The 57,671-nt window shown below is 58.3% G+C and carries 53 protein-coding genes and 2 tRNA genes (2 of these 55 only partly in view); 29 read left to right on the plus strand and 26 right to left on the minus strand.

Annotated features, from left to right (window positions below; translation table 11 throughout):
• Together VN622_04535 and VN622_04540 are read left to right on the plus strand one after the other, a co-directional pair.
• Positions 1 to 146: the 3' end of a carbon-nitrogen hydrolase gene (locus VN622_04535; protein HWR35123.1), read on the plus strand. 757 nt of this gene lie to the left of the window's left edge; 146 of the gene's 903 nt are visible here — the last part of the coding sequence; its start codon lies beyond the left edge, outside the window; it ends in the stop codon at positions 144 to 146.
• A 169-nt stretch (positions 147 to 315) separates the two neighbouring features.
• On the plus strand, positions 316 to 1,383 hold the full coding sequence (locus VN622_04540; protein HWR35124.1) for an agmatine deiminase family protein: 1,068 nt from the start codon (positions 316 to 318) through the stop codon (positions 1,381 to 1,383).
• 80 nt (positions 1,384 to 1,463) lie between these two features.
• Here VN622_04540 and VN622_04545 read toward each other — a convergent pair whose 3' ends face one another.
• Positions 1,464 to 1,907, minus strand: coding sequence for an NADH-quinone oxidoreductase subunit I (locus tag VN622_04545; GenBank protein HWR35125.1), 444 nt, complete (start codon positions 1,905 to 1,907; stop codon positions 1,464 to 1,466).
• Positions 1,908 to 2,044: 137 nt separating this feature from the next.
• A complete protein-coding gene (locus tag VN622_04550) occupies positions 2,045 to 3,334 on the minus strand; it encodes a hypothetical protein (GenBank protein ID HWR35126.1) in 1,290 nt (429 codons plus the stop codon).
• A 327-nt stretch (positions 3,335 to 3,661) separates the two neighbouring features.
• Between VN622_04550 and tadA the strand changes: the two genes are divergently transcribed.
• From tadA to VN622_04565, 3 genes are all read left to right on the plus strand, one after another.
• Positions 3,662 to 4,120 carry a tRNA adenosine(34) deaminase TadA gene (gene tadA / locus VN622_04555; GenBank protein HWR35127.1) on the plus strand — a complete coding sequence of 153 codons (459 nt, stop codon included), beginning with the start codon at positions 3,662 to 3,664 and terminating at the stop codon, positions 4,118 to 4,120.
• 174 nt (positions 4,121 to 4,294) lie between these two features.
• Positions 4,295 to 4,495 (plus strand): cold-shock protein, encoded by a 201-nt coding sequence (locus tag VN622_04560; protein HWR35128.1) that lies wholly within the window; start codon positions 4,295 to 4,297, stop codon positions 4,493 to 4,495.
• Positions 4,496 to 4,994: 499 nt separating this feature from the next.
• Positions 4,995 to 5,084: transfer RNA gene (locus tag VN622_04565), tRNA-Ser, on the plus strand.
• 119 nt (positions 5,085 to 5,203) lie between these two features.
• Here the strand turns inward: VN622_04565 and VN622_04570 are convergent.
• From VN622_04570 to VN622_04585, 4 genes are all read right to left on the minus strand, one after another.
• A complete protein-coding gene (locus VN622_04570; GenBank protein ID HWR35129.1) occupies positions 5,204 to 6,262 on the minus strand; it encodes an aldo/keto reductase in 1,059 nt (352 codons plus the stop codon).
• Positions 6,263 to 6,360: 98 nt separating this feature from the next.
• Positions 6,361 to 9,852: a methionine synthase gene (metH, locus tag VN622_04575; GenBank protein HWR35130.1), complete on the minus strand. Its 3,492-nt coding sequence runs from the start codon at positions 9,850 to 9,852 to the stop codon at positions 6,361 to 6,363.
• Positions 9,853 to 10,024: 172 nt separating this feature from the next.
• Positions 10,025 to 10,561 carry an NADH-quinone oxidoreductase subunit NuoI gene (gene nuoI, locus VN622_04580; GenBank protein HWR35131.1) on the minus strand — a complete coding sequence of 179 codons (537 nt, stop codon included), beginning with the start codon at positions 10,559 to 10,561 and terminating at the stop codon, positions 10,025 to 10,027.
• A gap of 81 nt (positions 10,562 to 10,642) precedes the next feature.
• Complete coding sequence (locus tag VN622_04585) at positions 10,643 to 12,211, minus strand: UbiD family decarboxylase (protein HWR35132.1); 1,569 nt, start codon at positions 12,209 to 12,211, stop codon at positions 10,643 to 10,645.
• Positions 12,212 to 12,401: 190 nt separating this feature from the next.
• Between VN622_04585 and VN622_04590 the strand changes: the two genes are divergently transcribed.
• Entirely contained in the window at positions 12,402 to 13,496 is a 1,095-nt protein-coding gene (locus tag VN622_04590) for a hypothetical protein (GenBank protein HWR35133.1), read from the plus strand.
• 59 nt (positions 13,497 to 13,555) lie between these two features.
• Here VN622_04590 and VN622_04595 read toward each other — a convergent pair whose 3' ends face one another.
• Together VN622_04595 and VN622_04600 are read right to left on the minus strand one after the other, a co-directional pair.
• The gene (locus tag VN622_04595) at positions 13,556 to 14,029 is read right to left on the minus strand and encodes a metallophosphoesterase family protein (protein HWR35134.1); all 474 of its coding nucleotides are present in this window, start codon (positions 14,027 to 14,029) and stop codon (positions 13,556 to 13,558) included.
• 51 nt (positions 14,030 to 14,080) lie between these two features.
• Positions 14,081 to 14,155 (minus strand) — tRNA-Gly (locus VN622_04600).
• 181 nt (positions 14,156 to 14,336) lie between these two features.
• Between VN622_04600 and VN622_04605 the strand changes: the two genes are divergently transcribed.
• The gene (locus VN622_04605) at positions 14,337 to 15,407 is read left to right on the plus strand and encodes an NADH:flavin oxidoreductase/NADH oxidase (protein HWR35135.1); all 1,071 of its coding nucleotides are present in this window, start codon (positions 14,337 to 14,339) and stop codon (positions 15,405 to 15,407) included.
• 41 nt (positions 15,408 to 15,448) lie between these two features.
• On the opposite strand, the gene VN622_04610 is transcribed toward VN622_04605, so the two are convergent.
• Positions 15,449 to 16,573 carry an ATP-dependent DNA ligase gene (locus tag VN622_04610; GenBank protein ID HWR35136.1) on the minus strand — a complete coding sequence of 375 codons (1,125 nt, stop codon included), beginning with the start codon at positions 16,571 to 16,573 and terminating at the stop codon, positions 15,449 to 15,451.
• A 117-nt stretch (positions 16,574 to 16,690) separates the two neighbouring features.
• Here VN622_04610 and VN622_04615 point away from each other — a divergent pair, with 117 nt between their 5' ends.
• Entirely contained in the window at positions 16,691 to 17,572 is an 882-nt protein-coding gene (locus VN622_04615; protein ID HWR35137.1) for a farnesyl diphosphate synthase, read from the plus strand.
• Positions 17,573 to 17,621: 49 nt separating this feature from the next.
• Entirely contained in the window at positions 17,622 to 18,377 is a 756-nt protein-coding gene (gene bshB1 / locus VN622_04620) for a bacillithiol biosynthesis deacetylase BshB1 (GenBank protein ID HWR35138.1), read from the plus strand.
• 149 nt (positions 18,378 to 18,526) lie between these two features.
• On the opposite strand, the gene VN622_04625 is transcribed toward bshB1, so the two are convergent.
• The 3 genes from VN622_04625 to VN622_04635 are packed head-to-tail and all read right to left on the minus strand — an operon-like array spanning position 18,527 to position 20,354.
• Entirely contained in the window at positions 18,527 to 19,180 is a 654-nt protein-coding gene (locus VN622_04625; protein HWR35139.1) for an O-methyltransferase, read from the minus strand.
• A gap of 23 nt (positions 19,181 to 19,203) precedes the next feature.
• Positions 19,204 to 19,947: a metal-dependent hydrolase gene (locus tag VN622_04630; GenBank protein ID HWR35140.1), complete on the minus strand. Its 744-nt coding sequence runs from the start codon at positions 19,945 to 19,947 to the stop codon at positions 19,204 to 19,206.
• Between the two features lie 50 nt (positions 19,948 to 19,997).
• Complete coding sequence (locus VN622_04635) at positions 19,998 to 20,354, minus strand: rhodanese-like domain-containing protein (GenBank protein ID HWR35141.1); 357 nt, start codon at positions 20,352 to 20,354, stop codon at positions 19,998 to 20,000.
• Between the two features lie 166 nt (positions 20,355 to 20,520).
• Between VN622_04635 and VN622_04640 the strand changes: the two genes are divergently transcribed.
• Complete coding sequence (locus tag VN622_04640; GenBank protein ID HWR35142.1) at positions 20,521 to 22,305, plus strand: SpoIIE family protein phosphatase; 1,785 nt, start codon at positions 20,521 to 20,523, stop codon at positions 22,303 to 22,305.
• Positions 22,302 to 23,630, plus strand: coding sequence for a diaminopimelate decarboxylase (gene lysA, locus VN622_04645; GenBank protein HWR35143.1), 1,329 nt, complete (start codon positions 22,302 to 22,304; stop codon positions 23,628 to 23,630). The genes VN622_04640 and lysA overlap by 4 nt, the downstream gene beginning before the upstream one ends.
• 501 nt (positions 23,631 to 24,131) lie before the next feature.
• On the opposite strand, the gene VN622_04650 is transcribed toward lysA, so the two are convergent.
• The 3 genes from VN622_04650 to VN622_04660 are packed head-to-tail and all read right to left on the minus strand — an operon-like array spanning position 24,132 to position 27,535.
• The gene (locus tag VN622_04650; protein HWR35144.1) at positions 24,132 to 25,853 is read right to left on the minus strand and encodes an amidohydrolase; all 1,722 of its coding nucleotides are present in this window, start codon (positions 25,851 to 25,853) and stop codon (positions 24,132 to 24,134) included.
• Positions 25,854 to 25,894: 41 nt separating this feature from the next.
• Positions 25,895 to 26,749, minus strand: a complete 855-nt coding sequence (locus VN622_04655; GenBank protein ID HWR35145.1) for an NAD(+)/NADH kinase — start codon at positions 26,747 to 26,749, stop codon at positions 25,895 to 25,897.
• Between the two features lie 21 nt (positions 26,750 to 26,770).
• Positions 26,771 to 27,535: a TlyA family RNA methyltransferase gene (locus VN622_04660; GenBank protein ID HWR35146.1), complete on the minus strand. Its 765-nt coding sequence runs from the start codon at positions 27,533 to 27,535 to the stop codon at positions 26,771 to 26,773.
• Between the two features lie 373 nt (positions 27,536 to 27,908).
• Between VN622_04660 and VN622_04665 the strand changes: the two genes are divergently transcribed.
• Positions 27,909 to 28,874 carry a thiamine pyrophosphate-dependent enzyme gene (locus VN622_04665; protein HWR35147.1) on the plus strand — a complete coding sequence of 322 codons (966 nt, stop codon included), beginning with the start codon at positions 27,909 to 27,911 and terminating at the stop codon, positions 28,872 to 28,874.
• A 90-nt stretch (positions 28,875 to 28,964) separates the two neighbouring features.
• Here VN622_04665 and VN622_04670 read toward each other — a convergent pair whose 3' ends face one another.
• From VN622_04670 to VN622_04685, 4 genes are all read right to left on the minus strand, one after another.
• Positions 28,965 to 29,372, minus strand: a complete 408-nt coding sequence (locus VN622_04670; GenBank protein ID HWR35148.1) for a response regulator — start codon at positions 29,370 to 29,372, stop codon at positions 28,965 to 28,967.
• 16 nt (positions 29,373 to 29,388) lie between these two features.
• Complete coding sequence (locus VN622_04675) at positions 29,389 to 29,799, minus strand: hypothetical protein (protein ID HWR35149.1); 411 nt, start codon at positions 29,797 to 29,799, stop codon at positions 29,389 to 29,391.
• 266 nt (positions 29,800 to 30,065) lie between these two features.
• Positions 30,066 to 30,494: a carboxypeptidase-like regulatory domain-containing protein gene (locus VN622_04680; GenBank protein HWR35150.1), complete on the minus strand. Its 429-nt coding sequence runs from the start codon at positions 30,492 to 30,494 to the stop codon at positions 30,066 to 30,068.
• A 129-nt stretch (positions 30,495 to 30,623) separates the two neighbouring features.
• A complete protein-coding gene (locus tag VN622_04685) occupies positions 30,624 to 31,826 on the minus strand; it encodes a M48 family metallopeptidase (GenBank protein ID HWR35151.1) in 1,203 nt (400 codons plus the stop codon).
• Between the two features lie 435 nt (positions 31,827 to 32,261).
• Between VN622_04685 and groES the strand changes: the two genes are divergently transcribed.
• The 8 genes from groES to VN622_04725 all read left to right on the plus strand — a co-directional run bounded on the left by groES (position 32,262) and on the right by VN622_04725 (position 40,225).
• Positions 32,262 to 32,579, plus strand: a complete 318-nt coding sequence (groES, locus tag VN622_04690; GenBank protein ID HWR35152.1) for a co-chaperone GroES — start codon at positions 32,262 to 32,264, stop codon at positions 32,577 to 32,579.
• An 82-nt stretch (positions 32,580 to 32,661) separates the two neighbouring features.
• Positions 32,662 to 34,329, plus strand: coding sequence for a chaperonin GroEL (gene groL / locus VN622_04695; protein HWR35153.1), 1,668 nt, complete (start codon positions 32,662 to 32,664; stop codon positions 34,327 to 34,329).
• Positions 34,330 to 34,751: 422 nt separating this feature from the next.
• Positions 34,752 to 36,080, plus strand: a complete 1,329-nt coding sequence (locus tag VN622_04700) for a homocysteine synthase (protein HWR35154.1) — start codon at positions 34,752 to 34,754, stop codon at positions 36,078 to 36,080.
• 1 nt (position 36,081) lies between these two features.
• Complete coding sequence (locus VN622_04705; protein ID HWR35155.1) at positions 36,082 to 37,197, plus strand: homoserine O-acetyltransferase; 1,116 nt, start codon at positions 36,082 to 36,084, stop codon at positions 37,195 to 37,197.
• Positions 37,181 to 37,984 (plus strand): 3-oxoacyl-ACP reductase family protein, encoded by an 804-nt coding sequence (locus VN622_04710; GenBank protein ID HWR35156.1) that lies wholly within the window; start codon positions 37,181 to 37,183, stop codon positions 37,982 to 37,984. The genes VN622_04705 and VN622_04710 overlap by 17 nt, the downstream gene beginning before the upstream one ends.
• A 116-nt stretch (positions 37,985 to 38,100) precedes the next feature.
• Positions 38,101 to 38,631 (plus strand): thioredoxin family protein, encoded by a 531-nt coding sequence (locus tag VN622_04715; GenBank protein ID HWR35157.1) that lies wholly within the window; start codon positions 38,101 to 38,103, stop codon positions 38,629 to 38,631.
• A gap of 90 nt (positions 38,632 to 38,721) precedes the next feature.
• Positions 38,722 to 39,705 carry a D-2-hydroxyacid dehydrogenase gene (locus VN622_04720; GenBank protein HWR35158.1) on the plus strand — a complete coding sequence of 328 codons (984 nt, stop codon included), beginning with the start codon at positions 38,722 to 38,724 and terminating at the stop codon, positions 39,703 to 39,705.
• Positions 39,706 to 39,841: 136 nt separating this feature from the next.
• Positions 39,842 to 40,225 carry an FKBP-type peptidyl-prolyl cis-trans isomerase gene (locus tag VN622_04725; GenBank protein HWR35159.1) on the plus strand — a complete coding sequence of 128 codons (384 nt, stop codon included), beginning with the start codon at positions 39,842 to 39,844 and terminating at the stop codon, positions 40,223 to 40,225.
• A gap of 74 nt (positions 40,226 to 40,299) precedes the next feature.
• Here the strand turns inward: VN622_04725 and gpmI are convergent, their stop codons facing one another.
• Positions 40,300 to 41,916 carry a 2,3-bisphosphoglycerate-independent phosphoglycerate mutase gene (gene gpmI / locus VN622_04730; protein HWR35160.1) on the minus strand — a complete coding sequence of 539 codons (1,617 nt, stop codon included), beginning with the start codon at positions 41,914 to 41,916 and terminating at the stop codon, positions 40,300 to 40,302.
• Positions 41,917 to 42,054: 138 nt separating this feature from the next.
• The gene (gene eno, locus VN622_04735; GenBank protein HWR35161.1) at positions 42,055 to 43,365 is read right to left on the minus strand and encodes a phosphopyruvate hydratase; all 1,311 of its coding nucleotides are present in this window, start codon (positions 43,363 to 43,365) and stop codon (positions 42,055 to 42,057) included.
• Between the two features lie 540 nt (positions 43,366 to 43,905).
• On the opposite strand from eno, the gene VN622_04740 reads away from it, so the two are divergent.
• From VN622_04740 to VN622_04750, 3 genes are all read left to right on the plus strand, one after another.
• Positions 43,906 to 44,814: a phosphoribosylaminoimidazolesuccinocarboxamide synthase gene (locus tag VN622_04740; protein ID HWR35162.1), complete on the plus strand. Its 909-nt coding sequence runs from the start codon at positions 43,906 to 43,908 to the stop codon at positions 44,812 to 44,814.
• Positions 44,815 to 44,830: 16 nt separating this feature from the next.
• Complete coding sequence (locus VN622_04745; protein HWR35163.1) at positions 44,831 to 45,379, plus strand: CvpA family protein; 549 nt, start codon at positions 44,831 to 44,833, stop codon at positions 45,377 to 45,379.
• Positions 45,380 to 45,495: 116 nt separating this feature from the next.
• Positions 45,496 to 45,786, plus strand: coding sequence for a helix-turn-helix domain-containing protein (locus VN622_04750; GenBank protein ID HWR35164.1), 291 nt, complete (start codon positions 45,496 to 45,498; stop codon positions 45,784 to 45,786).
• A gap of 197 nt (positions 45,787 to 45,983) precedes the next feature.
• Here VN622_04750 and VN622_04755 read toward each other — a convergent pair whose 3' ends face one another.
• Entirely contained in the window at positions 45,984 to 47,327 is a 1,344-nt protein-coding gene (locus tag VN622_04755) for a hypothetical protein (protein HWR35165.1), read from the minus strand.
• A 439-nt stretch (positions 47,328 to 47,766) separates the two neighbouring features.
• Here VN622_04755 and VN622_04760 point away from each other — a divergent pair, with 439 nt between their 5' ends.
• The 4 genes from VN622_04760 to VN622_04775 all read left to right on the plus strand — a co-directional run bounded on the left by VN622_04760 (position 47,767) and on the right by VN622_04775 (position 50,010).
• Entirely contained in the window at positions 47,767 to 48,495 is a 729-nt protein-coding gene (locus VN622_04760; GenBank protein HWR35166.1) for an SDR family NAD(P)-dependent oxidoreductase, read from the plus strand.
• A 38-nt stretch (positions 48,496 to 48,533) separates the two neighbouring features.
• Positions 48,534 to 49,004: a DinB family protein gene (locus tag VN622_04765; protein ID HWR35167.1), complete on the plus strand. Its 471-nt coding sequence runs from the start codon at positions 48,534 to 48,536 to the stop codon at positions 49,002 to 49,004.
• Positions 49,005 to 49,091: 87 nt separating this feature from the next.
• On the plus strand, positions 49,092 to 49,400 hold the full coding sequence (locus VN622_04770; protein HWR35168.1) for a YtxH domain-containing protein: 309 nt from the start codon (positions 49,092 to 49,094) through the stop codon (positions 49,398 to 49,400).
• 97 nt (positions 49,401 to 49,497) lie between these two features.
• Positions 49,498 to 50,010 carry a hypothetical protein gene (locus VN622_04775; GenBank protein ID HWR35169.1) on the plus strand — a complete coding sequence of 171 codons (513 nt, stop codon included), beginning with the start codon at positions 49,498 to 49,500 and terminating at the stop codon, positions 50,008 to 50,010.
• Positions 50,011 to 50,073: 63 nt separating this feature from the next.
• Here the strand turns inward: VN622_04775 and VN622_04780 are convergent, their stop codons facing one another.
• The 4 genes from VN622_04780 to VN622_04795 all read right to left on the minus strand — a co-directional run bounded on the left by VN622_04780 (position 50,074) and on the right by VN622_04795 (position 54,766).
• Positions 50,074 to 50,868, minus strand: a complete 795-nt coding sequence (locus tag VN622_04780; GenBank protein HWR35170.1) for an alkaline phosphatase family protein — start codon at positions 50,866 to 50,868, stop codon at positions 50,074 to 50,076.
• 233 nt (positions 50,869 to 51,101) lie between these two features.
• The gene (gene mnmA, locus VN622_04785) at positions 51,102 to 52,217 is read right to left on the minus strand and encodes a tRNA 2-thiouridine(34) synthase MnmA (protein HWR35171.1); all 1,116 of its coding nucleotides are present in this window, start codon (positions 52,215 to 52,217) and stop codon (positions 51,102 to 51,104) included.
• Between the two features lie 83 nt (positions 52,218 to 52,300).
• On the minus strand, positions 52,301 to 53,482 hold the full coding sequence (locus VN622_04790) for a cysteine desulfurase family protein (protein ID HWR35172.1): 1,182 nt from the start codon (positions 53,480 to 53,482) through the stop codon (positions 52,301 to 52,303).
• A 144-nt stretch (positions 53,483 to 53,626) separates the two neighbouring features.
• Positions 53,627 to 54,766 (minus strand): citrate synthase, encoded by a 1,140-nt coding sequence (locus tag VN622_04795; protein HWR35173.1) that lies wholly within the window; start codon positions 54,764 to 54,766, stop codon positions 53,627 to 53,629.
• A 269-nt stretch (positions 54,767 to 55,035) separates the two neighbouring features.
• On the opposite strand from VN622_04795, the gene VN622_04800 reads away from it, so the two are divergent.
• Together VN622_04800 and VN622_04805 are read left to right on the plus strand one after the other, a co-directional pair.
• On the plus strand, positions 55,036 to 57,141 hold the full coding sequence (locus VN622_04800) for a S46 family peptidase (GenBank protein HWR35174.1): 2,106 nt from the start codon (positions 55,036 to 55,038) through the stop codon (positions 57,139 to 57,141).
• Between the two features lie 142 nt (positions 57,142 to 57,283).
• On the plus strand, positions 57,284 to 57,671 hold the 5' portion of the coding sequence (locus VN622_04805; GenBank protein HWR35175.1) for a DinB family protein. It continues 122 nt past the right edge of the window; 388 of the gene's 510 nt are visible here — the first part of the coding sequence; its start codon is at positions 57,284 to 57,286; its stop codon lies off the right edge, out of view.

Below are 57,671 nucleotides of genomic sequence, written 5' to 3' on the forward strand. Positions count from 1 at the left end.
TCGCCCAGGCCAGCCATGACAAGGAAGAAGTCCTCGTCGGCGAAGTGGATGTCAAGAAGCTGGAAGATGTGCGACGCAACTGGCCATTTCTGCGCGACCGCCGCATAGACAGCTACGGCCCCATTACGCAGAGAATGATTGACTAATCAAGTCTCGTCGCGGGATATCGAATTAAAAGCTCTAACCTGAGGTGTAATGGTCAGCAACAACGCAACAGCTACAGCAACCGCTCGCGGCAAGATGCGCGGTCGGGCCGTCAGCCGAGAGACTGTAACTCCAACGGCCGCCGACTCCCCGTTCGCGCTCGGCTATCGTATGCCCGCCGAGTGGGAGCCGCACGCCGCCACATGGTTGGCGTGGCCGCACAATCGCAGCGATTGGCCGGGGAAGTTCGAGCCCATCCCGTACGTGTATGCGGAGATTGTTCGCCACCTCGCACGCGTCGAGCACGTTGAACTCATCGTTACCGACGAAGCTGCCGAACTGAAGGCGCGTGAGATATTGCACCGCGCGAATGTGCTGGAGGCATCGCCCCGCACGAGGCATCCGAATATTCGGTTTCATCGCTGGCCGACCAATCGCGGCTGGCTCCGCGACACAGGCGCCATCTTCGTACGCCGTAAGCTGGCCGACGGAGGCTACGATCTGGCGGCGACGGATTGGCGCTTCAACGCGTGGGCGAAGTACAACGACTGGAAGCTCGATGACCAGCTTCCTGCGCTGATTGCCAAAACGTTGCGAATTCCCCGCTTCCAGCCTGAGTTCACCGTGGATGGGAAAGTTCGTCGCGTGGTTCTGGAAGGCGGCAGCATCGACGTGAACGGACGCGGAACGCTCATTACGACCGAAGAGTGCCTGCTCTCGAACGTTCAGCAACGCAACCCCGGTCTCAGCCGCGAAGATATCGAATTCGTTCTATCTGAATGTCTGGGCATCAAGAAAGTCTTGTGGCTTGAACGCGGAATCGTTGGCGACGACACGCATGGCCACGTTGACGACATAACGCGCTTCGTGGGCACGAATACGATTGTGACCTGCGTCGAACCCGATCCGTCCGACGCCAATCACGAACCCTTGCGCGACAACTACCGTCGGCTTGCACGCATGAGCGACCAGAATGGCAAGCCGTTCCGTGTGGTTACACTGCCCATGCCGGCTCCCATCGTCTTCCGCGGACAGCGTCTTCCGGCGAGCTACGCGAATTTCTATATAGCAAGCGGCATCGTGCTCGTGCCCGTTTTCGACGATCCCAACGACCGCCTCGCGCTGAACACGCTCGCGGATCTGATGCCACGCCACACCATCGTTCCTATCTATTGCGGCGATCTTGTTTGGGGACTCGGCACCATTCACTGCATGACGCAGCAGCAACCGGCAATCTGAGGGTCGGCTTGTAGCGTCTCGCCAAAGCTAGAACGAGGGCCTTTCGGCCCTCGCGCTTTTTCAAGTCGCTTCACCATTTCTTATTTCTTGTACTCGGTCGTTTCCGGTCCCTGCTCAAGGGTTTTGCGATCCCAGGTCAGGCCGCCGCGCGTGTAGTTCGCGAGCTCGAAATCCTGGGTCAACTCCAGCGCGTCGGTCGGACACGCGTCTTCGCACAATCCGCAGAACATGCAGCGGCTCAGGTCGTAGGTAAAGGTAGTTAGTTCCTTCCGACGCGTCTGCGGATTGCGCTCGCTGCTCACCACAATCAGGTGCTCAGGACAGGCCAGCGCGCACAAGTCACACGCGATGCAGAGTGTCTCGTCCGTGTCCGGATTGACGTTCAATCGCGGAGCCCCACGGTATCGCTCGGCGATCTGCGGACGTTCCAGTGGGTACTGCTCGGTGCAATTCTGCTTCATGTCCTGATTGCGAAACGTCAGCTTCAGGCCCTTCAGCAGATCCAGAAACAGCACTCTTCTCACCAAGTTCTTCAGTGCCAAAGCCTCACCCCGTGAGCCGAGGATAACACTGGGCATTGCACAAAAAAAGAGGCTGCCAAGCTACATCCCTCGCAGGATGCCGTCTGGCAGCTCTTGTACTTCGACCGCTGGTTCCCCTGTTATTTCCGGCGGGCGAAGATTCCCGATGCCAGCGAACCCAGGCCGAGAAGGCCGAGCAGCGGCAGCGGAGAGGCGGTTTGCGGCAGACGGTTCTGGGCGGTTTCCGTGCCCTTCGCGGCCTGGTCGCTGGTTGCAGCTGCGGTACCCTGATCAGCGTTCTGGCTGCTGGCCGAAGTGTCCGCGGTGGCGCTCGGTTCGGTCGTCTGCGCCGCGTTCTGGTCGGAGGTCGCACTCTGCGCCGCCGTTTCGGCAGACGTGCTCGGAGCAGTACCCGCGGAAGACGCTATGCCGGACGATGTCGTCTCGGTGCCAGCCGGCTTAGCGTACGAAGGCTGCGTGCTTGCCTCCGAACCTGTTGGCTGGCTCGCGGCTGCCTGTGACTGCGTGTTCATGTCGGTAGCAGTGGTGCTGGTCGCGGGCTGGGTTGCTGTCTGGCTCGTTGCGCTGCTCTGCCCCGGCTGGCCGGTGCTGGGCTGCGCGCCGGACGCTGCGGAGGCGGCGGCAGCAGACTGGCCAGCCGCCTGAGCATTACGGTCCGCGGCCGCAGCGCTGTTGTCAATCTGCGAAGGCGGAGTACCCGCAGCGGCTGCCGTGTTATCGCTCACACCACTGGAACTCGTCTGGCTGCTCACGGGCGGAGTTTGCTGCGTCGCAGCCGCCTGCGTGTCAGCGCTGCTCGTGCTGGTTGCAGGAGCCGCCTGGCCAGACATGGCCGACGAGTTCTCACTCGTCGTCCCCGTACCGGCGCTCATCGAGCCCGAAGGCTGGGTTGAAGTCGCGGTACCCATATCCGACGTGCCTCCCGTCTGCGCCGTCGAAGTTGTTGACTCGCCCATGGCAGAGCTGCTGCTCGAAGGATTCGAGGTGCTGCTCTCGCACGTGCCCGAGATAGACGTCACATCCGCAACCATGATGGTGGGTGTGGCTTGTGACCCCTGTGTGCCTGTTGCAGCGGCGCTGCTGTCCTTGGACGCTTCCGCAGCGTTATCCCTGCTGCCGGTAATATCAACCGTCTGGCCTACAAACTGGGCGAGGCGGTCCGTGTTGCCGCTCAGGCGGTAAGGCGTGGTTTCGCCTTTCACTTGGAGCGTGAAGCTCCCACTGCTGCCCATCAGGCAGCCCTGAATGTGGCCTGCGGCGGTCTTATTGTCCGTGCTCGCGGCCGGGTTATTCTGCGTTTGGCTCTGGTCTTGGCTGGCGCCGGTCGAAGCAGGGCTCGTCGTGTCCTGCGCAATGCCCCAAGAAAGGGCGACCAACAAGCCCGATGTCAGTAAAACGGCTTTCTTCATCGTTTCCTCCACTTCATTCCTGCCCAAAGGGCTGGGTCACTCACCCGAGTATGGGTGTCCGATTTAGTGTTTAGAACTCAGTAACCCCAGCGGGGTTTGCTCGCTGGGAAAAAACCTGCCTCTTTTGGATATAGAGCAGGAACTCACTTCTGGATGCACAAGCCCCCGAGCCACATTCGCCCGGGACTTCCGTGCAGATGCAGCGCGGTGCGCTGATTGAGCATGATGACTTATCAGTACACACGTAATTACACACGTAATACAGATCGAAATCCTGCTTGGCCGCGCTTCCGGGCAGGAGTGGATAATAGGAGCAGGAGAACGTGATTGGAACACTCAGACGAGTTCTGGATGGAGGAGGCTCTGCGCGAAGGCGAGCGCGCCCGTACTGCCGAAGAGGTGCCTGTTGGGGCGATCGTCGTCTGTGGCGGACGCGTGATTGCCCGTGGATCGAACCGCACGATACTCGACAGCGATCCGACTGCGCACGCTGAAATCGTCGCGCTGCGCGAAGCCGGTCGCACGCTCGGCAACTATCGACTGACACAGTGCGAGATGTTCGTCACCGTGGAACCCTGCGCCATGTGCGCCGGTGCTCTTGTCCATGCGCGCATCCGCCGCCTGGTCTATGGCGCGGACGACGCCAAGGCCGGAGCCGTGCGCTCGGTCATGCAGGTGCTCAACCACCCAGCCCTGAACCACGCGACGGAGGTTAAGAGCGGCGTTCTGGCCGCCCGCTGCATGGAATCGATTCAGGTATTCTTCCGGGAACGCAGGGCTAAATAGCCTTAGAGAAATATTTTTATCAGTGTTGCATTGCCTAGTGCTGTTGTGTTATTGTTCATCGGTACGTTAGATCCGAAACGGTTGTAGAGCAGCAGCTTCTCGCTTAAGAGCTAGTCCTGCCTGAGTTCTTCCGATTCAATCCACGTAACAACGCTCAAGAGAAAAGAGTTTTAAATGGAACAAGGAACAGTTAAGTGGTTCAACGACGCTAAGGGCTTTGGTTTCATTAGCCGCCAGAACGGCGAAGATGTGTTTGTTCACTTCTCCGCGATCCAGTCCAACGGATTCCGTAGCCTTCAAGAAGGTCAGGCCGTTCAGTTCAACGTCGTAAAGGGACCGAAGGGCTGGCAGGCCGAGAACGTTCAGGTTCTGTAATTCCTGGACAAGCTCCAACCAGAGCTTAGTTTCAACAGAAGAGGCGAGCTAAACGGCTCGCCTTTTCTCTTTGGTTGCGAGCCCAATGGTTGCGAACCCAAGGGTTCTTCCCCGGCCGGGTGCCCCAGGTTCGCGCCGTGCTGTTGGCGCTAACCTGGGATGCCGCATTCAATGTGCTGGAGTTTTTATACCTTGCCATGGAGGGCATTCCTGTTTCTGCGGCCAGAGTTGTAGGTTAGAATTGCTGCGCCCATGGCCGACAACACCCTCTATTACGGTGACAATTCATCCTGAGGTCACGCGGTTTCTGCGGGACCGAAGGCTCTGCTCTGTAGCCTCCGCTACGCTCAGGATGACCCCGCTCATTGCACGGTCGACGTTTTTCAGCAGCCTGTGAGGCCGCCCTCTCATTCCTGCCGAAACAGCCCTGCATCTGATAAACTGCACTAGCAATCGAGACTGCGCCGGGTTTTCCGCGCATCCGCATCGGGTTTGCCGCGGAGAGATGGCCGAGTGGTTGAAGGCACCTGACTCGAAATCAGACGTGGGGGTAACTCCACCGGGGGTTCGAATCCCTCTCTCTCCGCCATTTTCTAAAGTGTGCCTTGGGCATGCTTTGTTGTTGGTTCCAATCCGCCGAGTTCCATTCCAAAGCACAAAAATGGGCAGCCTTCTCGGCCGCCCGTGACTTCCCTGACTGTAGACTAACTAGCTCCACTTTCTGAAGAACAGCGCCTGCTTCGCGATTGGTTCCGTCTTAGTCACCAGCGAAGCCAGTTGCGTTTCGTTGAGCGGCGTAAACTTCCGCGCAAGTTCCACGTTCTGTTCCAGTTGCGCGATGCTGTCGCAGCCGATGATGACCGTGCTGACCGGCATTGAGAGAACGTAGTAGAGCGCTTCCTGCATGGCCAGCGTTCCCGGCCTGGTTGCGACGCCCTCAAAGCCCCGCTGCTGGCCGGCTGCGGGCGGTGTCCACGAAGAAAGAATGCGGCCTCGCGCCGGGATCTTCATCCCGATAACGCCCATCTGCTTCTCCAGCGCCATTGGCAACAGCTTCTCTATAAAGCTGAGGTGATGCTTGTCGGCCGCGTTCAACGACATCAGGATCGTGTCGAACGGGAATCGCCGGATCATTTCGATAAGCACGTCAGGATCGGCGTGTCCGGTGACGCCCAGGTGGCGCACCATCTTCTGCTCGCGAGCGTGTTGCAGCGCTTCGATGGCGCCGCCTTTGGCAAAAATCTGCTCCACCTGTTCCATGCGCGACAGGTTGTGCAACTGCCATAGGTCGAGGTGGTCGGTATTCAAAAGCTTCAGCGACTCATCGAGCAGCCGCAACGAACCGTCCCTGGTACGATCATGCGTCTTGCTGGCCAGGAAGGCCTCAGCACGGCGGTGCTTCATCACCTGTCCGATGTAGCGCTGGCTCCATCGCTCTGGTGCGCCGTAGGCTGCGGCCGTATCCACGTAGTTGACGCCCAGGTCGAGCGCGCGCTCTACGATCGGCACCGCAACAGCTTCATTGTTGGGCTGCTCGATAGCGGCCTGCCCGCCAAGGCTGAAGACGCCGACGCGGTAGCCTGTCTGCCCGAGATTGCGCGTGGGCATAGCCTTCGGCGTGACAGCGTTCGATGGCAGTGGCGGCAGCGCTCGCGCGGGAGAGCTCAGCAAAGTTCCCGCCACAAAGCTCGCTGTTGCCGTGCCGCCGATCTTGAGAAAATCGCGCCGGTCGAAACCGGACCTCTTGCCGGAATTGTCGTCGCTCATCTGTGCCTCCGGGCGGAATCCTATTCGCATCTGACGCCAATCGCAAGCTACGCGATTATCTTCCCGCCTGCTGGTAAGCGCGCCGCCTAAACGCGGCGCTAGACCACAAAGTATTTCGCCGACGGATGGTGCACGATGATGGCGGAGGTGGACTGTTCCGGTTCCAGCAGGTATCCGGTCGTCAAATGCACGCCAATCGCCTCCTCAGGCTTGAGCAGCGCAAAGAGCTTCGTCTGGTCCTCAAGGTTCGGACACGCGGGATAGCCAAACGAATAGCGCGAACCGCGATACTTCTGATGGAACAGATCGCCGATTCGTTGGGAATCGTCGCCGCCGATGCCCAACTCTTCGCGAACTATCTTATGCATGTACTCGGCGAGAGCCTCGGCCGTTTCGACGCTCAGTCCATGCAGGTATAGATACTTGGTGTACTCTCCGCCTTCGAACAATTTCTGCGTCTCGTGCGAAGCCTGCGCCCCGATGGTGACTACCGACATGCCAATAACGTCCAGCTTGCCGGAACTACGCGGCAGGAAGTAATCGGCGATTGATAACCGACGGCCCTCGCGCTGTCGCGGAAAGGTGATGCGTTGTACCTCGCGTAAGTCGCCCTTCGCCTTCTCACCCGCGCGAATTCCGTCCGCAGGCTCGTAGAGAATGACATCGTTTCCTTCACCTTGACATGGGTAGAAGCCATAGACCACCTTCGGCTCGAACCAGCCGGAAGTGATAACTTCACCCTGCAGGTTCTTCAGAATCGGACGGAACTTCTCCTCAACAAGCCGGACATAGTCTTCCTGCGAAGCCGTCTTGAGCTGCCACTGGTTTTTGAACAGCGCAGTCTCGTTGATGTAACGGAAGACTTCGCGCAGGTCGAAATCCTTGCGCACGCGCTCACCCCAGAAGGGCGGCTGCGGAACATTGGGTGCCAGGGGCATCTCATCACGTGGACGCGCCTCCGCCACGCCATCCCCCGCAACAACCGCGGCGCGGGCGAATTCCTTTACAACGCGCCCTTCGGCGATTGCGACCTCGCGGCCTTCACCCGCCAGCGACTCCATGTAGTGCAGCCCGGCAAACGCATCGTCTGCATAAAACACAGCCGAGGAGTATTCGCGCCGCAAATCATCTTCTACGTACTTACGCGTCAGGGCGGCGCCGCCGCAGACGACCGGGAACTTCAGTCCCTGCAACTCAAGATCCTGGATGACGTACTTCATCTCCAGCGTGGATTTCACCAGCAGACCGCTCAGTCCGATGGCATCTGCCTTATGCTCCGCGGCCGCCTTGATAATCGCTTCGGCTGGCTGCTTGATGCCGAGGTTCACCACCTTGTAGCCGTTGTTCGTCAGAATGATGTCCACCAGGTTCTTGCCGATGTCGTGAACATCTCCTTTCACGGTGGCCAACACCATCGTCCCTTTTTGCGATCCTTCTACCTTCTCCATCTTCGGCTCAAGGTACGCTACCGCCGCTTTCATCACAGAAGCGGAATCCAGCACGGAAGGAAGCTGCATCTTGCGCGCGCCGAACAGGTCGCCCACCGTGCGCATTCCATCGAGCAACACCGTATTGATCAGTTCCAGCGGCGTGTACTGCGTCAACGCATCTTCGAGCAGGGCGTCGAGAGTTTGCTTCGCTGCTCCATCACCCACCATTTTCTCGCCATGGATGATGCAGAACTTCAGCTTGTCCTCCACCGAAAGTGTCTCGACGTGAGCCGTCGTAACAGCGTCCTTCTGGCCTTTCATGGCGTCGAAGTGCGCCATATAGTTTTGTAACGGATCGCCCGCCGACCGATCCGCATAAATCAGCTTGCGCGCAAGCTCAACTTCTGCTTCAGGAATCTTATACAACGGATAGATTTTGCTGTAATTAACGATTGCAATATCGAGCCCGTTGTTAACGGCTTCATGGGTGAATACCGAGTTCAGGACGCGGCGAGCATAGGTGTTCAACCCGAAAGAGATATTGCTCACGCCGAGGATCGTCTTTACATCCGGCAGTTCCTGCTTGATGCGCCGTACAGCCTCCAGCGTCTGCACTCCGGCCGAACGATACTCTTCCTGCCCAGTCGAAATCGGCAGCGTCAAGGCGTCGAAGATCATCTCCTGCGGGCGCAGCCCGTACTTGTTCACCGCGAGGTCGAAGATGCGTTTTGCGATTGCAACCTTCTTGTCGGCCGTGAGTGCCATTCCCTCTTCATCGATGGTGAGCGCGATCACCGCCGCGCCATACCGCTTCGCCATTGGCAGGACGCGACTGGTGCGCTTTTCTCCGTCTTCCAGGTTGATGGAATTGATGATGGCCTTGCCCGGAATGCGCTTCAGCGCCTCCTCTATAACATCTGCCTCGGTCGAGTCCACCATGATGGGCGCTGGAACGCGCGTAGCAATCTTTTCCAACACGGCGCTCATGTACCCCTTCTCGTCCTCGCCGACGATCGCCGTACACAGGTCCAGCATATGCGAGCCTTCATTCACCAACTTCTTGGCAAGCGTGAGGATGGCGTCATAGTCCTGCGCGCGTACGAGGTTGCGGAAGCTCTCCACCCGCGTCGTCGTGTTCATCTCTTCCGCGACGATCAACGGCTTGGGATCGAGGTCCAGCGGAACTACGCTGTAAGCGCTGGCGGCAGACGCCGTGAGCCTCACTTCGCGCTTCCCCGGTTCCAGGCCGCTTACCGCATCTGCAACAGCTTTCAAATGTTCCGGCGTAGTACCGCAGCATCCGCCGACAATGCGAACGCCATAGTCGCGCACGAAGTGCGCCTGGAAGTCAGCGAGTTCCTGTGGCGTGAGCGCGTACACGGCTCGTCCGCCAACGTTTTGGGGAAGTCCCGCGTTCGGCAGCACGGAAACATACTTAGGGGAGTTTAGGCTGAGAAAACGAACTGCGTCGTTCATCTCGCGCGGACCCGTAGCGCAGTTCAATCCAATGGCGTCCACGTCGAACACTTCAAGCGCCGCGACTGCTGCGCCGATCTCTGTGCCCAGCAGCATTGTGCCGGTCGCCTCGAGCGTTACCTGAACCTGTACTGGCAGCCGCTTACCTGCTTGCTGCATGGCGTCGAATGCCGCGACCAGCGCCGCTTTCGCCTGGAGGATGTCCTGACACGTTTCGATTAGCAGGACGTCAACACCGCCTTCAATCAGCGCGACCACCTGCTCAACATAGGCGGCAACCATGTCGTCCCACGAGATGTGGGCTAGCGACGGCAGCTTGGTCGTAGGCCCTATCGAACCGGCAACGAACCGTGGCTTGCCCTTGGTGGAGAACTCGTCGGCAACCTGCCGTGCAAGCCTTGCAGCCTTGATGTTCAACTCCGCAACTTTATCTTCGAGCCCGTACTCCGAGAGAACGATGCGCGTGGAGCCGAACGTATCCGTCTCAACCACGTCGCATCCCACGGAGAAGAACGCTCCGTGAATGTCACGAATGATGTCTGGCCGGCTGAGCACAAGCAGTTCGTTGCACCCTTCCTTACCCCAGTAATCGTCAGGCGAGGGATTGCGGAACTGTATGTTGGTACCCATTGCGCCGTCGTAAACCACGACGCGCTCGCTCACGGTCTTCAGAAAATCGCTCATTACGATCGTTCCCCAATCTCGGATGCCGCGCACGACGGCTACGGCTCCCGTTCCCTCTCTCTAAGAATACGGCAAGCTACACAGGAAAGGCCATTTGCAGATGTGCCTTTGCAGGTACAGAAAAGGCCGGTCCCCAACGGGATCGGCCTTTTTCGCACGATCTCAAAATCTCTTAGTTGGCGCCCTTCTTCTGCGAACTGAGCGGCTTCCGTGACACAGGGTCAACGGCATTGAATACCGCATTTGCGCCGATGTGAGCCGGTTGGCCGGAAAGCAGTTGCTCCTTGCGGTAGATCAAATTGCTCGCATTAAGCGTCGCCAACTCGAAGCCATGTCCGTGAGTGATCGCATCCGTCGGGCAGGCCTCGACGCAGTATCCACAGAATATACAGCGGTTGTAGTCGATGTTGTAAACCTTGGCGTAGCGCTCGGCGCCACTCACGCGCTGCTCGGCCGTATTCTCCGCGGCCTCGATGTAAATGCAGTTCGAGGGGCAGGCCGCAGCGCACAGGAAGCAGGCAACGCACTTCTCCAGTCCGTTCTCGTCGTGCTGCAAAACGTGCAGGCCGCGAAAGCGTTCCTGGAAAACTGCGCCCTTCAAAGGCCCTGGCCCATCCGGATAATTTTCGACGATGGTCGGCTGAAACATCTCCCAGAAGGTGATGCTCATTCCCTTAGCGATGGCGGCGATATTTCTTAGAATGCCCATAGGTAACACCACAGTATAAATCGACAGACGCGATTTACGCGATAGCAAGACAGCGAAGCAGGCGAACGTGACATCACGCGCCTAATCGATCCCAAGTTCCTTCCATCGCTTTGTCACGCGTTCCGTCACATCGGGTGACATCGTAACCTCATCCGGCCACGGCCTCTGGAACCCTTCGCTTGGCCATTTGCGCGTCGCGTCCACGCCCATCTTCGAACCGAAGTCCGGAAGGCGTGAGGCGTGGTCCAGCGTATCCACCGGCCCAAGCATGAACTGAATATCGCGCTCCGGGTCGATGTTGTTGAACACCCGCAGCGTGACCTCGCTCAGATCATGCACGTCGCAGTCTTCGTCCACCACGACAACGCATTTCGTGAACATCGCCTGCCCCAGGGACCAGATTGCGTTCATGACCTTTCGCGCCTGCCCCGGATACGACTTCCTGATCGAGACGATCATCAGGTTGTGAAACACGCCCTCGGGCGGCAGATTCACATCGACCAGTTCCGGAATCGTCATCTTCATCAGCGGCTTGAAGATAGTTCCCACGGCTTTGCCCATATACGCATCTTCCTGCGGAGGCTTGCCGACGATGGTCGTGGAATAAATCGGATTCTTGCGATGTGTGATGCAGGTGAGGTGAAACACCGGATATAGGTCTTCCAGCGAGTAGAAACCAGTGTGATCGCCGAACGGACCTTCGACTTTCAATTCGTCCAGGTTCACAAATCCTTCGAGCACAATCTCGGACGTCGCCGGGACTTCCAGATCAACGGTTTCGCACTTGACCAGTTCCAGCGGCTTCTGCCGCAGGAAGCCCGCGATCATGTACTCCTCAATTTCGGGCGGCGCAGGCACGATGGCCGAAAACATCAGCGCGGGATCGGTTCCGATCGCTACCGCCACTTCCATCTTGCCCTTCACCTGCTTGCCTTCCACGACGCGCGCTCCACCGCCGCTGCGCCGCATTATGTCGATGGCGGCATTGAGTTGTTCCGGCTCATCGGCTGCGGCTCCTGCACGCAGGCGCTCGCGATAGTGTTCCGCGCCGCCCTTGTGGCGCTGCCAGTGCATGCCCGTGGATTTCGCGTCGTACACCTGCATCCGATACGCGCCCACATTGCGCTTCCCTGTCTTGGGATCGCGAGTGGTGACGCACGGCAGGGTGATAAAGCGACCGCCGTCCTGCGGCCAGCATTGCAGCACAGGAAAATCGAGCAGCGAAAAGTTGTCGCGCTTGATTACCTCTTTGCAGGGCCCCGCCGAGACCGTCTTCGGGAAGAAGCTGCCCATTTCCGCCAGCATCGGCAGCATTCTTACCTTGTCCAGAAATCCTTGCGGCGACTTCACGTCCATAAACTGGCGGATGCGTCCCGCAATCTCGTCGAACGAGTTCGTGCCCAGCGCCAGGTTCATCCTGCGTTCGCTGCCGAACTGGTTAATGAGCACCTGCGCGCCGGGATATCCCTTTACATTCTCGAAGAGCAGTGCCGGACCGCCCGGGCCGCGACCGTCGCGCGCACCCCACTTGGAGATCCGGTCTGTGATTTCGGTAATTTCAAGGATCGGGTCAACTTCCGCTCTCACGCGCTTTAACTCGCCCGCGCGATCCAGTGCCGCAATCCATTCTCTAAGGTCGTTGTAGGCCAACAGGGCCTCCCTCTTCAGATATGCCGGATGAACCCGCCATTATAGAAGAACCCGCAACCGCTCAGTTCAGAGTCCCAAAGCATCGCCATGTTTGGCGGATTGGAACCTACGCTGTCAGCTACCAACTTCCGGGCAGCAATCCACATCCAAGCTCCTGTCTAAAGTTCCTGCCGAGGCCTGTTTGAAATCAATGGCATCCTCTTCAAGAGAAGCAAGCAACATCGATGCGCTGTCCATTCTTACCCTGAACCCGGCGAAGTCGGCCGAAGCCTTGCGTTACGTCGCCGCTCTCTCAGCCGAAGAACGCGAAGAGTTCCTTTCGCTCGCCGACTCCAACCACGTCGTCATACGCCCCCTTGAGCCGCTCGCCAATGCGGCATCTGCCGCCGGCAACGCAGATGTGCAGAACTGGGCCACTGCCGCGATCAGTCGCGAGCGCGACCGCATAGCCAACGCACTCACATGGTTAGAACGCGTGTGCAACGAACTGGAAGCTGCGGGCTGTCGCTCCACGGTCATGAAGTCGCTCGACCACTGGCCCGACCTTGGCAACGATCTCGATCTATACAGCACCGCCGACGAGCGGAACGTCTGCAACGTAATGACCTCCCGTTTCAAGGCTCACGTCGAGCCGCGGAGTTGGGGCGACCGCCTCGCCAACAAATGGAACTTCGCTGTCCCCGGCCTGCCGGAAGCCATCGAAGTCCACGCCAAGCGATTAGGACAGACCGGCGAGCACACGTTGCTAGCCCAGCGGTTTGTCAGCCGACGCATGAAGAGGAGCGTAGAAATTGACGGCAAGCGCCTCACTTTCAACGTCCCCGCGCCGGAAGAGCGCGTCATTGTCGCGACGCTCCAGCGCATGTATCGCCACTTCTATTTCCGCGTCTGCGACATCGTGAACACCATGAACCTCGTCGAGAGCGGCACACTCGACTTCAACGAACTGAAGCGCGCGGCCGACCTGGGCGGCATCTGGAGAGGTGTCTGTTCGTTCCTCAAGATTGCCAGCGATTATGTCCAGCAGTACAGGGGAACCGCGCTGCCCTTACCAAAGAATGTGCTGGAAGCTGCGCCATTCGGGGGCGAGAAGGTATACGTACGCGCCCGCTTCATCCGCGTGCCAATCATGCCGCAAGGCGCAGAACTCTACACCGAGCAGGTCACGAAAGCGGCCTTGCGCGGCGACGTGCCTGCAACGTTCCGCCTGTCGCTGCTGCCGGGGTTGGCCTCGGCCGCCGCAATAAGCTACAAGCTCACCGGCAGCGATAAGGGTATCTGGTAGGAAGCGCACTTATTGCGCCAGAGCGAACCTGCTATCGGTTGAGCGGGGCCGAAACGAGTTCATCCAAGAGTGATCAACTGCGGCTGCGTTTGGCCTTCGCTTATCGTGATTCGGCCCACGCTGATGGGTAGCTTGAAGCGTCGTGGACCCGCACTGCCGGGATTGAAGTACAGCTCCTGCTGGCCGTGATCTTCGCGGAAGTAGAATTCCGGTTTGTGCGAGTGCCCAAAGATCACGCCGGCGAATCCCGCGGCTGACAGCTTCAGATCCAGCATCCCCAAGTCGTGCAGCAGATAAAAGCTGAGCCCCGCCACTTCCACCACTGCGCACGCCGGAAACTCTTCTGCCCACGGTTGCCCGGCATCGACGTTGCCGCGAACGGCGATTACCGGTGCCAACTCGCGCAGTCTCGGCACGATCTCCGGCGAACCTATGTCACCTGCATGAACGATCACGTCCGAGCCACGCAGTGCGTCCAACGCCTGTGGGCGGAGCAGGCCGTGTGTGTCGGAGATAATTCCCAGTGTCGTCATCGAATTGGCCAAGAACTACAGGAAGCAAATATGCGGTCAGGAGTGGGGGGATGGAGCGGGAGACGGGGATCGAACCCGCGACCAACGGCTTGGGAAGCCGTGACTCTACCACTGAGTTACTCCCGCAACAGACACATTGTACTATAGGGCCAGCGTTGAGCGCCGGCATTGACGAATCGTTCATGCATTCTCCTGCGTCTAAATGAGAGCAGCAAATGCAACATCATTCCCGTACGCAATCCCCACGCACAATTCTCGCGCGAACGAATATTCTTTCGCGCCGTACATTAGAAAGGCATGCAGCACGATGGCTCATCTTTTCGCTCCGCTTAAACTTCGCGATATAACTCTGAAAAATCGTATCGGCGTCTCCCCCATGTGCCAGTATTCCAGTGAGGACGGTTTCGCGAATGATTGGCACCTCGTTCATCTAGGGGCGCGTGCTACCGGTGGTGCAGGTCTCGTCTTTACCGAGGCAACGGCCGTTACCCCGGAAGGGCGCATAAGCCCGCAAGACCTCGGTATCTGGCGCGACGAGCACATCGAGAACCTGTCGCGAATCACGGAATTCATCAAGAAGCACGGCGCAGTGGCCGGGACGCAACTCGCACATGCCGGACGCAAAGCCAGCACCGCAGCGCCATGGAATGGCTCTGGCTCAGTTCCGGAGAGCGATGGCGGCTGGCGTCCGGTTCTTGCTCCCAGCGCCATCCCATTTTCCGATGAATCCATCAAGCCACAGGCGCTCGAGAAGAGCGAGATCGCCCGCATCGTGAGCGCATTCGCAGACGCCGCTGCACGTGCCCTCGTGGCCGGGTTCCAGGTGATCGAGATACACGGTGCTCACGGATACCTGCTCAACGAATTCCTCTCTCCGCTGTCGAATCGGCGCACGGACGAATACGGCGGCACGTTCGAAAACCGCACGCGCGCCCTGCGCGAGGTCATCAGTGCTGTCCGCAGCCAATGGCCCGAACGGTTGCCGCTGTGGCTGCGAATCTCAGCAAGTGACTGGATGGAAGGCGGTTGGACCGTCGAAGACTCTGTTGCGCTGGCACGCATGGTCAAACCGCTCGGCGTAGATGTTATCGACTGCTCCTCAGGCGGCACAGTTCCCAATGCCAAGATTCCTGTCGGGGCCGGATACCAGGTGCCGCTATCGGAACGCGTCCGTCGCGAAGGCGACATCCTGACAGCATCCGTCGGCTTGATCACGTCGCCCGTCCAGGCCGACCAGATCATTCGCAACGAACAGGCCGATGTGATCCTGCTCGCTCGAGAGCTCCTGCGTGACCCCAACTGGCCTCTACGCGCCGCTCACAGGCTACATCAGGACATCGCCTGGCCCGTACAGTACGACCGCGCCAAGCCGAAATAGAGAGCCAACAAGATCGGCAAAAAGGCACCGAGACTCGAACGCTACGCCGCAAACAATCTCGCCACGCTCACATTGGCGCGGCGCTCCACCTGTTCGAAGGTGCATGCCTTCGGCTCTTTATCGGGACGCCACCTCAGGAACTTCGTTCCATGCCGAAACCGTCCGCCCGAGAAATGGTCGTAGCGAACTTCGCACACGAGTTTCGGCTCAAGACGCTCCCATTCGCCGGTGCGCTCTGTACTCCAGCGGCTCGGCCCTCCAGGAGCATTCCCGCTGAATCCGCTGCCGCCCATGTACGGCGACAGTATCTTCTCGAGTTCCTTGCGTTCCTCGGCCTTGAAGCTCGACGTATAGCCGATGTGCTGCAGCAGTCCGCTATCGTCATACAGTCCGAGCAGCAACGAACCCACTTCTCCGCCTTTGCTCGTCCAACGGAAACCGCCTACCACGCAGTCGGCCGTGCGTATGCGCTTGATCTTCTGCATGGCTGTGCGTTCGCCTGAGGCGTAGCTGCAATCGGTCTGCTTCGCGATGACTCCGTCAAACCCGCTCGCCGACAAATCTTTAAGCCAGCGCTCGGCCACCGCACGCTCCAGCGTCACGGGTGAGAGTCGCAGCGCCGAACTGCTGTTGTGAGCGCAGAACTTCAGCAACGCCTGCCTCCGCGCGCTTAAAGGCTCACCAATCAGAGCCTTTCCCTCATCGTCAACAAGGATATCGAAGGCCAGCACCGTCGCCGGAGTTTCACTGGAGAGCTTGCGGATTCGACTCTCCGCGGGATGGATTCGCATCAGCAAGTCGTCGAACCGGAGCTCCCCATTCCGCTCGATCACGATTTCGCCATCAATGACAAATCGCCTCGCAGCCAGGTTCCGAATTTCCTCCACCAGTTCAGGGAAATACCGCGCCAGCGGTTGACCAGCTTTCGATTGCAGCACCACCGTATCGCCGTCGCGGAATACCAGGCAGCGAAAGCCATCCCACTTCGGTTCATATTGATAGTTGCCGCCCGCAGGAATTTTCTCCACTGACTTTGCTTCCATCGGTGGAAATGGCGGCTGGATTGGGAGGTCGAGCGGAGGGAAGCTACCCTGAAGCTCTTCGGCCGGAACTGCGCCCTCCGTGACGGGATCAGGGCGATTCTTCGCAGATTTCTTGGTACGCATACAAACTCAGATTCCGGCATCTGGCGCGCACGCTGCCTGCAATCTCTGCGTCCACAGATTGGATCACAACGCGCAACTCTCGAAACTCTGAATCCGAATCTGTATACTTTCCCTTTCATGCTCAAGGAAACATTACAAGAAGGCCGAAAGGCCGCCGACTTCGCACTCGAGCGTCTGCTTCCGTCCGCCACACAGTATCCCGTATCCATTCATGAGGCCATGCGCCACAGCGTTTTCGCCGGAGGCAAGCGCCTGCGCCCCATCCTGTGCATGGAGGCAGCACGCATGGTCGCTGGCACGCTACCCGATGGCGTCGAGGAACTCGGCGCCGCCATCGAGATGCTGCACACGTATTCCCTCATTCACGACGATCTTCCTGCACTCGATAATGACGACCTCCGCCGCGGACGCCCCACCTGCCACATCGCCTTTGGAGAAGCCACGGCCATCCTCGCCGGCGACGCCCTTCAGAACTGCGCATTTGAAACTATGGCGCGCCTGCGCTGCCCCGCCGAAGCCCGTGTCCGCATCATCGAAGAACTCGCGCATGGCACCGGCACCGTTGACGGCATGATTGGCGGCCAGGTAGTCGATCTCGAATCCGAGCACATCAAGCCCGACGCCAGCACGCTCGAATACATCCATCGCGCGAAGACCGGCGCACTTATCACATCAACGCTCGTCGCAGGATGTATCTACGCCGGGGCAACCGCCACGGAGATTCAGCGCGTACGCGAATTCGGACGTGCTTCCGGCCTCGCTTTTCAGATTGCCGACGACATCCTCGACGTCACGCAGAGTTCCGAGCAGCTCGGCAAAACCGCCGGTAAAGATCAGGCTGTCGAGAAAGCCACGTATCCGTCGCTCTACGGACTGGAACAGTCGGAGCGTATGGCGGACGAGCTGATCAACCGCGCCTGCTCCGCGCTCGACAGCTTCGGCCAACGCGCCGATACGCTAAAGTCGATTGCAAAGTACCTGGTCGAGCGGAAGAAGTAGCCCACCCCGCTCGACGTACCCCGTGCTACGTGTTGAATTCTGAGGCTCTATGAACACGACTGACCTCGACCTCCTCGCCATTGCCGCTCACCGCGACGACGTTGAACAGACCTGCGGCGGCACTCTGCTGAAGATGGCCGCCCTCGGACATCGCACGGGCATCCTCGACCTTACACAAGGCGAGATGGGCACGCGCGGCACGGCAGACGATCGCGCTCGCGAAGCCGCCGAAGCCGCTCGTATTCTCAACCTGTCGTGGCGCTCTGCACTCGATATCCCCGACGGGCGGGTCGAAAACACGTGGGAAAATCGCCTCAAGATTGCTCGCGTCCTGCGCGAGCAACGCCCGCGCGTCGTCATACTCCCTTACTGGAAGGGACGCCACCCCGACCACTACACATGTTCCACCCTCGGTTATGAAGCGTGCTTCCTCGCAGGACTGATGAAGCTGGGCCACGCAGAAGGTTGGACCGAGGACCTGCACGCCATCTCCCAACTCGCGCCGCATCGCCCGTTCAAAATCATCTATGCATCGCTCTACTACGACGTGCGTCCCGCATTTGTTGTCGACATCACGGACCACTTCGAAGCGCGCTTCGAATCGTTGATGGCTTATAAATCCCAGTACGAAAACCAACAGGCTGGGGCCACGGATTTCCCTCTGAGAGAAGAGATCCGCCAGCGTCTGGAAACCATGGCGTCGTTCTACGGGATGCTCGCAGGCGTGAAGTACGCCGAGCCTTTCGTTCAAAAGGAAGTAGGCCTGGTAGGCGATCTCATGATGTTGCCGGTCAAAAGCATCTGAGGTTTACACCAGTTGCCAGTTGCCGGTTCTCAGTAGCCAGTTGCCGGTTTCAAAAAGCCCGAAGTGATCAAAGGGTGTTTCGGCTTCGCTCCTCAAAAGCTGGCCCCCTTAAACACTGCAGTTTCAACTTACCTACCCTGCTTCGAACGCTACAGCTTCAACGCGACGCTCACTCCATCGCGCAGCGGCACGATCGTTGTCCAGAAGTCCTGCATCTGGTAAAGCGCTCGGTTGAACTCGAGAATTGCTTTCGTCGATGACTCGAGCTCTCCAGCTGCCTTCGACGCTCCTGTCGCTTGTGCCACGCGCCCATGCCAAAGCGAGTTATCGGCCACCAGCAATCCACCTTTGCGTACCTTAGGTACAGCCAGTCTCAGCGCGCGGGGATAGTCTTCTTTATCTACGTCGCAAAAGATGATGTCGAACTCGCCCTTCTCTTCCGACAGCAACTCCAGGGCATCGCCCACCAAGACCCGCACTCGATCTTTTACTCCGGCACGGTCCAGGTATCCGCGTGCCTCGTCGGCATTCTTACGAGCGCCATCTGTGTACGTTATGAGGCCATCGTCTCCTACGGCCCGCGCCCACCAGATCGTCGAATAGCCTATGGCCGAACCCAGTTCGAACACCGTCTTCGCGCCGACCATCTTTGCCAACTGATACAACAGTCGACCCACGGCCGGGCCGACGATTGGGATATTCCGCTGCTCGGCCTTCTGCTCCATCTCCTGCAACACGGCATCGCGCGCCGGCAACATCGAATACATGTAATGCTCAACGTCCGGATCTGTGATTCCGTTCATCTTGCTTGTGGCCTCCCTTGCTTCTAACTGGTCACTGACGCTGGCGCCGTCGCATGCAACTGTCTTGTCTGCCCTGGTGTCATGGCCATCACTTCAATGCCAAGTTCGTGCGCCATCTTCTCAAGGTCCTCCGGCTTTCCACTCAGCAGCGGGAACGTGCCAAAGTGCATAGGGATAAGTACCTTCGGACGCAGCAGTCCGCACGCATACTCCACTTCGCGCGGCCCCATGGTGAAGTGACCGCCAATCGGGAGCATTACGATTTCCGGTGAATAGAGTTCCCTGATGATGTGCATATCGCCAAAGACATTCGTGTCGCCGGCGTGGTAGAGCTTCAACCCGTTCTCGAATTCCAGAACGTACCCGCACGGCTCGCCGCCATAAACAATCGACCCGTCGTCTTCCGTGATTCCGCATGAGTGGTCGGCATGCACCATGGTGATCTTCACGCCTTGCTCAAGGATGGCGCCGCCCTTGTTCATCGGATTCGTCTTCTTTACGCCCTTCTTCTCCATCCACGCGCACAACTCGAAGATGCCGACTACAGCCGGCTTGTGCTGCTTAGCCAACTTGACCGCATCTCCGATGTGGTCGAAGTGACCGTGCGTGCACAACATGACATCGATCTTGTTAAGGCGCTTCTGTTCCTCAGGACACATTGGATTGCTCGTTACCCACGGATCAATGACGATCGTCTTCCCTTCCGCCGTGTCAATGCGGAAGGTTGAGTGTCCCAGCCACGTTACGTGGATCGTATCCGCCGTCATAACCGCCCTCGCAGTTCATTCTGCACTCCGAAACGCCGGAGTCAGGTTCGCTACTTCCCGTGCTTGTCGCGCCAGGCCTTGAACCCGCCGGCTAGCGACAGCACATTACGGAAACCCATCTTCTGAAGCATCCAGGCAGCCAACGCCGAGCGGCTGCCGCCGCCGCAGTAAAGCACGATTGTCTTGTCCTTATCGCTCGTTACCTGGTCGATGTTCAGCTCCAGCATTCCGCGCGGAATCGCTACCGCACCCGGAATCATGGACTGCTGTGAATCTTGGCTCTCACGTACGTCGATGATTACCACGTCTTCACCGTTGGCCTGCATCTTCTCTAGTTCATCCAACTCGATCTCTTGAACATCCTTCTTCAATTCGTCCACCAACTGCTTAAATTCCGGCATCGTCATTTGTGCTCGCCTTTCGGTACGACTTGGGATTGTATTGCCTGAAACTCACGGCTGCAACGCGCGGCAACGCAAACTGCTGTACTTGCGCCTTCGTACCCAGCTACACCCAAGGTTATTCACAACAACAGTGCAGGGTGGCTGTTATCATTATCGTCTGAGAAAACAGATGGAGTCTCCTGTCCTGAAGCCAGCCGCATCGGCAGTCGATTCACTTCTACTGGAAGTGGCCGACGTGGTGAACGCCACGCTCGACCTCGACACGCTGCTTCGCCGCGTTTCCGAACTCGTGCGCCGTGTCATCGATTATGAAATATTCGCCATCCTGCTGCTGAACGAGAAAACGCAGGAGATGCGCATACGGTTCCAGGTAGGGCATCCAGAGGAACTGGCCGAACGCATGCGCGTAAAGGTCGGAGAAGGCATCAGCGGAGTTGCCGCGCAGACGCGCGAGCCGGTACTCGTCAGCGACGTTTCCAGTAACGATCACTATATCCACACGGTCAAGGGCGTGCGTTCTGAGCTGGCCATCCCGCTCATTACCAAAAACCGCGTGATCGGCGTTATCGACATAGAGGCTTCGCAGGCCAACTACTTCACAGAAGAGCACAGCCGCCTGCTCACGCTGATCGCTTCGCGCATCGCCATCGGAATCGAGAACGCACGCCTCTACACCCGCGTCTCTCGCCAAGCGAAAACGCTCGTTCTGCTGAACGAGATCAGCCGTGAACTCACGTCGATTCTCAATCTCGATCAGCTTTTCAAGCGCATAGGCGACCTGCTCTCGCGTCTCATCGATTACCAGATGTTCTCCATCCTGCTAATCGATCCCAGCGGTACCACGCTTCAGCATCGTTTTTCGCTGCGGTTCAAAGAGAACATTCCGATCAAGCATGACATCCCGCTCGGCAAGGGACTGGTCGGCCACGCAGCCGGCAACAAGATTGGCGTTCTCGCTCCAGATGTCAGCAAAGACCCGCGATACATCAACCTGAATCCCGAGACGCGCTCCGAACTCTGCGTTCCGCTCGTTTACAAGGACAAGGTTATCGGCGTGCTCGATCTCGAACACACACGCCGGGGTTACTTTACGGAAGAGCACATGCGCACCATTACGACGCTGGCCGCGCAGGTCGCCATCTCGATCGAGAACGCAATGCTCTACGAGCGCATCGCCCGCCAGGAGAAGCGCCTGGAGCAGGACCTGGCCCTCGCGCGCGAGTTGCAGATGCGTCTGCTACCACCCTGCTGCCCTGTCTTGGCGAGAACGGAACTAGCGGCCAAGTTCACTCCCGCTCGCGCAATAGGCGGCGACCTTTACGATTTCCTGCAGTACCAGGGCGATGGGGGCCTCACGGCCGTTGCCATCGGCGACGTCAGTGGAAAGGGCGCTCCCGCTGCCATCTACGCAGCCCTCGTAAGCGGCATCCTCCGCTCACATGCAGCCGAGGAACCTGGCCCGGCGGATATGCTCTCGTGCATTAACCTGTCGCTTGCCGAGCGCCCTATCGCGGGCCAGTTCGTGTCGCTGATCTACGCACTCTGGGACGACCGCGAGCGCCTGCTGCGCATCGCCAACTCCGGCCTGCCACGCCCCATTTATTGCCATAATGGGAAGGTGGAACGCATTGAGGCCACCGGTCTTCCGCTGGGTCTCTTCGCGACCGCCGACTACGACGAGTTCACCTTCCACGCGCATCCCGGCGATCTCTTCGTCTTCTTCAGTGACGGCATTCTGGACGCACGCGATCACACTGGCGACATGTTCGGGCGCGAGCGCGTCGAGCGGATCGTTGCGCGGAACTTCGACCGTACGGCGGACGAAGTCGTTACCGCCATCTTTGACGCGGTCAACGAATACGTTGGTGGGGTAGAAGCATTTGACGACCAGACCGTCGTCGCCCTCAAGCTGCGCAAAGCGGCAACCAAGCCCCAGAGCAAGCGAGCGAAGTGAAACAATCCAGCGCCATGACCGAAGGCCGGCCGCCGGCTTTCCCGTATCGCGGCAATGCCGGTTCACGTGCGCGCTCTTTGCACTGTGATTCCGTTGCGCTTGCCCGTCTGGCGGACAAGTTCGGCACACCGCTCTATGTCTATTCGGCGTCCGCCATTCGCGATCGCTACCGCACATTCGACATGGCCTTCGCGCGCCAACCACACACCATTTGCTACTCGGTCAAGGCGAACTCAAACCTAACAATCCTGAAGTTACTCGCCTCGCTCGGCTCCGGTTTTGATGTCGTTTCCGGCGGCGAACTCGAGCGCGTGCTTTGCGCAGATAAGCGTGCGGCCTCTCGCGTGGTTTTCTCAGGTGTAGGCAAGACGGCCGAAGAGCTTGACGCCGCGCTTCGCGCAGGCATTCTCATGTTTAACCTTGAGAGTGACGCCGAGCTCGACTTGCTCGCCTCGCGAGCTTCGCGTCTACGCAAAACCGCCCGCATCGCTTTTCGCGTAAATCCAGACGTTTTGGCCGAAACGCATCCTTATATCGCCACGGGCCTCTCTGAACACAAGTTTGGCGTGCCCATCGCTCGCGCGCGCGACCTTTACAACCTCGCCGCCGAGCAGGACTACCTTGAACCGGCCGGTATCAGTGTCCACATCGGCTCGCAGATCACCAACGTTTCGCCCTTCCGCGACGCCCTGGATCGCGTCGTCGCCCTGGTGCGCGAACTGCTTGGCGATGGCCTGAACATCAGCTACATCGACGCTGGCGGCGGACTCGGTATCCCCTACCACAACCATCCCGGCACAAGCTTCCACGATGCCGTTCGCCGCTACGCAGAAGCTGTTGCCGCACCGCTTGCCGATCTCGACCTTCACCTTCTGCTCGAACCGGGCCGCGCCATCGTCGCACCCGCAGGAGCGCTCGTAACCCGTGCGCTCTACACCAAGCAGAATGGAAGCAAGCGCTTTCTGATCGTTGACGCCGCTATGAACGATCTCATTCGCCCCGCTCTTTACGGCTCCTATCACGAGATCGTTCCCGTTGAGCAGCGCCGTGCATCGCGGAGCAAGAGCGCCAGCAACGGCACGAGCGCTTTCGACGTTGTCGGACCCATTTGCGAATCTGGAGACTTCTTCGCACGCGACCGCCAGTTGCCCGAGATCACTCCCGGAGAACTCGTCGCCATTCTCGACACGGGAGCTTATGGCATGTCGCTCGCGTCGAACTACAACAGCCGCCCACGTCCCGCCGAAGTTATGGTGGACGGCGCGAAAGTAAAGGTCATCCGCCGCCGCGAATCCCTGGACGACCTCCTCCGCGGGGAACTCTGAGGAAACCGGACATCAGACATTAGACGTTACACGCTAGCAGTTCAGACGACTCGACAAGCAGACATAAAGGCTCTCGTTCGCTAAGACAAGAGACTCGGGAAACAATCAACATGACAAGAAGTGTTCTAACACTGCTCCTCTAAGCTATTCTCCCGATTCCCTATCTATCACTGCTGCTCTACGCTGAGTTGCATAATGTCAGTGCACAGCGGCAGATGCAGCTCAAATCCGAACGTAGCTCATTGCTGCTGGTGCTTGACGGAGTATCTCGTCGGTTTCAGCCATGCTCGTTGCAATACCGTGTTCTGCAGGAAGAGGTGCGAAATCGAAGCGCGCTTCTGGCTGCTTGATCAACTCAACGCCGTCGAGGCTGCCCGCAAATCCGAACCCGAACAACCCAGCGGCTCACAATAACGGGCGGCATCTCCCTACGACATCCATGCGGCGGGTTGACGCGCGAAAGAGGCGACGCCGCAGCGCCGCCAATGTTCGCTTAGTAGCTCAGTACTGCCTCTCTTTACTCCAGACAATTTTCCCGCCGACCATGGTCATATCCACGGAGACGTCCTTAATCGCGGCTGGCACGATGGAGAAGATGTCGTCGCTCAGCAGCACCATGTCCGCCAGTTTTCCCGGCGTGATCGAACCCTTCTCTTGCTCCTGAAACTCCGCGTAGGCTGAGCCCATGGTGTATGCCTCGACAGCCTCTCCGACCTTCAACTTCTGTTCCGGCACCCACCCGTCGGGATTCTTTCCGTCCAGCGTTGCCCTTGTTACGGCCGCATAGATAGTCAGCAGCGGATTCAGTGGCGCAACGTCCCAGTCCGTCCCCAGCGCCAGGCGAACCTTGTTGTCCAGAAATGTCCGGAAGGCGTAGGTTCGCCGCAGTCTATCCGCGCCGATACGCTTCTCCGCCCAGCGTCCGTCGTCGATCGCGTGGTACGGCTGCACGGAAGCGATGACCTGTAATTCGCGGAAGCGCGCGAAGTCCTTCTCCGCGACGTGCTGTGCGTGTTCAATCCTGAACCTGCGGTCGCGGACGCCGTTCGCCTTTGCGACCTCAGCCATCAGGTCCAGCGATATCGAAATCGCCTGGTCGCCGATAGCGTGCACGCAGTTCTGTAGCCCCGCCGCGTCGCTCGCTTGAAGCCGCTGGCGCATTTTCGACAGCGGAATCATATCTTCGCCGAGCAGTCCTTTTGTCTTGGGCGCATCCGTGTATGGCTGGAAGAAGTATGCCGTAGTCGATCCCAGTGAACCGTCTGCGAAAGACTTCAGCGCGCCCAACCGAAGGTATGACGGCCCGAACGCCCGCCGTATGCCGAGTTTCGCCTGGTCCTCCCAACCTGACAGCCGGGGGGCGGCGTAGATGCGCGTCGTCAACTCCCCTTTATCCTCAAGCTCCACGTACGCCGCAACATCCGCGTACGTCGGGCCCATATCCTGAACACTCGTTACGCCCAGCCGCCCCGCATGTGTCAGCGCGCGGTGCACGGCGCGCATCCGCCGCTCAGGCGTCATCGGCGGAACCTTGGCCAACACCAGATCCATGGCGGAATCTTTCAGCACACCCGTGGGATTGCCTCGGGCGTCGCGCACGATGGTTCCGCCCGGAGGATCTTTTGTCTCCCGCTTGATGCCGGCCAACGCTAGCGCCGCCGAGTTCGCCAGTGCCATGTGCGCGTCGTATCGATTCACGAAGACTGGCGTCTGCCCCGTACCCGCATCGATCAGTTCCTTCGTCGGTAACTGCGCCGGCTTCCAACGCTGATCGTCCCAATCGCCCCCCATTACCCATTCGCCCTTTGGAGTGCGCTTTGCCCGCTCGATGATTCGCGCCGCGAATTCCTTCTGAGAATCCGCATCCCTCAGTTCCACGCTATCCAGTTGCAGCCCGCCGAGAACGAAGTGCACATGTGCGTCATTGAATCCCGGCAGGAGCAACCTGCCAGCGGCGTCGATGACTTTCGTGTTACTGCCGCGCCAGGCGTCGATTTCGGCCGCCGTGCCTACCCCCACGATGCGATCTCGAATGACGGCGACAGCTTCGGCTTTAGGACGGTCCACATCGACCGTCCAAACCTTTGCGTTGGTGATGATGGTGTCCGCCGCCGGCCTCTGCTGCGCTTGCATATCCCGCGTCTTACCTGCAATCAACAGCGCTGTCAGCGCAAAAAGAAAAAGCTGCGGCGTTCGCAGCTTGTACGATCTCGTTTTCATCATTGTCATGCCGAAACCCCACAGACCCGGTTTCACTTATGTTGCTACCGTTGTCCCCATTTCAGCTTATTTCGCAGCACGTCAAAGAACGTCTTGCGCATACGCAGAAGCCGTACCGTATGCGACGCCTTCCGGCACTCCACGCGATCGCCATCCCGCACCGGAACGCCGGTCTGTCCGTCGATCGTCAGGAACCCTTGTTCGTCTTCACTCTGCACAACGATCTCGATCTTCGACGAATCCCGCACGACTAGCGGCCTGTGCGTCAGCGAGTGCGGACAAACAGGCGTAACGACAAATGCATCCACCGCAGGCATAAGGATCGGCCCGCCTGCCGCTAGTGAATACGCTGTCGATCCCGTGGGCGTGGACACGATCACTCCATCCGCCTTGTAGCTAACCACGAAGGCATCGTCGATGAAAAGATCGAAGCCGACCAGTCGTGCCAGGGCGCTCTTGTTCACCACTGCATCGTTCAGCGCGTCGTAGTTTGCTACGTACTGGCTGTCGCGCATCAGCCGGCACGCAAGCATCGCGCGCTCTTCCATCGGGCAGGTGCCCGTGTTGACCGCATCGAGCGTCGAGTAAACATCGCTCAGCGCAACCTCGGTTAGAAATCCCAACGACCCCAAGTTCACCGCCAGGATCGGGACGCCGTGACTCGACACCGATCTTGCTGCCGACAGCAGCGTGCCATCGCCGCCCAACACCAGCGCGAAATCCGGCCTTTGTGCGCCCAATTGCGAGCGTGGCAGCACGTTCTCGTTCGAACCGTACACCGCAGTCTCTTCATCCATCAGCACGCGATAGCCATGGTCGTAAAACCATTGAAGAATGTCGGGAACAACGTCCCTTAATTCCGCCTTCGACGGCTTCGAGATGATTGCTGCGGTTTTCATTGTCCAGCTATTCACCAACACTCAACCAACAATGACCGTCTCCGGCCAGTTTGCATACAACAGGAACTCCTTGTTCCCCTCAGCGCCTCGAATCGGCGACTCAATCACATCAACGTTTCGCCCACCCAGTCGCTCAACTTCGGCTCGAACCTTGGCGACGGCACCCAGTTGGGCTTGCTCGTCGCGCACGATGCCACCCTTCCCGACCTTGCTGCGTCCGACTTCGAACTGCGGCTTTACCAGCAACACGGCCTCTCGCCGCATCTCCGGCTTTCCTACCCACGCAGCCCGTATGACCGCCGGGAGGACGAGTGTAGCAGAGATGAACGACACGTCCATCGAGACGAACTCTATCTGCTCGGGCACCTGCTCAGGCAGCAGCTTACGCGCATTCGTCTTCTCCAGAAGACGCACCCGCACGTCTGCTCGCAGTCGCGCATCGATCTGTCCATAACCGGTATCGACGGCTACAACTTTCGCCGCGCCATTCTGCAACATGCAATCCGTAAAACCGCCGGTGGAAGCGCCAATGTCCATGCAAACGCGTCCGGCGAGATCGATGCTCCAGTGCTCGAGCGCCTTCTCCAGCTTCAAACCCCCGCGACTGACATATTTCAGATCGTCGCCGAGCAACCGAATCGCCGCGTCGTCCGCAACCGGCGAGCCTGCCTTCTGCACCTTCTGCTCGTTCACCAGGACGCGGCCTGCCAATATCATCGCTTGCGCGCGCTCCCGCGACGGCACCAGGCCGCGATCCACCAATAATTTGTCGATACGAATTTTCACAGTCGCTGCCAGCCTAGCACAACGGTGTAGGCAATCAGATCACCACTTCTCTCCTCACATGCCACCCGTTCTCTTACCGCGCAATAAATTTGTTCCCGCAGGAACTGCATAGCCCGGACGCACCCATCATTGTGCAATCTGCAGAAACATTCATTCGGCGGATAGTTGGAAAAGTACCTAACCCCTTTTCCACAGTGTTATGCACACTCGTTGTTGAAATCGTCTGTGCCCACGTCTCTCGCGTGACAGTTTTCGTCCTCGCACTCCACCGATGCTTCCCGGTTCGAAATTCTCTAACAACTCTCTCCTCACAAAACGGACCATCTCTCGGCATGATTTAGAATGGCTCTGCTTTTACTACGGAAACCTATTAATGCCGACACCAAAGAAGGCGCTGCGTACGCGCCGAAAGCCTGAACTGCGATCCACGCCCGATACCCCATCAGCTGTTACGCCGCAGAACATAGTCCCTCTCGGCCGCGAACTGCTGGAGCGACTCTACGGTGCCATGCTTAAGTGCCGCCTCGTGGAAGAACGCACTCGCCGCGCCTTTCCTCACGCTGCTACCGCCCACAAAAACTGGCTCGGGCAGGAAGCCGTTTATGTCGGCAGCACTCTGCAACTAACCGATAACGACACGCTTGCGCCCTCGGAGCACGATTCTTTTGCGCAGATCATCAAGGGCACGCCACTTCGATTCATCTTCGCGCAACGCTTTGCCGCTGAAGACTCGCGCTCGCTCGCCGCTCACTGCGGCTACGCTCCGCGCAATGTCATCACGCCTTCGTCGAAGGACGGTGCAAACATCCACATCGCTGCCGGTGTCGCGCTCACCAGCAAGTTGCAGAAAAGTGCAGGCGTAGTCGTTGCACTTTGCGGTCCTATTACACATTCAGGCGCATGGCAAGACGCGCTGAGATTCGCGGGCGCGCTGAAATTGCCTATGTTATTTGTTGTGGAGAGCAGGCTTGCGGCATCAACTCGGCAAGCAGGGCAACCCGCCTCTAAGCAGCTTGCGGCGGAAGCAGCGGCCTATGGCGTAGCTCGCATCAGCGTGGACGCCGATGACGTAATCGCCATCTATCGGGTAGCGCATGAGGCAATCCATCGCGCTCGCATCGGAAGAGGCCCGTCACTGATCGAGTGCGTCAGCGCCCCTGTCCGCAACAGTGGGCGCGATCCCCTCGCTCATCTTGAACGCTATATGCGCCGTTACAACGTCTGGTCGGACCAGTGGCGCGACGACATCATCCGGACATACACCGCAGAGATTAACGCGGCTATAAAGGTCGCCAGAAAGTCACCCTTTCTGGAGCCAGAACAGGCTCTTTCTCTTTAACGGCCTTCCCACGCTGCCAGACTGTGCTCATCCGAACCAGCACAGAAGCACGGCCGTAGCCGTGCTTTTGACGCTCTGGCACGAGCATATTCAAAGGACGTCGCGCTCACCCGCATACAGATTGGCGACGCGTACTGGACGCGCAAGCAACAATTCACTCAGGACTTGCGGGAGCCTAAGCACGCTTTCGCCTTTTACGAAGAGCGCGTCGGCACCCGCCATCTTCCAGTCGCCGGGAGGAATCGGCATCGCTGTCAGCAGCGCTACCACCGTCCGCACATTGGACGCTTTCACCGCTCGCACCACCTCAAAACCAGCCGTCGGTGTCTCCATCCTCATATCGGTTACCACAATGTCGAACGTCTCTCGTTCCACGGCAATCTTCGCGTCCGCCGCGCAGCTGCATGTCTGCACTTCGTAATCCTCGCGTTCAAGAACCGCAAGCAACAACTCGCGAATCGCCTCTTCATCGTCCACTAGCAGGACTTTCAGTCCCATGCCACCTCATTTAAATTTAGGTTGAGCGCTCGCCGGCATTCGCCATTTCCGGCTCGGAATACTCCACGCGGCGCGACAGCGCGTCCGCCGTTGCGTCTTTCAACGCGAGGTTGATGCGATCCACCGCATCCGTCGCCACGCGGATCGACTCCTGATCACCCGACTTCTGTACTGCAAGAGATAGGGGAAATACTGCATTGCGAATATGGTGATTAAGCTCGGACACAATTGCCGCTCGATCGATCGCCGCGCGGTAATGTATCTCTTCTTGCCTGAGTTGAATTCCTAAACACACCACAGTGGCCAGCAATCCCGGGATTACGTCGCCGATCACTTGTTGAATAAACCGGCCTCGATCCATGGGCATATTCGCCATATCGATCAAGATCGCCGCACCCGTGACTAACAGGCCGGCAGCTAATGCCACCAGAACCTTCTTTGGATTTCGCGAGCGCTTCCGCATATGACACCATCCGGTTATTCGTTTAGAAAGCCTACTCCCGCAGATTCCTCACCTCAATCGGGTTTGCTACCTAAAAGACATACGGTTGACCTTAGACCTATCCAAACAACTCGCGTCCTGAATATCCAATTGCACGTGAGATGCCATGCCACAACCAAAAGCAAATGCCGGGAAGAAAGTCTCTTCCCGGCATCCGATTCCTGGGATCCCAGTTGTAGATAGTCAGGTTCCTACTTATAAATCGAGAACTGCTCCTTCGGAGGCTGGAGCTTAATCGTGAACTCGTGCTTCGGCTTCTTGATTTCATAATCCTCACCGAAGGTCTGGAACCCGCGTGCAATCACTTGCACACGAAGCTTTCCGAATGGCATCGCGGGCACCATGGTCTTCCCCTCTGCGTCCGTCTTTACCTGCACCCCGCCCTTGTCCTGCTTGCCTTCTGAAAGGGTATGCAGGATAACGCTGGCATTGCGCACAGGCTTCCCGTTGGTTGCTTTCACGACTGTGAACTGTAGGTCTGCGGAACTTGGGGGAACTTTATCATCTCCGCCGAAAGCTGATAGACCAAGTACAAGCAACAGACTCACGATAAGCGCAATTCGTTTCATCATCGGAAGCACTCCAGCGGCGCGAAGATTGCCGCGCACTCTGTTGCTCATTTTACGCTCACCGCCAAAGACGGGCGGCGCGCAATAAAAAACCCGCCGTCCTGGCGGGCTGTCGGTCGCAACGCAGCTTTAAATCGTGTTCAGTTTTTCACGATCAGTATTTCACGATGCACTACTCTTCTAGTTGGTCCTTCTCTTTAACGTTGGACGCTCATCATCCTTCTTTTCACCGTCAGTGGAGGTTCCCGACGACTCCGGTCCACGCCGGTGCAGCGTTGGCCGCGACAGGTTCTGCGACTCGAAACGACTGCGATTTACCAGAGCCGCCAGCCGGCTCTTGACCTCCTGGAATTCGCTGGTATCCACCACGTACTGCTCTTTCGGTGGCAACAGTACTTCTATCTCTTGCTGCGCGCGCTTGATGCGGTCCTCCGTCATGGGGTGCGTCTGGAACGCCTTTGCAAGGAAGTTTGATTTCTTCTTGTCCTGCAGCTTGATCTTCTCGAAAAACTGAATGAACGCCGCCGGATCGTAACCCGTCGCGTACTGATACTCGATGCCCAGCAGGTCCGCTTCGCGCTCGGCGTCCCGGCTGAACTTCAGAAACGACATCGGCACGGCCAATCCCGCTACCTGCCGGACTGCATACCCTGCCGGTCCGCCGACGAAGATCAGGGGAATGGAAGCGATATTCCATATCTCGCCCTTCGTCGCGTTCTTCGTCGCGTGCCGTGCGGCGACGTGCGCGATCTCGTGCGCCATGACGCCTGCCAGTTCGGCTTCGCTGTCGGCTGCCATAATCAGCCCACTATTCACGTAGAAGAAGCCGCCTGGCAGCGCAAACGCATTGACCTCGTCGTTGTCGACAACTTTGATCGTGAACGGAACCTGCGCGTCCGAATTGCGGACGATCTGTTGTCCCAATCGGTTTATATACTCCGTGATAACCGGATCACTAAGCAGCTTCGAGCTGCTCTCTACTTCCAGCGATAGCTCCTTGCCGAGCGCCTGTTCCTTAGTGAGCGAGTATAGGTTGATCCCCTTGCCTACACCGCGGTAACCGATTCTGCTGATGTCGTACTTCTTGCCGAATTTCTTCCCTAACTTGTGCCCAGCCTCCCGCAAATCTACGCTGGGCAGCGGCGCAACGCGCGGCAGCAGAACCCTGTCGAAAGTGGGTAAGCTACGGGGCAGGTCATCGACAGATATTGCCGGTGGACCTGGAACCGAACTTTGGGCCGCAGGTAAAGCGATCTGAGCCCTGGCCGGCACAGGGGCCAATCCACCAAAAACCAGCAGCACCGCGCAACGCACAATATTGGAAAAGGACCAACCCGGCGATACAAAAGGATGGAAGTTGCGGGAGACCTGGGGAACTGACACGCTGCACCAACTTCTAGGCCCGACGGCGGTTTGCTGCCGCTCTCGCCCGCCAGGGCTCCACCGAGGCGAGCGTGTTTAGTTTAGAGACCAGCGACGGGCACCTTGTTGCCCAATCTAGTGTGTACGATCTAGTAAATGTGCGACGACATACGTCTCGCATGGCCTCGAACAGGCTTGCCCTGGGTGCCTGCGCGCTTCGCCTCTGGAACAAAGACTTGAGTGCAATACGCTCATACCCTTGACTCGCGCGTTGCCTTTCCACTATTATTGGCACTCGTTGGGTTGGAGTGCTAACAATCAGCTCAGGGGTTCTCCCGAGGCTTCTCCCCCCAGCACAGGTTTCCTGGAGTGCAGCTCCGCTGAACACCTCAGCGGTTCTTCTGGGACAGTCAAAACGCCGTACATCAATGAACAGATTCGAAAGGAGTTTTCGAGATGGCAACGAAGCTTACTCCGCTGCATGACCGCATCGTGGTCCGCCGCGTCGAGGAATCAGAGACGACCCGTGGTGGCATTATCATCCCCGATTCCGCAAAAGATAAGCCGCAGGAAGGCGAAGTCATCGCCGTCGGCAAAGGAAAGAGCAACGAGGAAGGCAAAATCAGCCCCCTGGAAGTCAAGGCTGGCGACCGCATCCTCTTCGGCAAGTATGCCGGCACCGAAATCAAGATCGATGGCGAAGAGTTCCTCATCATGCGTGAGGAAGAAGTTCTCGGCATCCTCGAAGGCGCAGCCAAGAAAGCCTCGAAGTAAGTTTCTGCGGGCGTCCCTTGCCCGCACCGAACCTTGCGCGACTCGCCACCCGCGACTCGCGACTGATCTAGGAGATTTGATTATGGCAAAACAGATTGTGCACGGCGAGGAGTCCCGTCAGGCGATCCTCCGTGGCGTCAATGTTCTGGCAGACGCCGTGAAAGTTACGCTCGGTCCCAAGGGCCGCAACGTCGTTATAGAAAAGAAGTTCGGTTCCCCGACCATCACCAAGGACGGCGTTACCGTTGCGAAAGAAATCGAACTGAAGGATTCGCTCGAGAATATGGGCGCGCAGATGGTTCGTGAAGTCGCCAGCAAGACAAGCGATGTTGCCGGTGACGGCACCACGACGGCGACCGTTCTCGCCCAGTCCATTTTCCGCGAGGGCGTCAAGACCGTTGCCGCCGGCGCGAACCCAATGGCGCTGAAGCGCGGCATCGACAAGGCCATCCAGACCGTTTGCGGCACCCTCGACAAAGACGGCAACCGTAACAAGGGCACGCTCGACGAGCTTTCGAAGCCCGTCACCGGCGAAATGATTGCCCAGGTCGGCACCATTTCCGCTAACAACGATGACACGATCGGCCACATCATCGCCGAAGCGATGAAGAAGGTTGGCAAGGACGGCGTCATCACCGTTGAAGAAGCCAAGACGATGGAAACGCAGCTGGAAGTCGTCGAAGGCATGCAGTTCGATCGTGGCTACCTTTCACCGTACATGGTCACCGATCCCGAGCGCATGGAAGCAATTCTCGAGAACGCGCTCATCCTCATTCACGAGAAGAAGATCTCCTCAATGAAGGATTTGCTCCCCATCCTCGAGCAGATCGCCAAGGCAGGCCGTCCTCTGCTCATTATTGCTGAAGACGTCGAAGGCGAGGCTCTTGCCACGCTCGTCGTCAACAAGCTCCGTGGCACGCTGCAAGTTTGCGCCGTAAAGGCCCCTGGCTTCGGCGACCGCCGCAAGGCAATGCTGCAGGACATCGCCATCCTCACCGGCGGCAAGGCCGTTACCGAAGATCTCGGCATCAAGCTTGAGAACGTTCAAATGGGCGATCTCGGCCAGGCCAAGAAGATTACCGTCGACAAGGACAACACCACCATCGTCGAAGGGAAGGGCAAGTCGGGCGACATCGAAGGCCGCGTGAAGGAAATTCGCAGCCAGGTCGACAAGACCACCAGCGACTACGACCGCGAGAAGCTCCAGGAACGCCTGGCGAAGCTCGTCGGCGGCGTTGCCGTGATCAAAGTCGGCGCGGCGACCGAAACCGAAATGAAGGAAAAGAAAGCTCGCGTCGAAGACGCGATGCACGCTACCCGCGCTGCCGTCGAAGAAGGCATCGTCCCGGGCGGCGGTGTAGCCCTCATTCGCTGCATCCCGGCGATTGAAGCGCTCGGCAAGAGCCTTGAAGGCGATGAGCGCATCGGCGCCAACATCGTCAAGCGCGCCCTCGAAGAGCCTCTCCGCCAGATCGTCGCCAACGCTGGCGAAGAAGGCGCAGTGATCATCGGCCGCATCCGTGATTCGAAGGACATCGCTTTCGGCTACAACGCCCAGAGCAGCGAATTCGTGGACCTGGTGAAGGCCGGCGTCATCGACCCGACCAAGGTAACCCGCACCGCACTGCAGAACGCAGGCTCCATCGCCTCGCTCATGCTGACGACGGAAGCCCTCGTAGCCGAAATCCCGGAGGAGAAGAAAGAAGCTCCAATGCCCGGCGGCCATGGCGGCGGAATGGGAATGTACTAAGAAGCAGTAGCTAGCTGATAACGGAAAGCCCCGCTCGCTTGGAGCGGGGCTTTTCTTGTGCACCCAGAGCGCTAACCGCCGCCCCATTTGCGCGAGCGTCATTCGCGGTGAGCACATAGCTCTTCACGCGACACTCTTGTCCGCTTCGTGTTCGTTCCATGCCGCTCAATCGCCGTTTCTCTCCATTCAGCGCAGCGATGGTTGACGACTGCCCTGGCATTTTGTATTCTGCATAACGATGTTGACCGCGACCACCAACGCCACCATGGCCATGTGCATGTACATGCTGCACAGCCGTGGGTGCTTGCGTCCGGTCGCCAGATGATTCGATAGTCGACAAATAACGCAAAGTTCAAACGACCCACGGCTTCAACCGTGGGTCGTTTTGTTTTGCGGCGAAGAATTCATAGGAGATGTATCCAATGTCCACCAACGCCAGCCCTTACCGCCTCGCCACGCTTGCCGTTCACGGCGGCCAGCAGCCCGACCCGACGACCAAGTCCTGCGCCGTCCCGATTTATCAGACAAGTTCCTATGTCTTTGATGACGCCGACCACGCAGCTCGACTTTTTGCGCTCCAGGAGTCCGGCAACATCTATACGCGGATCATGAATCCGACTACCGATGTCTTCGAGAAGCGCATTGCGGCCCTCGAAGCCGGCGTCGCTGCCCTGGCTGTTGCTTCCGGGTTAGCTGCCGAGACACTGGCGATCACGACTCTTGCCAACGCCGGTGACGAAATCGTCTCCACCACTTCGCTGTACGGCGGCACGTATAACCTGTTCCACTACACGCTGCCGAAACTCGGCATTCACGTGCGCTTCGCCGATGCTGCCGATTTCGATGCGATCCGTGCGGCGATCAATGATCGCACCAAGGCCATTTACACCGAGTCGCTCGGCAATCCCAAGCTCGACGTCGCAGATATCGAAGCGCTGGCCGCCATCGCACACGAATTCGGCTTGCCGCTCATTGTGGACAATACATGCGCTTCGCCAGCGCTCTGTCGGCCCATCGAGTGGGGTGCCGATATCGTCATCAACTCCGCGACTAAGTTCATCGGCGGACACGGCACCACGATTGGCGGCGTCATCGTTGACGCTGGACGCTTCGACTGGGCAGCCTCCGGGCGCTTCACCGCCTCATTCATCGAACCCGATCCCTCCTACCACGGAGTCACTTACACTGGCGTTTTCGGCAATCTCGCTTTCATCGTCAAGGCTCGCGTACAGGGCCTGCGCGATACCGGCGCGTGCCTCTCTCCCTTTAATTCTTTCCTGCTTCTCCAGGGCTCCGAGACGCTTCACCTGCGCATGGAGCGCCACTCGGAGAACGCGCTCGCTGTCACGAAGTTCCTCTCCGAGCATCCGTCCGTTGATTGGGTGAACTATCCCGGCCTGCCGTCCAGCGCGCACCACAAGCTGGCGAAGAAATATCTGCCAAAGGGCTCCGGCGCGCTCGTCACCTTCGGCATTCGCGGCGGATTCGAATCGGGCAAAAAGCTGATGAATTCGCTCAAGCTGTTTAGCCTCTTGGCGAATATCGGCGACGCTAAGTCACTTGTCATACATCCCGCTTCCACCACGCACCAGCAACTCACGGAAGATCAGCAGGGCGACACCGGTGTAACCCCTGAACTGATCCGCCTGTCCGTCGGCATAGAGGATATTCGAGACATCATCGGCGACCTCGACCAGGCGCTGTCCGTCGCAGTCCACGGCCACTCACGAGAATCGGCAGGAGCGCGCTGACATGGCGTCCATCGTTCATCATTTGACGCAAGGCAACGTTATTTTCGCCGAGCGAGAACCTTTCAAACTCGAGTGTGGTGGAGAACTCAGCCCCGTCACTATTCGGTATGCCATTTTCGGCGAGCCGAACGCTGTGGGCGATAATGTCGTGCTCGTCTGCCACGCTCTCTCCGGTTCCGCGCGCGTGGATCAGTGGTGGCCAGAACTGTTCGCGCCCGGCGGTGCCCTCGCCAATGAACGCTGGTGCGTTGTCTGCACCAACATTCTCGGCTCCTGTTACGGCTCGACTGGACCCGGCTTGGTCGATCCATCCACCGGCAGGCCCCACGGCGCAGACTTCCCGGTCGTCACCATCTCTGATACCGTCCGCGCGCAAGCACACGTGCTCACCGCGCTCGGCATCGATCACATTCGAGCTGTTATCGGTGCGTCCATCGGCGGTATGCAGGCGCTTGAGTGGGCCATACGCTATCCGGAGCGCGTGGACGACTGCGTCGCAATCGCTGCCGCGCCTCTTTCGCCGCTGGGGCTTGCGCTCAATCACGTGCAGCGCCTGGCGATCGAATCTGCGGTGGACGAGCGTTCCGGGCTGCGCCTCGCACGAGCGCTTGCCATGTGTACCTACAAATCAGCAGAGCTGTTCTCGGAGCGCTACGGCCGCAAGCCTAACCGCGCCGGAGACGAACCGTGGTCATCGCCCTCGGGACGCTTCGACGTTGCCGGATACCTCGATCACCAGGGGCGCATCTTCCAGGATCGGTTCGATGGCGCCAGCTATGCCGCCATCACTCGCGCCATGGACCTCTGGGACCCCGAACACGAACACGGCCCCGCAGCGTACGAGCGCGTTGCTGCCCGTGTGTCACTCGTAGGCATCTCGTCCGACTGGCTCTTCCCTGCCGAAGATGTTCGCACGTTGGCTACCAAGCTACGCAACTCCGGTTGTGACTGCACTTACACGGAAATCCAATCCGCACATGGGCACGACGCATTCCTAGCCGAACCGCAGCACGTGAACACGCTGCTCAACGCAATTCTTCATGAACCAGCAGCAAGGCCCGGCACAGCATTCGCTGCCTTCGCCAGCCAGGAGGAACAGAATGGCACAACTCGTTGAACTCCCCCAGACCGCAACTTCCAACCCATTTCCTCGCACGCTGCTTAGCGATCGCGTCGCCATCGTCACCGGAGCCTCTCGGGGCATCGGACGCGCCGTAGCGCTGCGTCTGGCTGAATCCGGCGCTCGCGTGGTTGTCAACTATCTGCAACACGATGATGCCGCCGAGGAAGTCCTCTCCGGCCTTCGCGAACTTGGCGCGCTGGCTTTCGCCGTCAAGGGCGACGTGAGCGATGTAAAAGTTGCGCAATCATTGGTGGACCAGACCGTCGCCGAGTTCGGGCGTGTAGATGTCCTTGTTGCAAACGCTGGAATCTGGGAGGGAGCGCCCGTCGAGCAGATGAAGGAGGCGTTGTGGGACCGCGTGCTCGACGCCAACCTGAAAGGAACCTGGACCTGTTGTCGCGCCGTCGTGCCCGCAATGAAGCGCGTTGGCGGCGGATCGATCGTCATCGTTAGCTCTACGGCCGGTCAGCGCGGCGAAGCCGGTTTCTCCAACTATGCGGCCTCAAAAGGCGGACAGATCAGCTTCGCGAAATCGCTCGCAACGGAATTGGCGCCCATCATCCGCGTCAACTGCGTCGCGCCCGGCTGGGTAGACACCGATTTGAACACCGAGGTATTCAAGAACGGCAGCCGCGCCGATATCGCACGCGCCATCCCATTGCGTCGCATCGCCACCGCAGACGACGTCGCCAACCCAATCGTATTTCTCGCCTCTGATTGGGCTCGCCACATTAGCGGCGAAGTCCTCAACGTGAACGGCGCCGCCGTCCTCTGCGGATAACGAAGCTGATGGTTCGGGTTTGTTAGGGCCCTGCGCGCCGATCATCAACAATTGGCTCGAAAGGTGTGCAGCGCGTATGATGATTTGCTCTCTTCTAACTTCTTCCTGGAGCCGATATGAAGGCCCGAACCATCGCACTGTTTCTACTTGTATTCGGCTGCTCTGCCCTGTTCGCACAGGGCGCACCTGCCAATTCTTCAACAGATAACCAAGCGACGAACGCCGCTTCCAGCGCTATGTACGCACCTGTGCACGTGTACGATGCCGCGCGCGACGCCGCCAGCGATATCGACAGCGCCGTCAAGGAAGCTGCCCGAACAGGCAAGCGCGTTCTCGTAGAGGTCGGCGGACTTTGGTGTAGCTGGTGTAAATATATGGACAAGTTCTTCGACCAGAACACCAACGTGCGTCAATTGCGCGACGATAACTTCGTGTTGGTGAAAGTGAACTTCAGTCCCGAAAACGAAAACAAGACGGTACTTGCAAAGTACGGCAACGTACCAGGATACCCACACATATTCGTGCTCGATTCCGACGGCAAGCTGCTGCACTCGCAGGAAACGGCCAACCTTGAGGAGGGCCGCGGTTACAGCGCGAAGGCAGTCACGACATTTCTGAACAAATGGGCTCCCGCACGCGCATCGTAGTCCGAACGCATGACCGCTGTAGTTTATGGTGGCTAGAGTTCGAGATGCCTGCGGCACTGCTGTGGGCATCTGCGCGTTCCCATATCAACCATGAGACTGCTGATCGTCCTTCATCATCGCTTTGAGCTTTGGAATGCCCCCGACTGGGTTCCGACGCGATTGCGTCAAGACTTTTCCAACTTGGAAGTAGTTCACCTCAAGAACTACGACGAGATCGACCGCGAGATTGTGGACGCCGAAGTTGCGGTGCTTTGGTCCCTCCGCCCTGAGCAGTTGCGTGCCGCCAAACGGTTGCGTTGGATTCACTCTCCCGCGGCTGCCGTGCATGCGCTGATGATCCCAGAAGTCATTGCCAGCGACATCGTTGTGACCAATGCCAGTGAAGTGCACGGGCACGTTGTCGCCGAGCACGCCGTGGCGATGGTGTTCGCACTCAGCAAACGACTCCATCGCACCATGCACTACCAGCACGCGCGAACTTGGGGCCAGAATCAGCTATGGGATGAGCGTCCACGGCCTAGAGAACTTCGTGGGGCAACGCTCGGCGTAATTGGCCTCGGCGCGATCGGCCGCGAAGTCGCGCGTATGGCAAACGCGATCGGCATGAACACCCTCGCCGTACGGGAACATCCCGAGCGCGGCAGCGCGCCCGCGCTCCAAGTCGTCGGCTTCGAGAGCATCGACGAGGTTTTGGGACGTTCCGACTTCGTTGTCCTCGCCGCGCCCCTCACGCCGAAGACGCGGGCTTGCATCAACGCCGATAGACTGCGGGCCATGAGGCCAGAGGCCTACTTCGTCAACGTCTCCCGCGGTGCTCTGGTGGATGAACCAGCGCTCATCGACGCCCTGCGCAACAGCCGCATAGCCGGAGCCGCGCTGGACGTCTTCGCCAACGAGCCACTCTCAGGCGACTCTGAGTTGTGGAGTTTGCCGAATCTGATCATCACGCCGCACTCGGCCGCCGCGACCGAGAACCTGTGGGAACGTCATTATCAACTGCTCGCCGAAAATCTGCGCCGTTACAAATCGGGAGAACCGCTGCTCGGCGTTGTGGACAAGCAGAAAGGCTATTAAGCAGCTTTATGGCGAGTGTCACTGGTCAGCTTCAGAATGCGCTGCGTGTTAGTGTTAGCATGATTCCAGGAGGGTTCGCGTGATCCGTATGTTGACGGGATTGGTTTCAATGTTCGCACTCGTCGCCGGGATGGCCATGGCACAATCCGGTAATGATAAACCGCCGGCAGTCGAAGGTACCCCGGTAAAGACCGCGTCGGGGCTGCAGTATTGGGACGTGAAGACAGGCACTGGCGCAACCGCCGTGGCTGGCATGAACGTGAAGGTGCACTACACAGGCTGGCTAGAGAATGGCACAAAGTTCGACAGCTCTGTGGACCGCAACGAGCCATTCGAGTTCCCTCTTGGCGGACACCGCGTCATCAAGGGCTGGGACGAGGGCGTGGCAGGCATGAAGGTTGGCGGAAAGCGCCGGCTGCGCATCCCGCCTGACCTGGGTTACGGCGCCAGAGGCGCTGGCGGCGTGATCCCGCCGAACGCCACGCTGCTTTTCGATGTCGAACTACTCGACGTGAAGTAGCTCGAACTCACTCAATGTGCATCACAAAAGCCCCGCGTGATCAGCGGGGCTTTCCATTTGCGGTTGCGTTTGCGCTACTTCGGCGAAAGCAGTATGCGGAGATCCTGTCCTGTCATTTCCTTGGGTTGCTGGACACCGAGAACGCCGAGGACCGTAGGCGCAATATCCTGAAGCGCACCATCGGTGCGTAAACGGAAATGATTGGCGTTTTCGCTGACAAGGATGAGCGGAACGGGATTGGTCGTGTGCGCAGTCTGCGGACCGCCAGTCGCCGGGTCAACCATCTGCTCGGCGTTGCCGTGATCTGCGGTGACGATCATCGCGCCGCCGCGCTGCTTGACTGCCGTGTAGATGCGACCGAGGCAGGCGTCGACCGTCTCAACCGCTTTGACCGTCGGTTCGATCAGGCCGCTGTGTCCGACCATATCGGCGTTCGCGAAGTTCACAACCATCACATCGAAAGTGCCATCTTCCACGGCTTTGACAACAGCATCAGCGACACCGCTGGCGTTCATCTCGGGCGTTAAGTCGTAGGTCGCGACCTTGGGAGACTGCACAAGCATGCGATCTTCGCCGGGAAACGCCGTCTCGATGCCGCCATTGAAGAAGTACGTGACGTGCGCGTACTTCTCTGTCTCAGCCACGCGCAGGTTGCGCATATTGAGCGAACTCATGACGTTCGCGAGAATGTTGCCCAGCGACTCAGGCGGAATCACGCATGGAAGCTTGAACTTGGAGTCGTACTGAGTCATGCAGATGTACGTCAAATTGCGCGGGCACTCACTGCGCGGGATGACCGCGTCGAGCGCTTCCCAGTCCGGCAGGTCGCGTCCGCCACTTGGAGTGATACCGCTCTCGCGCGCAAGGCAACGAGTGATCTGGCGAGCGCGGTCCGCACGGTAATTGAAATTGATGACCACATCTTCATCGCGGATAGTCGCGACAGGTTCGCCCTTGTTGTCCACACAGACGAACGGAAGGATGAACTCGTCGGTGATGCCCTTGTTGTAAAACTCTTTCATCGTCTGCACAGGATCGATGGACGTACCGCCCTGCGCCTTGCCGTGCACCATGGCATCAAAGGCGAGCCGCTCGCGATCCCACTTCTTGTCGCGATCCATGGCGTAATAGCGGCCACTGACGGTGGCGAGGCGTCCAACGCCCCCGAGTTCGCGCACTTTCTGCTGAAGCTGGTCAATGTAAGCCGCGCCGTTCGTCGGAAGAGTGTCGCGACCGTCCATGAACGCGTGAACAAAAGCGCGTTCTACGCCGTTCTGCTTCGCCATCTTGAGCAAGGCGTAGAGATGATTCTGGTGCGAGTGCACGCCGCCATCGGAAAGCAGTCCGCAGAAATGCAGCCTGCGCCCGCCCGCCTTCGCCTGCTTCATCGCAGCGAGCAAGACGGGATTCGAGAAGAGTTCGCCATTCTCGATCATCAGGTCGATCTTGGTGATGTCCATATAAACGATGCGGCCAGCACCCATATTCAGGTGCCCTACTTCGCTGTTGCCCATCTGCCCGGTTGGCAGGCCGACAAAGCGTCCGCTGGTGTGGACAAGCGTGTTCGGGAATGTGGTAAGCAGTTTGTCGTAGGTAGGCTTGTGCGCGAGCGAAATCGCGTTCGCGGGCGACGGCGGCGCATAGCCCCAGCCATCAAGGATGATGAGGATGAGCGGCTTCGGTCTAGTCATTCTTCGGATACCTTTTTCGATGCAGAGACGCGGAGGATGAACGCAGATGAAGGATGTGGCTGAACATGATCGAGCCGGCGGACTAAGGCTTCGGAGCAGCGGTTGTGCTGCTCCAAAGCCGTGTCGATGCCGCGATTCTTACGCGCTCGCTTCTTCGCCGATTTCGCCGTTGTAGTTCAACGCGCCGAGGCCAAGGAAGTTTGCCGCCATGCCGAGTTCTTCTTCGATGCGGAGCAACTGGTTGTACTTGGCGATGCGGTCGGTGCGCGATGCAGAACCGGTCTTGATCTGTCCTGCGCCGGTGCCAACCGCCAGGTCTGCGATGAACGTGTCCTCGCTCTCGCCAGAGCGATGCGAAATAACGGCGGTGTAACCATTGCGCCGCGCGAGTTCGATCGCTTCCAGCGTTTCCGTTACGGTTCCGATCTGGTTGACCTTGATGAGAATGGAATTAGCGACGCCGTTCTCGATGCCGCGCGCGAGGCGTTCAGTATTCGTAACGAACAGGTCGTCGCCAACAAGCTGAATTTTGCCGCCCATTTCATCGGTCATCAGTTTCCAGCCATCCCAGTCATCTTCGGCAAGGCCGTCTTCGATGGAGACGATGGGATATTGGCGCGCCCAATCGGCCCAGAAGCGAACCATCTCTTCGCTGGACTTCGCCGACTTATCGGACTTCTTGAAGATGTATTTGCCGTCCTGGAAAAACTCGCTGGCAGCGGGATCGAGCGCGATGGCGATCTGTTCGCCCGGCGTGTAGCCAGCCTGCTGAATGGCCTCGAGGATTACCTCGATGGCTTCGACATTGGACTTGAGCGAAGGAGCAAAGCCGCCTTCATCGCCGACCGCGGTGTTGTAGCCGCGTTTCTTGAGCACGCCCTTCAAGGTATGGAAAGTCTCTGTGCCCCAGCGCAGCGCCTCCGAAAAGGAGTCTGCGCCGACGGGCATAACCATGAATTCCTGGAAGTCGACGTTGTTGTCGGCGTGCGCTCCACCGTTCAGGATGTTCATCATGGGAACCGGAAGCAGGTTGCCGTTGAGTCCGCCAAGGTACCGATAGAGCGGCATGTCGTACGAATTTGCAACCGCACGGGCACAAGCCATGCTGACGGCGAGAATCGCGTTTGCGCCCAGACGTCCCTTGTTCTCGGTGCCATCGAGGTCGATCATCTGCGCGTCAATCTCGAGTTGATTGCTGGCATCCATGCCGGTGAGGGCTGGAGCAATTTCGTCGATAACGTTCTGCACCGCCTTCGAAACACCCTTGCCGCCGAAGCGGGCGCTGTCCTGATCGCGGAGTTCGACGGCTTCATGTTCGCCGGTGGAAGCGCCGCTGGGAACGATCGCGCGCCCCTTGGCGCCGCTGAGCAGGGTGACTTCGGCTTCGACAGTGGGGTTACCGCGCGAATCGAGAACTTCGCGAGCGTGGATGATTTCGATTTCGTTCATGATTTGTCCTTTGAAAATGGCAAACGCGCCTGGATTCGAGGAGCAGCACACAGTGCTGGCAAACTGGTATGGGTAAAACGCTGATTATATCGAATCAGGGGCAGGTACGCAGTCTTTCGCAGGATGCTGAGACACATCTTTTTTCGATGCATACTCAACGCATATTCGATGTGCTGTGATCCGCATCGCGGTACAGGTCTTTGAACATCCACGTTGGACATCGAAGCTGTTCATAGGCAGACACTCGTGCTGCGAGAAAACCCAGAACGATGCGGAAGACAAAGTTGTAGACGTACTTGCGCAAGAGGTTAGTCCTATGATTGTCGAGTGAGCGCTTACGATCGCGACAAGCGCAAAACACCCGATACGAGCACAGGCGCCGAACTCCCCTATTGACGCGTATTTCGCGACATCATCAATTCTGTCAATAGAATTTCGTTTATGATAAGTTTCGATTTCGAAAATCAAATCTGTCGGTGTCGTTGACAAAATCTACAGGTCGAATAGAATACGCGACGTTCCTTTCGAACATCTTCTACCGTGAAAACACAAGCATCTGACGTACTACTCCAAACCGACTTTCCAGACCTGGAAATCCATGCCAGCGGAAAAGTGCGCGACATCTATCGCGTGGGCGAAGAACAACTGCTCTTCCTGGCGACGGACAGAATATCTGCGTTCGACTACGTGCTCGCTTCGGGAATTCCGAACAAAGGGCGTGTGCTCACGCAGCTCTCACTGTTTTGGTTCGACTTCCTCAAGGACGTTGTCGCGAACCATCTACTGACGGCGAACGTCGACGAGTATCCGGAGCCTCTACAGAAGTATCGTGACCAGATCAAAGGGCGCTCGATGCTGGTAGGCAAGGCGGACATGGTCTCGATTGAATGCGTGGTGCGCGGCTACCTGTCAGGCTCAGGCTGGAAGGAATACCAGCAGACTGGCGCTGTCTGCAGCATCAAACTGCCAACGGGACTGAAGGAATCTGACAAACTGCCGGAACCGATCTTCACGCCGGCAAGCAAAGCGGCGAGCGGGCACGACGAAAACATTGCTTTCGATGAAGTCGTCAAGCGGATCGGCCCTGAACTGAGCGAGCAATTACGCGACCTGAGTCTGAAGATTTACAAGAAAGCGTCAGAGTACGCGGCGCAGCGCGGCATCATTATCGCGGACACCAAGTTTGAGTTCGGACGCACGCCAAAAGGCATTGTGCTGGCGGATGAGGTGTTAACACCCGATTCATCACGTTTCTGGCCGGCAGACAAGTACAACCCCGGCAGCGCGCAGGCGTCGTACGACAAGCAGTACGTGCGCGACTACCTGGAACAGATTCATTGGAATAAGAAGCCGCCCGCACCGGGTCTCCCCGCCGAAGTGCAGGCGAACACAAGCGCAAAATACATGGAAGCGTACCGTCTGCTGACAGGGCGCGAACTGCCGCAGTAAGCGCGGAGGAACGCCGATGAGCGGATTGGACTGGCTGATTGTGGCGATTCTGTCGCTGTCGCTACTGTTGGCTGCGCTGCAAGGGTTTTTGTACGAATTGTTCTCGCTGGCGGGCGTGGTCATTGGGTACCTCCTCGCTGCATGGGAATACCGCCGTGTCGCACCCTGGTTCTTGCCGTACGTCAAGAGCGACTGGATTGCGCACTCGGTCGCGTTCCTGCTGATCTTTGTATTTATCACCTTGCTGGCAGGAATCGCTGGAAGGATCGCGCGTTCGCTGGCAAAAGAAGTCGGCTTGAGGTGGTTTGATCGCCTGCTGGGTGCGGCTTTTGGGCTATCACGCGGGGCATTGATCGTGACGGTGGTTGTGTTGGCACTGGCATCGTTCGGACCAGGGTCGAAGTGGCTGACCGCATCGCAGTTTGGGCCGTACTTCCTGGTGATTGGGCGTGCGGCAACGTGGGTCGCGCCCTATGAGCTCCGTGAGCGGTTCCGCAACGGTGTCACGGCAGTCCGCGACATGAGGTCGCAACGCGACAACGAACAGGCAAAGAGCCCTAAATAGGTGGAGCAACTCTTTTTGAATTGAATAGAGGCGGGACAGCACAGGTTTTTTCTCAAGAATTGGGAGCGGCGCAGCTTTGCCCGGCCCGTTCAGTAATCGTCGGAAAGTGAGGCATCGTGAAGGACCAGTTGGAAGCTCTGATCATGCAGATGTACCAAAGCGGGATCCTATACTCGGAAGCTGTGCGGGAATTCAAGAAGCGCTTCATCCTGACCGTGCTGGAAGAGAACAACGGAAATCAATGCAAGGCCGCACGGGAACTGGGAATGCACCGCAACACACTGAGTCGCACGATTGCAGAGCTGAATCTGGACGTACGCGCGTTGCGAAATGTTTCCAAGCGCCCACAGCGGCGCGGCCCGGCAACAGCGCCGGCACTCGCGTTGGAGAAGAAAGTCGCACGGTAGAGTTCTTTGCGCCAGCAGGACACGCGTGAGTGCCTGCCGAGATCGTGCAGGATAGTGAAAATCAAGGCAGCCCGCCTGGGCTGCCTTTCGTGTTGCCGTGAAGCACGGCGCTAGATTTGATTCGTGTGACTAAGCAAAAGCAAAAGCAGCCCGTTCCCGGGCTGCTTTTCGATTAGCTCAAGTTCATGCCTGTGCAATTAGCGCGATGCCGGACGCTTCCTGACAGGAGCGGGTGTTTTGCCTGCCGGCTTCTTGGTCGGGGTTGCACCAGCCTTGGCGAGCAGAGCGCCGTTGTTCATTCTAAGCAGGAAGGGCTCGGCATCATAGGCCGTCGAGGTTCCTTCGAACGTGATCTGTGCGCCAGGTTTCGGGATCAGCTTCGCTGGGATCGGACCAGCCATCGTCAACTCGATGTCCGCCTTATTCTCGGCGATATCGTCAGCGCTACCGGCCAGCATCAGCTTGGTCGGCGTGGCGCTGATGACCTGAGCGATCATCTGGATCGGCTTGCCCTTGAGGAAGTTCCACACCTGATCCGCTCCCTGTTGATTGCCGGAGGTCAGCACGAACTGCCATTCAGCGAATGACATCTGGTTCGCCGGAGTTTTCTGCAGCATCTGTGCGGCCTGTTCTGCGGGTGAAGGAGCCGGTGCGACGGTGAAACCCGGCGGAATCATGGGTGTTGTTTTTGCTGTTGCAACCAGTTCGTTGAAACCCTCGTCCGTCCCGTGATAGCGCGTGTAACGGCTCTTGGCGTAATTAGTTATTTGCGCCTGGGCGGCCGGAGGAGCCAGAGCGACGGCGCGAGCGATCCAGAACAGACCCTCGACGGCGGGCGGCTTGGGCTCAAGATAAGACAGCGCAAGCAGGTAAACGTCCGTAAAACTGTTAGGGGTCGCGGTGACGAGTTCCTTCAGGTTCTGCTGCGCCACGGGGTAATTCTTCATCTGTAGCGCATTGTGGCCGATGGAGCCGAGGAAGATGGTGTGGAAGCTTTCCTTCATCTTCGCCCAGTCGGCGTCCTGGTAGCCTTCAGGCTTGACGGCGGTCTGAAGCAGGTTCATGCCGGTTTCGGCATACTGCGCAGCCTGCGCAAGCGCCTGTTGAGCCTGCTGCTGATTCATCTGCCCGCTTGTGGCTTGCGTTCGCAGCAAGTAGCTCATCAGAGCGAGGCCGGTGAGGTTGTTAGGGTTGATCTGGAGCAGGCGCTGGCCTGTTTCCATGATCTTCTGCACGTTGCCGAGCTGCTGATAGGTCTTCATAAGCAGTTCGGCCGCGTCTTCCTTCATCACGCTGTTCGGGTACGTTTGCAGGAAGGATTCAAGCGAAGTCGCCTTAGCGCTTGGGTCTGCCGCCTGGACCGCCGCAACGTAGGCGTTGTACTCGGCGGGATCTTTGATTTCTTTCTTCTGAGCCGGCACAGAGGCCTGCTGCTGTCCAGCGGTCTGCTGGGGTACCCCTGCCTGCGCCGCCGGTGCCGCTTGTTGTGCGGCGGCTGCCGTCGCGAAAACAAGCAAGAACGTGACTATCGACTTCTTCATTCGATGGCTCCTTAGAACTGGGGAATCTGCGACAACGTACCCGGGCGCCAAATCCCTCGCCGTGGGCTCAGAGCGGGCGCTGCTACGCTCTGACACATCATTGCATCCGCGACTGCCGACCCCGCATTGCACTTGCCAAACAGAAAGGCGGAGGTTGCGATTATAGGGGGCACACCTTAACTGCGCAAGCAAAGTGTCAACAGCACATCGAGTCTTCGCGTGGATGCGGCCTCAACGGTGCTACCTGGGGTCACAGTAGGCGCTCAACACCCATCCGGCCTCACACGCAGTCCCGTCCAAACAGCTCGTGCAAGGCATGTCACCCTTTGATTGATTGATGTCTTGGTCCTGTGAATTGGATGCTGGTAGCTGCTGATTCGGATGTGCAGAGTTGCGCAGATGAAGAGCAAATGGGAGACAATGCAGTCTGGAGGATCGCATGACGCAGCAATCGAACCGGCCACTACTGGAGAGAGTCGCAGTCGTCACCGGCGGAGGCCGTGGAATTGGGGCGGCAATCGCGGAGTCCTTGGCCATGCTCGGCGCGAACACGGTGATTACAGGCCGCAGCACGCAGGCACTGGAAGAGACATCAAGACGCATCCGCCAGGCCGGCGGGCAATGCGAAGCCGTTCAATGCGACGTGATGGTGTACCGCGATGTCGAGCAGTTGGGTGCGCACGTTGAGAAAACTTTCGGACGCGCAGACATCCTGGTGAACAATGCAGGTGTCGGCGCATTCAGCGCACCGTTGCACCAGCTTCCTCCAGACGACTGGGACCAGGTGTTGAACACGAATCTGCGCGGCGTCTACTACTGCATTCGCGCATTTGCTCCCATGATGATTGGAGCGAAAACGGGGCACATCATCAACATCTCGTCGATAGCATCAAAGAATGCGCTGCCGAACGGCGCCGCCTATGCAGCTTCCAAGTGGGGACTGAACGGATTAAGTTATTCGGTCGCGGAAGAACTGCGAACGCACAATATCCGTGTTTCCGTCATCTGCCCGGGTTCGACAAATACCGATCTCAGTCCGCATACAGGCAAAGATGTTTCCAGGATGTTGAAGCCCGAAGATGTCGCTCATGCTGTCGCAATGCTGGTGACACAGGCTCCGCAATCGTTCGTTAGCGAGATTGTGCTGCGTCCAACCAGAAAACCGTAAGGTCTGTTTGCGCGCCAAACTGTATTTGGAGGACCTTGATGACCGAAGTGACGAGGATCGCCGATCAGCTACGCAGAGCGTTCGAAGGTCCTGCGTGGTCAGGGCCTTGCCTGCTTGAAGTTGTGCAGGGTTTAACGGCAGCAGAAGCGGCCCGCCACGCCGGAGCCGACGCTCACAGCATGTGGGAAATAGTCCTGCACGTAGGTGCTTGGCATGACATTGTGCGTCGTCGACTGGAAGGGGAAACAATTGCGAATGTGACCGATGAAGAGGACTGGCCGCAGGTGGCCGACACGAGCAACGGTGGCTGGACGGAAGCCATTGCTCGGCTGAAAGCTAGCTACGCGGCACTGCACGCAGCCGTGCTGGCACATCCTTTCGAGCGGCTTTCAACGACGGTTCCCGGCAAGGATTACTCGTTCTACGTGATGTTGCATGGAGCGGCGCAGCACGACCTTTACCATGCCGGGCAGATAGCATTGCTGCGGAAGTTTGCCGGCCCGCAATAGACGATGGGCAAGGGCTTAAGGTTTGTAATTCAAAGTTCCCGGTGCTACCATCCGAGGGCTTAGGAACACTCCCCAGGAGGTCCAAAAATGTCAGATGAAAGCAACAACGGAATCCTTTGGTTTTTAGCGGGACTGGGCGTCGGCGCAGCACTTGGTGTCTTGTACGCGCCCAAGTCTGGCCGTGAAACTCGTGAAAGCATCCTGCAGGCCGCCGAAGAGGGTCGCGAGAAAGTTCGTGATCGTGCGCGTCAGTACAAAGAGCAAGCGGCAGACTGGATGGAAAGAAGCAAAGAGGTCGTAGGTCAGCAGAAAGAGCAGTTCCGCTCGGCATTCGAGGCGGGGCGCCAGGCTTATCGAGAGGCCACGACTGAAACGCCAGAGCCTACAAAGCTTTAAGAACTGAACCCGCGAGCGCTGCGGGGTCGCGGCCTGCTCCGCAGACTCGCACTTGACTTGACCAGGGACGGCACAAGGGACCCGACAAGGCATAACGATGGAAAAAGAACTGATACTTACAATCTTTGTTGCGGTAACGGCGATTGCAGTCGTCCTGCAAATGGGCGTTTTATTCGCGCTTTACACGAACGTGAAGAAGACAAGCGAACGCGTGGACGCCTTGGCAAGAAAGATGGAAGCAGAGACGTTTCCCACGCTGCAACAAGCGCGCGAGCTGCTCACCAGCATCAAGCCGAAGGTGGAAACGATCGTCGAGAATCTTACGGCCACAAGCACCATGGTTCGCGAACAGACGGAGCGAGTCGGCCTTACGCTGAATGATGCCGTGGACCGTACTCGCCTACAAGTGGTGCGTGCCGATGAACTGGTTACACGCACACTGGATCGCGTGGAACAAACGACGGAAATGGTGCATCACACTGTGCTCTCGCCAGTCCGGACCATGTCGGCGCTGATGGATGGAGTGCTGGCGGGTGTCGGCACTCTTGTCGCTGCGAAAAAGGTACAGCGTCAGCGTAATACAGTTCCTCAGGACGATATGTTCATTTAGAACAGCACAATCCTTTAGTTTGCGGCGGCGCTTCGGCGCCGCCTTTTCATTGCAGAGACCCGCTTATTTAAGAAACTCGCCCATGCCCGTCGCGGAGGCGGCAGCAGGGGGGAGGGATGAATTGCCGGTGACCTCGAGAATCAACCGGTAGAGGCTCTCGTGCTGATAAAGCGTGGTGGAACGGAACGCGGACTTGACGCGTGGGCCGATTAAGACAGTTGCAACCTGGCCGCCCCCGTTCGTGTTGTCATCCGCCGCTTCGTCAAAGGTAATCACGATCAACGTTTTCGGATCACCGGCAGCGATGATTTCTTGAAGATTACTACGCAACAAGGTATCGGCGGCCGCGAGTCGGACTGCCATCGAGCAGTTTGAGCCTCCACCCGGACAGTCGTGGGCGTTATGCTGCTGATCTGGCACAAGCATCGCAAAATCAGGCAAATTGCCTGTCGATACGTCTGACGAGAACTGCGCCATTTCAACTATGTTCTGCTGCTGCACAGTATCGTTCACCACCGTGTCGAAGTAGGCAAAGGGGTTGTGGTGGCGAACGTAAGGATAGACGTCAGGCCCCAGATATCCGACGGACGGCAATGCCTGCGCGTAGATTTTCCAGCTCTTCCCTGCGGCAGTTAAATCCTGAGCCACATTTTGGATGCTAAGTGTGCCCATGAAACCCTCGTCGTTCGTGGCCACCTGGCCGGAGGTCATGACGAAGTAGTTTCCAATTGAGGGATGAGTATTGGCAAAGTAGTTTGTGGCCAGGCCGCCGCGTCCGATCAGGCCATTCAGATAAGGCATGGACGGGCTGCCGACCACGTCGCGGTAATTTTGATTCTCCAGCACGACGAGCACCACGTGACCAATCGCGGGAGCGGGAGTTCCCTGCTGCGGCCCGGAATTGCCTCCGCAACCCCCGCCAAAAAGAAGGGCCAGGAATGAAATGAATGCGAGGGTCCCCTCGCGCGAAAACGTACAAATGAGGAGCTCACGAACGGGTGGCATACTGAAATGATGCACAGCAGGGGACGAGCGCTGCACGTCGGGTCCAGTGGCTTAGCTTAGATAGATTGGCAGCGGCGCTTATGCGCTCAGCAGATCCAACCGCCGCCAGCAACGATATTGCCATCGTAGAAGACGACGGCTTGGCCCGGCGTGATGGAGCGCTGTGGAGCATCGAAGGTGACGAGTACCTCGTCCGGGCCGGAGGGCACGACCGTCGCCCAGGCAGCCTGATGGCGGTGGCGAATCTTGGCCTCTAAGCGTATGGGCTCGCGCAAATTCTCAAAAGCAATCCAATTCAAACGACGCGCTCGCAAGGTGCGCGAATAGAGTTCTTCCCCGCCGCCGACGACAACCTGGTGGCGGTCTCCGCGGAGTTCGAGGACGTAGAGCGGATTGCCGGTGGCGATGCCGAGTCCTTTGCGTTGCCCGACAGTGAAGTTGTGGATGCCGCTGTGATGCCCTACGACTTCTCCGGCAGCGGTGACCAGGTCGCCTGAGGTGTCCGGCAGCTGCTCACCCTGCTCTCCGAGGTAAGCATCGATGAACTTCTTGTAGTCGCCGCCGGGAATGAAACAGATTTCCTGCGAATCGGGCTTATCGGCCAGCAGGTCGAGCCCCTGGCTGCGCGCTTCTTCGCGCACGGCTGGCTTATGCATGTTTCCCAGCGGAAACAGCGTTCGTGAAAGCTGCTCCTGCGTGAGTCCGAAAAGGAAGTACGTCTGATCCTTAGCGGTATCCGCCGGCCGCTTCAGCAACCAGCGTCCGCGCTCGGCATCGTATTCGTTGCGACCGTAGTGGCCGGTGGCGATGAGGTCGGCACCAACCTGGCGCGCGGTACGCAAAAGCTGGTCAAACTTGAGATGGTTGTTGCAGAGCGAGCACGGGATTGGCGTGCGGCCGGAAAGATAGTCTTCTACGAACGGCTTCACGACGTCACGCTCAAAGCGGTCTTCCTGATTAACCACGTAATATGGAATTCCGAGGCGCTCGGCGACCCGGCGCGCGTCGTAAACGTCATCGATCGAGCAGCAGCGCCCCTGCACCGGCTCAGCGTGGCCATCAGTTCCAGCCAGGCGTCGCTGGTTCCAGAGCTGCATCGTAAGTCCGATCAGGTTGTAGCCCTCCGAACGCAGCATGGCCGCAACGGTCGAGGAGTCAACTCCACCGGACATTGCGATGGCGATGGTCTTAGTGTCATTCATCTTAAAGCTGCTGAGCTGCTAAGCGGAGCTTCTGAACTGCTTAGGTACTGAATCTGCGTACGCTGCTGCACTTGCTTAGCCGCTTAGCGACTTAGCAGCTCAGCAGCTTTCTTCTGCTTCTGCCACACTGGCGACAGGTCCCGCAGTCTGGCTACTACTTCCGGCACCTGCTCCAGCACAAAATCGATGTCGGCATTGGTCGTTTGCTTCCCTATGCTGAAGCGGATGCTGGCGCGCGCCTGATCTGGCGACAGTCCCATGGCGCTAAGCACATGCGAAGGCTCGATAGCGCCACTGGAGCAGGCGGCTCCGGTCGAGACAGCAACTCCCTTAAGGTCAAGAGCGATGACCATGGCCTCGCCTTCGATGCAGTCGAAGACGATGTTCGACGTATTCGGCGTACGACGCACGCGCCCGCTGTTCACTGTCGTCTGCTCAACCTGCAAAAGTACCGTGCGCTCAAGACGGTCGCGATGGGCGGACATTTGTTCGGGACCGCCTTCGGCGAACCATCGGCGTGCAAGGTCTGCGGCGCAGCCAAGTGCGACGATGCCAGGCAGATTCTCGGTTCCTGCGCGACGCGAGCGCTCGTGGCGGCCACCCACGATGAGCGGTTCAATCAGCGTCCCCTTGCGCACGTAAACGACCCCAGTGCCCTGCGGCGCATGCATCTTGTGTCCAGAGATGGTTAAGAGATCGCACCCAATTCTGGCGACATCGATGGGAATCTTCCCTGCTGCCTGAACGGCATCGCTATGGAACCATACGTCCGCCTCCATGGCAATTCGGCCGATCTCTTCAACAGGCTGGATGACTCCAGTCTCGTTGTTCGCCATCATCACGGAAATCAGTTTCGTGTTCGGACGCAGAGCGGCTTTGATACCCGACGTATCTACGAGGCCGTCTCCATCCACCTGAACATAACTTACGGCCACACCACGCGATTCCAGCCGCTTGCAAGCATTCAGGACTGCGTGGTGTTCGACGGTTGAGGTGATGACGTGGTCCCCGGGGCGCACAAGTCCAAAAATACCCAGGTTGTCGCCCTCAGTGCCGCCGCTGGTAAACACGATCTCGACAGGACGCGCACCAAGCAAGGCTGCCACGCTTTCGCGCGCGTGCTCGACGGCGGCACGGGCCTGCTGTCCATGATGGTGAATGGAGGATGCGTTGCCGAACTTCTCGAAGAAGTATGGCTGCATAGCCTCAAACACTGCAGGCAGCAAAGGCGTGGTCGCGTTATTGTCCAGATAAACTCTGCGCATAGACCGTTAATTCAGGGCTAAGAACTCCAATTATTCTACGACGTTCGGGCTTGCGGTGCGCACACGTGCAGCAACACACGCCCAAGCTTAAGAAACAAAAACCCACACCTTCCAGTGCGGGTTTCTGTTTTGCCCTCAAGAGAGTTAGCCTCTCTGCTCGATTGGCACGTACTTACTGGGATACTGCGGCCCAATGTACTCGGCACGCGGCCGGATGAGGCGGTTGTCCTCGAGTTGTTCCATGACGTGCGCCGTCCAACCGCTGATGCGCGAAACCGCGAAAATGGGCGTAAACAGGTCCAGGTCGATTCCCAAGGTGTGATAGGTGGACGCAGAGTAGAAATCGACGTTTGCATTCAGCTTCTTCTCGGAGTTGATGAACTCCTCGATCTTTCGCGAATAGTCGAACCACTTCGCCTGACCGCTGGAATAGCCTAAATCGCGGGACATGCGCCTGAGATGCGTCGCGCGTGGATCTTCGGTCGTGTACACGCGGTGGCCAAAGCCGGGGATCTTGGCCTTTTGCGCCAGCATACCCTTGACGTAGTCCACCGGGTCAGCGCCGTTGCGGTCAATGTCCTCAAGAATTTTGAAGACGGCCTCATTGGCTCCGCCGTGCAGCGGCCCCTTTAGTGCTCCAATAGCGCCGGTAATGGCCGAATGCATGTCACTCAGGGTAGCGGCGATAACGCGTGCTGCGAAGGTGGAGGCATTCAGCTCGTGGTCCGCATGCAGGATGAGCGCGATATCGAGCGCGCGAGTCGCGGTCTCGCTCGGCAGCTCTCCTGTCAACATGAGCAGGAAGTTGCCGGCGTGTGAAAGGGACCGATCGGGTTCGATGAGGGGCTTACCCTTGCGAATCCGGTCATACGCTGCAACGACCATTGCGATCTGCGAGGTCAACCGCACCGCCTTACGCAGATTCGCGCTGGCGTCGTTGGCCTTTTCTTCAGGATCGAAGAACGATAGCGAAGATACCATCGTGCGCAGCATGTCCATTGGGAGCGCGTGTTTCGGCGTCTGGCGAAGCAGGCTGATGATCTGCGCGTCCAGCTTGCGCTCGCGGACAAGCTGCAGGTTGAAGTCGTGGAGCTCCGAACGTGTGGGAAGTCTGCCGAACCAGAGCAGGTACGAAGTTTCTTCAAACGTCGACTGCTCGGCCAATTCGTGGATGTCGATGCCACGGTAAGCAAGAATTCCCTGCTCGCCGTCGATGAAACAGATTCCGGAATTGGCGGCAATAATGCCTTCCAGTCCCTTCGGTGTCGTAGCGGTCGTGGACATTGAGTCCCTCTCAACGAGGATGAGTAAAGATAGCGTTTGAAACTAAGTGCTCATGGCCATGATGCTTGCACACTCTTAGATGCACCGGGCACGGCAATCGACTCTTATACATTAGAATGAAGAGGATTCCAACTTGGGAACACCAGTCTCACATTGGTATTCAGCATCAGCACGGATATTTGCCGGGTATATTACCGGCGAGTTATATTCCTCTGCTTTCCCAAACAGCATCGGCGGCGCAACTCCTAACCTCGCCGCCTGGAGTGTGCATGAAGAAGAAGATTCTGTTCCTTGCAATCGTAAGCATTTTCCTGTCCACGATGTCAGTGGCCGACGAAGGTATGTGGCTGTACAACGCGCCTCCGAAAGCCAAAATCAAAGCGAAGTACAAGTTCGAGCTCACGCAGCCCTGGCTCGACAATCTTCGCCTCTCCTCTGTGCGTGCCGGCGGCGGATCGGCGTCATTCGTATCGCCTGACGGCCTTGTCTTTACGAATCACCACGTCGGCGCTGGTTGCGTCCACAACATCTCAACTGCCGATAAGGACTACATCAAGGACGGTTTCTATGCCGCTACGCGCGAACAGGAACCGAAGTGCCCGGGCCTGGAGTTCCAGACGCTGCAGGAAATCACTGACATCACAAAGGATGTTCAAGATGCAGCGAAGCCGGACATGTCGGCAGCGGATGCCGGCTCTGCCCAGCGCATGGTTATGAGCAAGTTGGAGCGCGAGTGCTCAGACGCTTCCAAGAACATCCGCTGCGAAACCGTGACGCTCTATTCGGGCGGCATGTACCACCTTTATAAGTACAAGAAGTTCACGGACGTGCGCCTGGTAATGGCCCCGGAATTCGACATCGCATTCTTTGGCGGCGATCCCGACAACTTCACCTATCCCCGTTACGATCTGGATATCACGTTCTTCCGCGTGTATGAGAACGATAAGCCGGTTAAGACCGACAACTACCTGAAATTCACGACCAAGCCGCTGAAGGAAGGCGACCTGATCTTCGTCTCCGGCCATCCGGGATCGACCGGACGCCTGCTTACGACGGCGCAGTTGGAGTACCTCCGCGACGTTGCTTATCCAAATCGCCTGAAGATGGCTGAGCGGAGCATCAAGCGCCTGATGGAATTCGGCGCAAAGTCACCCGAGAATGCCCGCGTCGCAGAGCGCGTGCTGTTCGGATATCAGAACTCCTTCAAGGCAATTACCGGGTACCAATCCGGCCTGCTCGACAAGAACCTGATGGCGAAGAAGGCTGCCGATGAGAAAGCGCTTCGCGCCTCGATCGAAAACGATCCTAAGCTGAAAGCTGAGTTCGGCACGGCATGGGATGAAATCGCGGCCGCAATGAAGTTCCAGCGCGACAACTTTGTCCGCAGCAGCTTCATGGGTGATGGAGCCATACCGGGCCGCATGGCCATGATCGCTCGCACCATCATTCGCGTCACCGAAGAGAAGACCAAGCCGAACGAGCAGCGTATGCGCGGCTACCAGGATGCAATGCTGCCCTCGCTCCAGGCGAACCTGATGTCGAGCGCGCCAATCTCCAAGGAATTGGAAGCGATGCAGGCAACCGAGTCGCTGCAGGAAATGGTCGCACAGATGGGCGCGGATAGCGCATACGTGAAAAGCGTTCTGGCCGGCAAGACGCCGGAAGAGCGCGCGAATGAACTCGTGATGGGTTCCAAGCTCGACGACATCACCGTTCGCAAGGAGCTCTACGAAGGCGGCAAGGCTGCCGTGGACGCTTCATCGGACCCGATGATCGTCTTGATGAAACAGCTCGATCCCGAAGCTCGCGCCATCCGCAAGGAAATAGAAGACAAGGTTGACGCCGTTGTCCGCAAGAACGGCGCGTTGATCGCAAAAGCCCGCTTTGCCAAGTACGGCACGGACTTCCCGCCCGATGCGACAGGCACGCTTCGCCTGAGCTATGGCGTGGTGAAGGGCTACATGGAGAATGGCAAAAAGATTCCCTTCCACACGACCATCGGCGAAGCCTTCGCCTACGAAACGAAGAACGGCGCCAAAATTCCTTACAAGCTGCCTGAAAGCTGGCACAAAGCGAAGTCCAAGCTCGACCTCAATACCTCGTATGACAGCGTGAATACGGCTGACATCATTGGCGGCAACTCCGGTTCCCCGACGGTGAACAAGGCTGGCGAAGTCGTCGGCATTATCTTCGACGGCAACATCCAGTCGCTGCCCGCCAACTTCATGTACGAAGACGTGATTGGCCGTTCGGTCATCACGGATTCGACGGCGGTGATCGAGACGCTGAACAAGGTGTACAACGCCAAGCCGCTGGTCGAAGAGCTGCTGGGATCGAAAGTCCCTGCCGCAAAGACAGCAGCCGCGGGAAACTAATCGACAAGACGAAGCCGAAATTAAGAACTTCGGCTTCATCTGAGCCGCGATCCTGAGCGCAGGATGCGAAGGATTTGCGTTAGACTGTGCCGGATCGGTGACATTCCGATCCGGTATTTTCACTTTAAGGATGAGTACAGAAATGGCGATCAACCAGGGATTGCTGGCGGAGTTCGATCACGAAGCGCTAGGAACGCGCACGACATTGGAGCGCGTGCCTGAAGACAAGTTTGGATGGAAGCCTCATCCGAAGTCGCCCACCATGGGCTGGCTCGCTTCCCACGTTGCAAACTTGCCGTCCTGGACGGCCATGACGCTCGAGCAGGACAGCGTTGACATTGCGCCTGCCGGGCCGGAGCGACCACGTTCACCCGAGGCGAAGTCGCGCGCCGAGTTGCTGGAGTCTTTCGACCAGAATGTGGCGAAGGCCCGTGAAGTGCTCGCGCGAACCGCCGATGAGGCGATGATGAAGCCATGGTCGCTGCTCAAGGGCGGCGAGACCATCTTCACGCAGCCCCGCATCGCCGTGC

It is taken from the genome of Clostridia bacterium, assembly GCA_035561135.1.
Taxonomy (GTDB): Bacteria; Acidobacteriota; Terriglobia; order Terriglobales; family Acidobacteriaceae; genus DATMYA01.

Excerpts from the sequence above, each read along its gene's own strand:
- VN622_04540 (HWR35124.1), top strand. The coding sequence starts at position 316 with ATGCCCGCCGAGTGGGAGCCGCACGCCGCCACATGGTTGGCGTGGCCG.
- VN622_04550 (HWR35126.1), bottom strand. The coding sequence starts at position 3,334 with ATGAAGAAAGCCGTTTTACTGACATCGGGCTTGTTGGTCGCCCTTTCT.
- VN622_04560 (HWR35128.1), top strand. The coding sequence starts at position 4,295 with ATGGAACAAGGAACAGTTAAGTGGTTCAACGACGCTAAGGGCTTTGGT.
- VN622_04570 (HWR35129.1), bottom strand. The coding sequence starts at position 6,262 with ATGAGCGACGACAATTCCGGCAAGAGGTCCGGTTTCGACCGGCGCGAT.
- metH (HWR35130.1), bottom strand. The coding sequence starts at position 9,852 with ATGAGCGATTTTCTGAAGACCGTGAGCGAGCGCGTCGTGGTTTACGAC.
- nuoI (HWR35131.1), bottom strand. The coding sequence starts at position 10,561 with ATGGGCATTCTAAGAAATATCGCCGCCATCGCTAAGGGAATGAGCATC.
- VN622_04590 (HWR35133.1), top strand. The coding sequence starts at position 12,402 with ATGGCATCCTCTTCAAGAGAAGCAAGCAACATCGATGCGCTGTCCATT.
- VN622_04595 (HWR35134.1), bottom strand. The coding sequence starts at position 14,029 with ATGACGACACTGGGAATTATCTCCGACACACACGGCCTGCTCCGCCCA.
- VN622_04605 (HWR35135.1), top strand. The coding sequence starts at position 14,337 with ATGGCTCATCTTTTCGCTCCGCTTAAACTTCGCGATATAACTCTGAAA.
- VN622_04610 (HWR35136.1), bottom strand. The coding sequence starts at position 16,573 with ATGCGTACCAAGAAATCTGCGAAGAATCGCCCTGATCCCGTCACGGAG.
- VN622_04615 (HWR35137.1), top strand. The coding sequence starts at position 16,691 with ATGCTCAAGGAAACATTACAAGAAGGCCGAAAGGCCGCCGACTTCGCA.
- bshB1 (HWR35138.1), top strand. The coding sequence starts at position 17,622 with ATGAACACGACTGACCTCGACCTCCTCGCCATTGCCGCTCACCGCGAC.
- VN622_04625 (HWR35139.1), bottom strand. The coding sequence starts at position 19,180 with ATGAACGGAATCACAGATCCGGACGTTGAGCATTACATGTATTCGATG.
- VN622_04630 (HWR35140.1), bottom strand. The coding sequence starts at position 19,947 with ATGACGGCGGATACGATCCACGTAACGTGGCTGGGACACTCAACCTTC.
- VN622_04635 (HWR35141.1), bottom strand. The coding sequence starts at position 20,354 with ATGACGATGCCGGAATTTAAGCAGTTGGTGGACGAATTGAAGAAGGAT.
- VN622_04640 (HWR35142.1), top strand. The coding sequence starts at position 20,521 with ATGGAGTCTCCTGTCCTGAAGCCAGCCGCATCGGCAGTCGATTCACTT.
- VN622_04650 (HWR35144.1), bottom strand. The coding sequence starts at position 25,853 with ATGATGAAAACGAGATCGTACAAGCTGCGAACGCCGCAGCTTTTTCTT.
- VN622_04655 (HWR35145.1), bottom strand. The coding sequence starts at position 26,749 with ATGAAAACCGCAGCAATCATCTCGAAGCCGTCGAAGGCGGAATTAAGG.
- VN622_04665 (HWR35147.1), top strand. The coding sequence starts at position 27,909 with ATGCCGACACCAAAGAAGGCGCTGCGTACGCGCCGAAAGCCTGAACTG.
- VN622_04670 (HWR35148.1), bottom strand. The coding sequence starts at position 29,372 with ATGGGACTGAAAGTCCTGCTAGTGGACGATGAAGAGGCGATTCGCGAG.
- VN622_04680 (HWR35150.1), bottom strand. The coding sequence starts at position 30,494 with ATGAGCAACAGAGTGCGCGGCAATCTTCGCGCCGCTGGAGTGCTTCCG.
- groES (HWR35152.1), top strand. The coding sequence starts at position 32,262 with ATGGCAACGAAGCTTACTCCGCTGCATGACCGCATCGTGGTCCGCCGC.
- groL (HWR35153.1), top strand. The coding sequence starts at position 32,662 with ATGGCAAAACAGATTGTGCACGGCGAGGAGTCCCGTCAGGCGATCCTC.
- VN622_04700 (HWR35154.1), top strand. The coding sequence starts at position 34,752 with ATGTCCACCAACGCCAGCCCTTACCGCCTCGCCACGCTTGCCGTTCAC.
- VN622_04705 (HWR35155.1), top strand. The coding sequence starts at position 36,082 with ATGGCGTCCATCGTTCATCATTTGACGCAAGGCAACGTTATTTTCGCC.
- VN622_04710 (HWR35156.1), top strand. The coding sequence starts at position 37,181 with ATGGCACAACTCGTTGAACTCCCCCAGACCGCAACTTCCAACCCATTT.
- VN622_04715 (HWR35157.1), top strand. The coding sequence starts at position 38,101 with ATGAAGGCCCGAACCATCGCACTGTTTCTACTTGTATTCGGCTGCTCT.
- VN622_04720 (HWR35158.1), top strand. The coding sequence starts at position 38,722 with ATGAGACTGCTGATCGTCCTTCATCATCGCTTTGAGCTTTGGAATGCC.
- VN622_04725 (HWR35159.1), top strand. The coding sequence starts at position 39,842 with ATGGCACAATCCGGTAATGATAAACCGCCGGCAGTCGAAGGTACCCCG.
- gpmI (HWR35160.1), bottom strand. The coding sequence starts at position 41,916 with ATGACTAGACCGAAGCCGCTCATCCTCATCATCCTTGATGGCTGGGGC.
- eno (HWR35161.1), bottom strand. The coding sequence starts at position 43,365 with ATGAACGAAATCGAAATCATCCACGCTCGCGAAGTTCTCGATTCGCGC.
- VN622_04745 (HWR35163.1), top strand. The coding sequence starts at position 44,831 with ATGAGCGGATTGGACTGGCTGATTGTGGCGATTCTGTCGCTGTCGCTA.
- VN622_04755 (HWR35165.1), bottom strand. The coding sequence starts at position 47,327 with ATGAAGAAGTCGATAGTCACGTTCTTGCTTGTTTTCGCGACGGCAGCC.
- VN622_04760 (HWR35166.1), top strand. The coding sequence starts at position 47,767 with ATGACGCAGCAATCGAACCGGCCACTACTGGAGAGAGTCGCAGTCGTC.
- VN622_04765 (HWR35167.1), top strand. The coding sequence starts at position 48,534 with ATGACCGAAGTGACGAGGATCGCCGATCAGCTACGCAGAGCGTTCGAA.
- VN622_04770 (HWR35168.1), top strand. The coding sequence starts at position 49,092 with ATGTCAGATGAAAGCAACAACGGAATCCTTTGGTTTTTAGCGGGACTG.
- VN622_04775 (HWR35169.1), top strand. The coding sequence starts at position 49,498 with ATGGAAAAAGAACTGATACTTACAATCTTTGTTGCGGTAACGGCGATT.
- mnmA (HWR35171.1), bottom strand. The coding sequence starts at position 52,217 with ATGAATGACACTAAGACCATCGCCATCGCAATGTCCGGTGGAGTTGAC.
- VN622_04790 (HWR35172.1), bottom strand. The coding sequence starts at position 53,482 with ATGCGCAGAGTTTATCTGGACAATAACGCGACCACGCCTTTGCTGCCT.
- VN622_04795 (HWR35173.1), bottom strand. The coding sequence starts at position 54,766 with ATGTCCACGACCGCTACGACACCGAAGGGACTGGAAGGCATTATTGCC.
- VN622_04800 (HWR35174.1), top strand. The coding sequence starts at position 55,036 with ATGAAGAAGAAGATTCTGTTCCTTGCAATCGTAAGCATTTTCCTGTCC.